The 57,671-nt window shown below is 74.6% G+C and carries 43 protein-coding genes (2 of these 43 only partly in view); 25 read left to right on the plus strand and 18 right to left on the minus strand.

Annotated elements, in window-relative coordinates:
• The 5 genes from ACZ4M8_RS01480 to ACZ4M8_RS01500 all read right to left on the minus strand — a co-directional run.
• Nucleotides 1-2,243, minus strand: partial view of an efflux RND transporter permease subunit gene (locus ACZ4M8_RS01480; protein ID WP_467602387.1) — the 5' portion only. It extends 946 nt beyond the left edge of the window; only the first 2,243 of its 3,189 coding nucleotides appear in the window; it begins with the start codon at nucleotides 2,241-2,243; its stop codon lies beyond the left edge, outside the window.
• Nucleotides 2,244-2,463: 220 nt separating this feature from the next.
• On the minus strand, nucleotides 2,464-3,150 hold the full coding sequence (locus ACZ4M8_RS01485; RefSeq protein WP_467602389.1) for a response regulator transcription factor: 687 nt from the start codon (nucleotides 3,148-3,150) through the stop codon (nucleotides 2,464-2,466).
• The gene (locus ACZ4M8_RS01490; RefSeq protein WP_467602391.1) at nucleotides 3,147-4,421 is read right to left on the minus strand and encodes a sensor histidine kinase; all 1,275 of its coding nucleotides are present in this window, start codon (nucleotides 4,419-4,421) and stop codon (nucleotides 3,147-3,149) included. Before ACZ4M8_RS01490 ends, ACZ4M8_RS01485 begins: the two co-directional genes overlap by 4 nt.
• A 92-nt stretch (nucleotides 4,422-4,513) precedes the next feature.
• Nucleotides 4,514-4,792 carry a PspA-associated protein PspAA gene (gene pspAA / locus ACZ4M8_RS01495; protein ID WP_467602393.1) on the minus strand — a complete coding sequence of 93 codons (279 nt, stop codon included), beginning with the start codon at nucleotides 4,790-4,792 and terminating at the stop codon, nucleotides 4,514-4,516.
• Between the two features lie 57 nt (nucleotides 4,793-4,849).
• Nucleotides 4,850-5,647, minus strand: coding sequence for a PspA/IM30 family protein (locus ACZ4M8_RS01500; RefSeq protein WP_467602395.1), 798 nt, complete (start codon nucleotides 5,645-5,647; stop codon nucleotides 4,850-4,852).
• Between the two features lie 287 nt (nucleotides 5,648-5,934).
• Between ACZ4M8_RS01500 and ACZ4M8_RS01505 the strand changes: the two genes are divergently transcribed.
• A complete protein-coding gene (locus ACZ4M8_RS01505; protein ID WP_467602397.1) occupies nucleotides 5,935-6,531 on the plus strand; it encodes a DUF3043 domain-containing protein in 597 nt (198 codons plus the stop codon).
• Between the two features lie 101 nt (nucleotides 6,532-6,632).
• Complete coding sequence (locus tag ACZ4M8_RS01510) at nucleotides 6,633-7,409, plus strand: class I SAM-dependent methyltransferase (RefSeq protein ID WP_467602399.1); 777 nt, start codon at nucleotides 6,633-6,635, stop codon at nucleotides 7,407-7,409.
• Between the two features lie 75 nt (nucleotides 7,410-7,484).
• Here the strand turns inward: ACZ4M8_RS01510 and ACZ4M8_RS01515 are convergent, their stop codons facing one another.
• The gene (locus ACZ4M8_RS01515; RefSeq protein ID WP_467602401.1) at nucleotides 7,485-7,697 is read right to left on the minus strand and encodes a hypothetical protein; all 213 of its coding nucleotides are present in this window, start codon (nucleotides 7,695-7,697) and stop codon (nucleotides 7,485-7,487) included.
• 176 nt (nucleotides 7,698-7,873) lie between these two features.
• On the opposite strand from ACZ4M8_RS01515, the gene ACZ4M8_RS01520 reads away from it, so the two are divergent.
• The 11 genes from ACZ4M8_RS01520 (at nucleotide 7,874) to ACZ4M8_RS01570 (ending at nucleotide 24,010) form a co-directional block, all read left to right on the plus strand.
• Nucleotides 7,874-9,214 (plus strand): bifunctional adenosylcobinamide kinase/adenosylcobinamide-phosphate guanylyltransferase, encoded by a 1,341-nt coding sequence (locus ACZ4M8_RS01520; RefSeq protein WP_467602403.1) that lies wholly within the window; start codon nucleotides 7,874-7,876, stop codon nucleotides 9,212-9,214.
• Nucleotides 9,215-9,276: 62 nt separating this feature from the next.
• Nucleotides 9,277-10,116: a class I SAM-dependent methyltransferase gene (locus tag ACZ4M8_RS01525; RefSeq protein WP_467602405.1), complete on the plus strand. Its 840-nt coding sequence runs from the start codon at nucleotides 9,277-9,279 to the stop codon at nucleotides 10,114-10,116.
• A 111-nt stretch (nucleotides 10,117-10,227) separates the two neighbouring features.
• Complete coding sequence (gene cobT, locus ACZ4M8_RS01530; protein WP_467602407.1) at nucleotides 10,228-11,274, plus strand: nicotinate-nucleotide--dimethylbenzimidazole phosphoribosyltransferase; 1,047 nt, start codon at nucleotides 10,228-10,230, stop codon at nucleotides 11,272-11,274.
• Between the two features lie 363 nt (nucleotides 11,275-11,637).
• Complete coding sequence (locus ACZ4M8_RS01535; RefSeq protein WP_467602408.1) at nucleotides 11,638-12,366, plus strand: hypothetical protein; 729 nt, start codon at nucleotides 11,638-11,640, stop codon at nucleotides 12,364-12,366.
• A gap of 82 nt (nucleotides 12,367-12,448) precedes the next feature.
• Complete coding sequence (locus ACZ4M8_RS01540) at nucleotides 12,449-13,288, plus strand: adenosylcobinamide-GDP ribazoletransferase (protein ID WP_467602410.1); 840 nt, start codon at nucleotides 12,449-12,451, stop codon at nucleotides 13,286-13,288.
• A 315-nt stretch (nucleotides 13,289-13,603) separates the two neighbouring features.
• The gene (locus tag ACZ4M8_RS01545) at nucleotides 13,604-15,151 is read left to right on the plus strand and encodes a leucyl aminopeptidase (RefSeq protein ID WP_467602411.1); all 1,548 of its coding nucleotides are present in this window, start codon (nucleotides 13,604-13,606) and stop codon (nucleotides 15,149-15,151) included.
• A 368-nt stretch (nucleotides 15,152-15,519) separates the two neighbouring features.
• On the plus strand, nucleotides 15,520-16,908 hold the full coding sequence (lpdA, locus tag ACZ4M8_RS01550) for a dihydrolipoyl dehydrogenase (RefSeq protein ID WP_467602413.1): 1,389 nt from the start codon (nucleotides 15,520-15,522) through the stop codon (nucleotides 16,906-16,908).
• Nucleotides 16,909-16,998: 90 nt separating this feature from the next.
• Complete coding sequence (sucB, locus tag ACZ4M8_RS01555) at nucleotides 16,999-18,741, plus strand: 2-oxoglutarate dehydrogenase, E2 component, dihydrolipoamide succinyltransferase (RefSeq protein ID WP_467602414.1); 1,743 nt, start codon at nucleotides 16,999-17,001, stop codon at nucleotides 18,739-18,741.
• A gap of 200 nt (nucleotides 18,742-18,941) precedes the next feature.
• A complete protein-coding gene (locus tag ACZ4M8_RS01560; RefSeq protein ID WP_467602416.1) occupies nucleotides 18,942-19,565 on the plus strand; it encodes a GntR family transcriptional regulator in 624 nt (207 codons plus the stop codon).
• A 231-nt stretch (nucleotides 19,566-19,796) separates the two neighbouring features.
• The gene (aceE, locus tag ACZ4M8_RS01565; protein WP_467602418.1) at nucleotides 19,797-22,460 is read left to right on the plus strand and encodes a pyruvate dehydrogenase (acetyl-transferring), homodimeric type; all 2,664 of its coding nucleotides are present in this window, start codon (nucleotides 19,797-19,799) and stop codon (nucleotides 22,458-22,460) included.
• A 314-nt stretch (nucleotides 22,461-22,774) separates the two neighbouring features.
• The gene (locus tag ACZ4M8_RS01570) at nucleotides 22,775-24,010 is read left to right on the plus strand and encodes a helix-turn-helix transcriptional regulator (RefSeq protein WP_467602420.1); all 1,236 of its coding nucleotides are present in this window, start codon (nucleotides 22,775-22,777) and stop codon (nucleotides 24,008-24,010) included.
• A gap of 279 nt (nucleotides 24,011-24,289) precedes the next feature.
• On the opposite strand, the gene ACZ4M8_RS01575 is transcribed toward ACZ4M8_RS01570, so the two are convergent.
• From ACZ4M8_RS01575 to ACZ4M8_RS01600, 6 genes are all read right to left on the minus strand, one after another.
• Nucleotides 24,290-25,567: an MFS transporter gene (locus ACZ4M8_RS01575; RefSeq protein WP_467602422.1), complete on the minus strand. Its 1,278-nt coding sequence runs from the start codon at nucleotides 25,565-25,567 to the stop codon at nucleotides 24,290-24,292.
• A gap of 353 nt (nucleotides 25,568-25,920) precedes the next feature.
• Complete coding sequence (locus ACZ4M8_RS01580; RefSeq protein WP_467602424.1) at nucleotides 25,921-26,679, minus strand: TfuA-like protein; 759 nt, start codon at nucleotides 26,677-26,679, stop codon at nucleotides 25,921-25,923.
• A 12-nt stretch (nucleotides 26,680-26,691) separates the two neighbouring features.
• Nucleotides 26,692-27,954 (minus strand): YcaO-like family protein, encoded by a 1,263-nt coding sequence (locus ACZ4M8_RS01585; RefSeq protein ID WP_467602426.1) that lies wholly within the window; start codon nucleotides 27,952-27,954, stop codon nucleotides 26,692-26,694.
• Nucleotides 27,951-29,363, minus strand: a complete 1,413-nt coding sequence (locus ACZ4M8_RS01590; protein ID WP_467602428.1) for a radical SAM protein — start codon at nucleotides 29,361-29,363, stop codon at nucleotides 27,951-27,953. The genes ACZ4M8_RS01585 and ACZ4M8_RS01590 overlap by 4 nt, the downstream gene beginning before the upstream one ends.
• Before the next feature lie 545 nt (nucleotides 29,364-29,908).
• Nucleotides 29,909-30,850, minus strand: a complete 942-nt coding sequence (locus tag ACZ4M8_RS01595; protein ID WP_467602430.1) for an SDR family oxidoreductase — start codon at nucleotides 30,848-30,850, stop codon at nucleotides 29,909-29,911.
• A gap of 188 nt (nucleotides 30,851-31,038) precedes the next feature.
• Nucleotides 31,039-32,952, minus strand: coding sequence for a hypothetical protein (locus tag ACZ4M8_RS01600; protein WP_467602432.1), 1,914 nt, complete (start codon nucleotides 32,950-32,952; stop codon nucleotides 31,039-31,041).
• 267 nt (nucleotides 32,953-33,219) lie between these two features.
• On the opposite strand from ACZ4M8_RS01600, the gene ACZ4M8_RS01605 reads away from it, so the two are divergent.
• The 3 genes from ACZ4M8_RS01605 (at nucleotide 33,220) to ACZ4M8_RS01615 (ending at nucleotide 36,307) form a co-directional block, all read left to right on the plus strand.
• The gene (locus ACZ4M8_RS01605) at nucleotides 33,220-33,738 is read left to right on the plus strand and encodes a DUF4240 domain-containing protein (RefSeq protein ID WP_467602434.1); all 519 of its coding nucleotides are present in this window, start codon (nucleotides 33,220-33,222) and stop codon (nucleotides 33,736-33,738) included.
• A gap of 51 nt (nucleotides 33,739-33,789) precedes the next feature.
• On the plus strand, nucleotides 33,790-34,671 hold the full coding sequence (locus ACZ4M8_RS01610; RefSeq protein ID WP_467602435.1) for a TIGR01777 family oxidoreductase: 882 nt from the start codon (nucleotides 33,790-33,792) through the stop codon (nucleotides 34,669-34,671).
• Nucleotides 34,672-35,017: 346 nt separating this feature from the next.
• Complete coding sequence (locus ACZ4M8_RS01615; protein WP_467602437.1) at nucleotides 35,018-36,307, plus strand: FAD-dependent oxidoreductase; 1,290 nt, start codon at nucleotides 35,018-35,020, stop codon at nucleotides 36,305-36,307.
• Nucleotides 36,308-36,431: 124 nt separating this feature from the next.
• Here the strand turns inward: ACZ4M8_RS01615 and ACZ4M8_RS01620 are convergent, their stop codons facing one another.
• On the minus strand, nucleotides 36,432-37,886 hold the full coding sequence (locus tag ACZ4M8_RS01620) for a regulator (protein WP_467602439.1): 1,455 nt from the start codon (nucleotides 37,884-37,886) through the stop codon (nucleotides 36,432-36,434).
• A 395-nt stretch (nucleotides 37,887-38,281) separates the two neighbouring features.
• On the opposite strand from ACZ4M8_RS01620, the gene lipB reads away from it, so the two are divergent.
• The 4 genes from lipB to ACZ4M8_RS01640 all read left to right on the plus strand — a co-directional run bounded on the left by lipB (nucleotide 38,282) and on the right by ACZ4M8_RS01640 (nucleotide 41,308).
• A complete protein-coding gene (lipB, locus tag ACZ4M8_RS01625; protein ID WP_467602441.1) occupies nucleotides 38,282-39,112 on the plus strand; it encodes a lipoyl(octanoyl) transferase LipB in 831 nt (276 codons plus the stop codon).
• A gap of 125 nt (nucleotides 39,113-39,237) precedes the next feature.
• Entirely contained in the window at nucleotides 39,238-40,188 is a 951-nt protein-coding gene (gene lipA, locus ACZ4M8_RS01630; protein WP_450959591.1) for a lipoyl synthase, read from the plus strand.
• Between the two features lie 201 nt (nucleotides 40,189-40,389).
• Nucleotides 40,390-40,605: an SCO2195 family GlnR-regulated protein gene (locus ACZ4M8_RS01635; protein ID WP_399092026.1), complete on the plus strand. Its 216-nt coding sequence runs from the start codon at nucleotides 40,390-40,392 to the stop codon at nucleotides 40,603-40,605.
• A 10-nt stretch (nucleotides 40,606-40,615) separates the two neighbouring features.
• Nucleotides 40,616-41,308 (plus strand): DUF4191 domain-containing protein, encoded by a 693-nt coding sequence (locus tag ACZ4M8_RS01640; RefSeq protein ID WP_467602443.1) that lies wholly within the window; start codon nucleotides 40,616-40,618, stop codon nucleotides 41,306-41,308.
• Nucleotides 41,309-41,681: 373 nt separating this feature from the next.
• Here ACZ4M8_RS01640 and ACZ4M8_RS01645 read toward each other — a convergent pair whose 3' ends face one another.
• Nucleotides 41,682-42,149, minus strand: a complete 468-nt coding sequence (locus ACZ4M8_RS01645; protein ID WP_467602445.1) for an RDD family protein — start codon at nucleotides 42,147-42,149, stop codon at nucleotides 41,682-41,684.
• A gap of 244 nt (nucleotides 42,150-42,393) precedes the next feature.
• On the opposite strand from ACZ4M8_RS01645, the gene glnA reads away from it, so the two are divergent.
• Nucleotides 42,394-43,803, plus strand: coding sequence for a type I glutamate--ammonia ligase (glnA, locus tag ACZ4M8_RS01650; protein ID WP_467602447.1), 1,410 nt, complete (start codon nucleotides 42,394-42,396; stop codon nucleotides 43,801-43,803).
• Between the two features lie 466 nt (nucleotides 43,804-44,269).
• On the opposite strand, the gene ACZ4M8_RS01655 is transcribed toward glnA, so the two are convergent.
• Nucleotides 44,270-47,530 carry an AfsR/SARP family transcriptional regulator gene (locus ACZ4M8_RS01655; protein ID WP_467602448.1) on the minus strand — a complete coding sequence of 1,087 codons (3,261 nt, stop codon included), beginning with the start codon at nucleotides 47,528-47,530 and terminating at the stop codon, nucleotides 44,270-44,272.
• 333 nt (nucleotides 47,531-47,863) lie between these two features.
• Here ACZ4M8_RS01655 and ACZ4M8_RS01660 point away from each other — a divergent pair, with 333 nt between their 5' ends.
• Nucleotides 47,864-49,129: a hypothetical protein gene (locus ACZ4M8_RS01660; RefSeq protein WP_467602450.1), complete on the plus strand. Its 1,266-nt coding sequence runs from the start codon at nucleotides 47,864-47,866 to the stop codon at nucleotides 49,127-49,129.
• The gene (locus ACZ4M8_RS01665; RefSeq protein WP_467602451.1) at nucleotides 49,126-49,662 is read left to right on the plus strand and encodes a hypothetical protein; all 537 of its coding nucleotides are present in this window, start codon (nucleotides 49,126-49,128) and stop codon (nucleotides 49,660-49,662) included. Before ACZ4M8_RS01660 ends, ACZ4M8_RS01665 begins: the two co-directional genes overlap by 4 nt.
• On the opposite strand, the gene ACZ4M8_RS01670 is transcribed toward ACZ4M8_RS01665, so the two are convergent.
• Nucleotides 49,587-51,728 (minus strand): ATP-binding protein, encoded by a 2,142-nt coding sequence (locus tag ACZ4M8_RS01670; RefSeq protein WP_467602453.1) that lies wholly within the window; start codon nucleotides 51,726-51,728, stop codon nucleotides 49,587-49,589. The two genes, ACZ4M8_RS01665 and ACZ4M8_RS01670, sit on opposite strands and share 76 nt — an antisense overlap.
• Nucleotides 51,729-51,906: 178 nt before the next feature.
• On the opposite strand from ACZ4M8_RS01670, the gene ACZ4M8_RS01675 reads away from it, so the two are divergent.
• On the plus strand, nucleotides 51,907-52,767 hold the full coding sequence (locus ACZ4M8_RS01675; protein WP_467602454.1) for an Fpg/Nei family DNA glycosylase: 861 nt from the start codon (nucleotides 51,907-51,909) through the stop codon (nucleotides 52,765-52,767).
• 345 nt (nucleotides 52,768-53,112) lie between these two features.
• On the opposite strand, the gene ACZ4M8_RS01680 is transcribed toward ACZ4M8_RS01675, so the two are convergent.
• Both ACZ4M8_RS01680 and ACZ4M8_RS01685 read right to left on the minus strand, forming a co-directional pair.
• Complete coding sequence (locus ACZ4M8_RS01680; protein ID WP_467602456.1) at nucleotides 53,113-55,032, minus strand: choline/carnitine O-acyltransferase; 1,920 nt, start codon at nucleotides 55,030-55,032, stop codon at nucleotides 53,113-53,115.
• A gap of 68 nt (nucleotides 55,033-55,100) precedes the next feature.
• Nucleotides 55,101-55,973, minus strand: a complete 873-nt coding sequence (locus ACZ4M8_RS01685; RefSeq protein ID WP_467602458.1) for a HalD/BesD family halogenase — start codon at nucleotides 55,971-55,973, stop codon at nucleotides 55,101-55,103.
• Nucleotides 55,974-56,401: 428 nt separating this feature from the next.
• Between ACZ4M8_RS01685 and ACZ4M8_RS01690 the strand changes: the two genes are divergently transcribed.
• Nucleotides 56,402-57,671 carry the 5' portion of an oxidoreductase gene (locus ACZ4M8_RS01690; RefSeq protein ID WP_467602460.1) on the plus strand. Its footprint extends 758 nt past the window's final position, so only the first 1,270 of its 2,028 coding nucleotides appear in the window; the start codon lies at nucleotides 56,402-56,404; its stop codon lies off the right edge, out of view.

A 57,671-nucleotide genomic window follows, 5' to 3' on the forward strand; every position in this document is an offset into this window, starting at 1 on the left:
GCCTGGGCGACGGCCTGGCCGAGCGTGGCCTGGGTGTAACCGGCCGCGGCGGCCTTCGCGTTCGGCGTCACGGAGATCCGCGGTACGGACTGCGAGAGGTCGCTGCTGACGTCGGTGACGTGGTCCAGGCCCGCGACGGCCTTGCGGACCTGCTCGCTCGCCTTCGCCAGGACATCGGCGTCACCGGCCTTGACGACGACGCTGAGGTCCTGGTTGCCGAAGCCGCCGCCGCCCGCGCTGACGGAGGTGGTGCCGGCGGCCCGGCCGAGCTTCGCCAGCTGCGCGCGGAGCTCCTCGGTGACCTTGTCGGAGTCGGCGGCGTCCTTGAGCTTGACCTGGTAGCTCGCCTGATTGGCGCCGGAGCCGCCGCCGAAGGCCGCCATCAGCCCGGAGGAGCCGACGGTGACCTGGTAGTCCTGCACGTCCGCGGTGCCGGCGAGGACCTTCTCGACCCGCTTCGCCTGCTTGTCGGCGGCGGCCAGGCTGGTGCCCGGTGCCAGGTCCTGCTGGATGCTCAGGGTGTCCTGCGCCCCCTGGTCGAAGAAGGTGGTCTTCAACAGCGGCGCCATCCCGAAGGTGGCGACGAGGACCACCACGGCGATGAGCAGGCTGACCGCGCGGCGGCGGGTGGCGAACCGCAGCACCGGCACGTACAGCCGCTGCAGCGCGCTCCGCGCCTCCTTCTCCTCCGCCTCGCGGCGCAGCTGCTCGGGGTCGGTGCCCGCGGGGAGCTCGGGGGCGCGCAGGAACCAGTACGACAGGACCGGCACCACGGTCAGCGAGACCAGCAGCGAGGAGAGCAGGGCGACCGTGACGGTGATGGAGAAGGAGCCGAAGAGGGCGCCGACCATACCGCCGACCACCCCGATCGGCAGGAAGACCGCGACGGTGGTGAGGGTGGAGGAGGTGATCGCGCCGGAGACCTCCTTGACGGCGGCGAGGATCGCCTCGCGCCGCTCCTCGCCGTAGCCCAGGTGCCGTTTGATGTTCTCCAGGACGACGATCGAGTCGTCGACGACCCGGCCGATCGCGATGGTCAGACCGCCCAGGGTGAGCATGTTCAAGGAGAGGTCGCCGGTCCACAGCACGATCAGCGTGAGGACGACGGAGAGCGGGATGGAGACCGCGGTGACCAGCGTCGAGCGCAGGCTCAGCAGGAAGAGCAGGATCACGATCACGGCCATGGCCAGGCCGAGCAGCCCCTCGGTGGTCAGCGACTCGATGGACCTGGAGACCTGCGGCCCCTGGTCCGAGGCGATGGTGACGCTCGCGCCCGCGCCGAGATCCTCGCGGATGGTGTCGAGCTTGTCCTTGACCGCGTCGGAGATGGCGACGGCGCTGCCGTCCTGGTCCATCGTCACGGTCACGGAGAGGCTGGGCCTGCCGTCGGTGCGGGTGATCGAGGTCGGGACGGCCGGCGTCTCGGCGACGGTGGCGATGTCACCGAGCCGGACCGGACCGCCGCCCCGGCCACCGCCCGCCGCGCCGCCGGCGCCGGGCGCCGGGGCGATCCGCAGGTCCTTGATCTGCGCGACGGAGGTGAAGCCCGCGCCGACCTGCACGGTCCGGCTGCGGCCGTCCTCGGAGAAGGCACCGGCCGGCACCGAGGTGCCGCCCGCCTGGAGCGCCTGGCCGAGCGTGGCGGCGTCGATCCCGGCGGCGGCCATCTTCTTGTCGTCCGGGGTGACCGCGACGATCCGGTCCTGCACCCCGCCGACGTTGACCTGGCCGACGCCGTCGATGTTCTTGAGATCCGGCACGACCGTACGGTTCAGCTGGTCGGCGAGGGTCTGCTGGTCCTTCTCGGTCGACGAGACGGCGAGGACGACCGTGGGCAGATCGTCGGTACCGCCGGAGACGACCTGCGGGTCCACGTCCTTGGGCAGCTTCGCCCGCGCCCGGTTGACGGCCTGCTGGACGTCGGCGACGAGGGTCTTGGAATCGTTGCCGTAGTCGAACTGCGCCATGATGACGCCGGAGCCCTCGCTCGACGTCGAGGTGACGCTCTTGATGCCGTTGACCGCCTGGATGCCGTTCTCCAGCGGCTCGACGACCTGCTTCTCGACGACATCGGGGGACGCGCCCTGGTACGGCGCGATCACGGAGACCATCGGCAGGTCGATGGAGGGCAGGAGCTGCTGTTTGAGCTGGGGTATCGCCAGCGCGCCGAAGGCGATCGCGACGATCGACATCAGCGCGATCAGCCCCCGTTGCACGAGGCTGATGCGGGACAGCCAGGACATGGGTGACGGCCCTTCTTCGGTTCTCAAGGCGGCGGGACGGAAGTGGTCGGCGGCCGGGCGGCAGCCACGGCGGCGGGGCGCCGCCCCGGCCGTCCGGGCGCCGGCGGACACGGGAAGCGGCCCGGTTACACCTTCGGTCACCCCGCGGCCCGTTTCCCTCGCTCCCAGGTCGGTTTCCGCAGGCGGGGCGTACCGCGATCGGAGTACGCCCCCCGCGCGCTCACTGCACCCGTGGGCGTACGAGTCCGGTCTCGTACGCGGTGACCACCAGCTGGGCCCGGTCGCGGGCGCCGAGCTTGGCCATCGCGCGGTTGACGTGCGTCTTCACCGTCAACGGGCTGACCTGGAGCCGGGCGGCGATCTCGTCGTTGGACAGACCCTGGGCGACGAGCACCAGGACCTCGCGCTCGCGGCCGGTGAGGGTGGCCAGCCGCCGCCCGGCGTCGGACCGGTCGCCGGGCTCGGGCCCCTCCTCCCCCTGGGCGAGGAACTTCGCGATCAGCCCCTTGGTGGCTGCCGGGGAGAGCAGCGCGTCACCGGCGGCGGCGATCCGGATCGCGGCGATCAGCTCGTCCGGCTCGGCGCCCTTGCCGAGGAAGCCGCCCGCACCGGCGCGCAGTGCCCGCACCACGTAGTCGTCGACCTCGAACGTCGTCAGGATCACCACGCGGACGCCGTCGAGCTGCGGGTCCTGGCTGATCAGCCGGGTGGCGGCGAGACCGTCGGTGCCGGGCATCCGGATGTCCATCAAGACCACGTCGGGCACGTGCGCGCGGGTCAGCGCGTACGCCTCGGCGCCGTCGGACGCCTCACCGACGACCTCCATGTCCGGCTCGGAATCGACCAGCACCCGGAACGCGCTGCGCAGCAGCGCCTGATCGTCCGCGAGCAGCACCTTGATCGTCACAGCGGGGCCTCTTCCGTACGGGCGGGGTGGAGGGGAAGCGTGGCACGCACCTGGAAGCCGCCGGCCGGGCGGGCCCCGGTGACGACGGTGCCGCGCAGCGCCTGGACGCGCTCGCGCATACCGATGAGGCCGTGCCCGCCGCCCGGCTCCCCGCCGCCGTCCGCGGCCCGGCCGCGCGGCACCGGGGTCCGCCCGGCACCGTCGTCCAGCACCGTGACGGTCAGCGCGTCCCCGGCCCGGACGATACGGACCTGGGCCCGCGCGCCGTCGCCCGCGTGCTTGCGGACGTTGGTCAGCGCCTCCTGCACGACGCGGTACGCGGTCAGGTCGACGGAGGCGGGCAGCCCCTGGACGGACCGCGGCGCCTGGAGGTCGACGGGGAGCCCGGCGCGGACGAAGCCGTCGACGAGCGGGGCGAGGACGCCGAGGCCGGGCGCGGGCTCGGTGGGCGCGGCCGGGTCGTCGGACTGACGCAGCAGCCCGACGGTGGCGCGCAGCTCCCCGAGCGCCGAACGGGACGCCTCCCGGACATGTGCGAGCGCCTGTTTGGCCTGGTCGGGCCGGGTGTCCATGACGTGGGACGCGACCCCGGCCTGGACGTTGACGAGCGCGATGTGGTGGGCGACGACGTCGTGCAGCTCCCGGGCGATCCGCATCCGCTCCTCGGCGACGCGGCGGCCCGCCTCCTCCTCGCGGGTACGTTCGGCGCGCTCGGCACGCTCGCGGATGGCGTCGATGTAGGCACGGCGGCTGCGGACCGCGTCGCCGGTCGCGGCGGCCATCCCCGTCCAGGCGACGATCGCGAGGTTCTCCTGGGAGTACCAGGGGCCGGGCCCGTAGAGCATCGCCGCGGCGGTCAGCGCGGCGCCGGTGAGCACGCCGACCCGCCAGGTGGTGGGGCGGTCGGTGCGGGCGGCGAGGGTGAAGAGCGCGAGGACGGCCGCCCCGGCGACGGGGGCGCGGGAGTGCCCGGTCGCGGTGACCAGTTCGACGAGGGTGAGCGCGCCGGTGACGGCGAGGACGGTGCGCGGGGCGCGGCGGCGCAGCACCAGCGCGGCGCACGCCAGGACGGCGAGGACGACGGTGGCGGGCTCCGGCGGGTGCCCGACGAGCCGCGGGCCGTGCGGACCGTGGCGGTCGGCGACCGCGCCGCACAGGATCGCCGCGAGGGCGCAGACGGCGACGGCGGCGTCGAACGCCAGGGGGTGCGTCCGGTGCCACTGGAAGCGGCCGGGGCGCGGGGCTTCCCGGGCGGTGTCGGGAGGGGTCACGGGAGCACACGGTAGCGCCCCGGTCCCGTCGGGGGCCGGGGCGCTGTCCGTGCTGCGCTGGAGTGGGCGCCCGGGGCGGGCGCCGACCGGGGTCAGCCGGGGATCAGCCCGTCGTCGCTGAGCATCTCGCGGACCTCGTCGAGCGTGGCGTCCTGCGAGGGGAGGATCAGCTCGGACGGTTCGAGGGCGTCGTCGGGGAGCGGGGTGCCGAGCCGGCGCACCGCGTCGAGCAGGGCGCCCAGCGTCCGCCGGAAGCCCTCCTCGTCACCGCTCTCCATCTCGGCGAGCAGCTCGTCGTCCAACGCGTTGAGCTCGGTGAAGTGGGCGTCGTCCAGCTTCACCTGGCCCTCCCCCATGATCCGTACGATCACGACGGTCTCCCTCGTCTGCGGTCCGGCGATCCCTGTGAGGCTAACCGCCGGCGTGGGTCACTGCTTGTCGAAACGCGGCTGGTCCCGCGGGGCGGAGGGCTGCGCCTGGCCGCCCTGACCGCCTTCGATGGCCTGCTGCCCGGCGCCGGAGCCACCGGCCAGTTCGGCCTTCATCCGCTGGAGCTCCAGCTCGACGTCGCTGCCGCCGGAGAGGCGGTCCAGCTCGGCGGTGATGTCGTCCTTGGCCATACCGGTCGGGTCGTCGAGGGCGCCGGAGGCGAGCAGCTCGTCGATGGCACCGGCGCGCGCCTGCATCTGCGCGGTCTTGTCCTCCGCGCGCTCGATGGCGAGACCGACGTCACCCATCTCCTCGGAGATGCCGGAGAACGCCTCGCCGATCTGGGTCTGGGCCTGGGCGGCGGTGTACGTCGCCTTAATCGTCTCCTTCTTGGTGCGGAAGGCGTCGACCTTGGCCTGCAGCCGCTGGGCCGCCAGCGTCAGCTTCTCCTCCTCGCCCTGGAGGTTCTGGTGCTGCGTCTGGAGGTCGGTGACCTGCTGCTGGAGCGCGCTGCGCCGGGAGAGCGCCTCGCGGGCGAGGTCCTCACGGCCGAGCGCGAGCGCCTTGCGGCCCTGGTCCTCCAGCTTGGAGGACTGGCCCTGGAGCTGGTTGAGCTGCAGCTCCAGACGCTTGCGGGAGGTCGCCACATCGGCGACGCCGCGGCGCACCTTCTGGAGCAGCTCCAGCTGCTTCTGGTACGAGTAGTCGAGGGTCTCGCGCGGGTCCTCGGCCCGGTCCAGGGCCTTGTTGGCCTTCGCGCGGAAGATCATCCCCATCCGCTTCATGACACCGCTCATGGGCCTCGCGCGCCCCCTTCTGACCGAATTACCTCGGGCGTTGGACTCCAGCACACCTACAGACCCCACAGTACGGGCCCTGGTTCCATTACCGCACTGTTCGGAGCCGGATGTGCTCCTCCTCCAGGACGAGGATTGCTCCGGCACAGGGTGGAGGCGCGCCTCCGAAGGGCCGCGGTCACGTCCGGTCGGTCCCGTTCCGCACGGTGTGACCGGTCCGTTCCGTTGCCGGATCGTTCCCGCTCGGACCGCCGCTCACACCCGCCGACCCCGTACCCTTGGGTGTTGTGTTCCGAAGCCGTTCGAAGGATGAGCAGGCCGCGACCGCCAAGGTGACCGCGGACCAGCCCCAGCAGCCCCGCGACCCGCAGGCCCCCAAGGGCCGCCCGACGCCGAAGCGCAGTGAAGCGCAGGCCAACCGCCGCACGCGTGCCCACACGCCGGCCAACCGCAAGGACGCGGCGAAGGCGCAGCGTGAGGCGCGCCGCGCCGACATGGCCAAGCAGCGTGAGGCCATGGCCAACGGCGATGAGCGCTATCTGCCCGTGCGCGACAAGGGTCCGGTGCGGCGTTTCGCCCGTGACTACGTCGACTCGCGCTGGTGCGTCGCCGAGTTCTTCCTGCCGATGGCCGTGGTCATCCTGGTGCTCACCATGATCCGGGTGCCGCAGATCCAGAACATCGCCCTGCTGCTCTGGCTCGTGATCATCGTGCTGATCGTGCTGGACTCCATCGGTATCTGGTTCCGTATGGGCAAGCAGCTCAAGGAGCGCTTCCCGAACGAGAGCCACAAGGGCGTCAAGGCGTACGCGGTCATGCGCACGCTCCAGATGCGCCGGCTGCGGCTGCCGAAGCCGCAGGTCAAGCGCGGAGAGCGGCCCTGACCGCGACCGCCGCACCCGCCGCGGGGCCCGTTCCGCCCGCGCCGGGCGTCCCCGGGGCCCCGGTAGCGGCTCCCGCCGTACCGGCGCAGCAGGGCGCCCCCGTGGCGCCCGTCGCCGCGGAGCGTCCCGCCGCTCCCGTCGTCCGGCCGTCCGTACGGCAGGAGCTGCTCGGGCGGCAGATCGAGGAGCAGATCGCCGGGCGCTTCCCCGTGGGGCAGCGGCTGCGGGTGCTCGATGCCGGGACGGGCGACGGGGTGCAGGCGCTGCGGCTGGCCCGCGCCGGGCACCACGTCACGGCGCTGGAGCAGGATCCGGGTGCGCTGGAGGGCGTACGGGCCGCGCTGGCCGCGGAGCCGGACGGGATCCGGGAGCGGGTGCGGCTGGTCGAGGGGGACGGCCGGGACACCGGTGCGCACTTCCTGCCCGGCTCGTTCGACGTGGTGCTCTGCCACGGGCTGCTGAGCGGCGCGCGGGACCCGGACGCGCATCTGGCGGGTCTGGCGCGGGTGCTGGCCCCCGGTGGTCTGCTGTCCCTCGTGGTCCGCAACACCGGCGCCGCGGCGATGCGGCCCGGACTCGCCGGGGACTGGCACGGTGTGCTCGCCGCGTTCGAGGCGCCGGAGGGCGGCCCCCGGTCCGGGCTGGACGCGCTGACCGCCTCGCTCGCCGGGATCGGCGCCCCGCTCCAGGAGTGGTACGGCGTCGGCGTCTTCACGGACGCCTCGGCCGACGCGGCGCCGCAGGTGCCCGCCCAGGGCGGTGCGGACGCCGCACGCCGCCGGGAGCTGCTGCTGAGCGCGGAGGAGCGGGCCGGGCGGAGCGATCCGTACCGTACGGTCGCCGGGCTGCTGCATCTGTGCGGGGTGCGGGGCGGCTGACGCGCCCGGTGTGACGACGTGAGGCCCGCGGTCCCCGGTGCAGGGGGCGCGGGCCTCGTCGTGTTTCGGTGCCGGTCAGCCCTCGTCGGCGTGGAGGCTCATCGGGGCCGGGTAGATCTCGGTGCCGTCCTCGAAGAGGCGGACCTGGTCGACGCCGCCGTCGCGGAGGGTCTGCCACTCCTCGCCGATCCAGGATTCGGCGTCGCCCTGGGTCGTGAACTCCTCCGGCTCCACCGTGGGTGTCGCCTCCGTACCGTCCGCCGTCTCGAACCGCCACGTCCACGCCATGTCCGCCTCCTGGGTCCTGGGCGCGGCGGGCGCGCCGGGGGCCCGGTCCGCCGTGCCGTGATGTGCTGCTGAGCGTGTTGTCCTGCTGGTCGTAGGTGGTGCGGGCAGCAGCCTATCGGCCGTGTCGAGAGGTCCCCCGGCGCGCTGCGGGACCCGGTCCGGGGGAAAATCGCCGGGTGGAACTGACACTGCTCGGCACCGGAGCCCCCCGGGGGCTGCCGCGCCCCGGCTGCCCGTGCGCGGCCTGCGCCACCGCCGTCGGCGACGAGGCGCGGGCGGCGACCGCGCTGCTCATCGACGGCGCGCTGCTCATCGACCTGACGCCCGGCCCGGCGTTCGCCGCCGCCCGCGCGGGGCGGTCGCTGGCGGGCGTGCGGCAGGTGCTGCTGTCGCATCCGCACGACGGTCCGGCGCTGGAGGTCCCGGCGGGGCTGCCGCAGCCGGGCCGGGTCGCGGACGGGCGGGAGCTGGCGCTGCTGGACGGGCACCGGGTGCGGGCCATCGCCGTGGACATCCCCGGGACGGGGTACGAGATCGGCGGCGGGGGCGGCGAGCGGCTGCTGTACCTGCCGCCGGGCGCCGCCCCCGCCGGGCCGGTCAACGGTGCGGCGGCGGGCGGTTACGAGGCGATGGGCGGCACCGGTCCGTACGACCTGGTGCTGCTGGACGTCGTCGGGCGGCCGGACGCGCTGGCGCGGCTGCGGGCGAGCGGGGCGGTGGACGCGGCGACCGATGTGATCGCCGTCCACCTCGACCACACGGTGCCGCCCGGCCCGGAGCTGCACCGCAGGCTGGCGGCGGCGGGCGCGCGGGCGGTGCCGGACGGGACGACGGTGGTGGCCGGAGAGTTCCCGGTCGGGGCGCCGCCGGAGCTGCCGCGGCGGACGCTGGTGCTGGGCGGCGCGCGCAGCGGCAAGTCGGCGGAGGCCGAGCGGCGGCTGGAGACCTTCCCGGACGTGCTGTACGTGGCGACCGGCGGGACGCGGGACGGCGACGTGGAGTGGGCGCAGCGGGTGGCGCTCCACCGGGAGCGGCGGCCCCCGGGGTGGCGTACCGCCGAGACCTGCGAGCTGGTGCCGCTGCTGGCGGGCGGGGCGCGGGGCACCGGCGGGGCGCCGCTCGGTCCGGCGCGGGAGCCGGGCGCCGACCGGCGGCCCGGACCGGGCGGCGAGGACCCCGCCGACCGGGTCTTCGACGCGTCCCCGCTGCTCATCGACTGTCTGGCGCTGTGGCTGACGCACGCCATGGACGAGGTGGGGGCGTGGGACGACGCGGCGTGGGAGGCCGGGGGCCGGCGGGCGCTGCGGGAGCGGACGGACGCGCTGGTGGCGGCCGTCCGGGCGACGCGCAGGCAGGTGGTGGCGGTCAGCAACGAGGTGGGGTCCGGGGTGGTGCCGGCGACCCCGGCCGGGCGGCGGTTCCGGGACGAACTGGGGCGGCTGAACGCGGCGTTCGGCGCCGAGTGCGAACAGGTGCTGCTGGTCGTCGCCGGGCAGCCGCTTGCGCTGCGCGGATGACGCGCGGCCGCCGGGGGACGTGTCCGCTTGCCCGGCGGCCCGGCGGCGGGTGCTCTTGAACGGTGACCGAATCCGAGCTGACGGAGCTGACCGGGCCGACCGCGCGGACGGGGCCCGGCACGGCGCCGGGGACCGCCGCCCCCGTCGGCGCCTGCCACCGCACCGCGCCGCGGGCCCACGCCCGCACCACCGCACCCGCCGCGCGTCCGGTGCGTGAGGCGCCCGAGGGGCCCGGAGCGGTCGATCCGCCCGGGGTGCGGGCGGCGGGGCGGCGTGCCCGGTGTGTGGACGCGGCGGTGCGGGCGTACGTGGCGCGGCATCCGGAGGCGACGGTGGTGGCGCTCGGTGAGGGGCTGGGCACCAGCTACTGGCGGCTGGACAACGGGCGGTTGCACTGGCTCTCGGTGCTGTCGCCGGAGACGGCGGCGGTGCGGCGGATGCTGCTGCCGGACGGGGCGCGGCGCCGGACGGTGGTCCGTCCGGAGCAGGGTTTCGGCTGGCTGGACGCGGTGGGCGAGCCGTCCCGCGGGGTGATCGTGACAGCGCCGGGACTGCTGATGCGGCTGGCGCCCGGGGAGGTGCGGGCGCTGCTGGCGGCGTGCGCGGAGCGGCTGCCCGGCGGGGCGCTGGTCTTCGACGCGCTGCCGCGGCGGGCGGCGGTGGTGGCCCGCCGGTACCGGGCGCTCGCCCCCGGTCCGCCGTCCGGCGCGGTCCGCTGGAGCCTGGACCGCGGCCAGCTGGCCGCGCTCGCCGCCGTCCATCCGGCCATCGCGTCGGTCCGTGAACTGCCGCCGCCGGGCGGCCGGTTGGCGCTGCCGGGCGCGGCCGGCGGGTACGGGCAGCGCTTCCCGGCGCTGCGCGCGTGGACGCCGGTGGTGTGCGAGGTGCGGTTCGCGCGGTGAAGGGGCGCGGGGAGGTCGCGCCGCGAGGGGCTGCGGGGTGCGGGGCGGGGCGTGGGCGCAGCGCGTGCTCCGGGCGCGGCCGTGGCGGGCGGTGCCGGTAATCTGCGCCCAATGAGCGCCCTGAATCTCGATGACTTCGCCCACCTGATCGAGCGCCCCGACGGCGGTGCGCGCCGTGACGCCGAGGAGCGGCGTGCCCGGCTGGCCCTGCCGCCCGGGGCGCTGGGCCGCCTGGACGAGCTGGGCGAATGGCTGGCCGCCGCGCAGCGGCAGGTGCCGGTGCGCCCGCTGGAACGGGCCCGGGTGCTGCTCTTCGCCGGTGACCACGGGGTGGCCGCGCTGAACGTCTCCGGGCGCCCGGCGGGCGGTACGAAGGACCTGGTCACCGCCGCGCTGGAGGGCACCGGCCCGGCGGCGGTGCTGGCGCGGGGCGCCGGGGCCGGGCTGCGGGTGATCGACATGGCGGTGGACTGCGACGCCGCGGAGCTGCCCGCCGAGGTCACCCGCCACCGGGTGCGGCGCGGTTCGGGGCGGATCGACATCGAGGACGCGCTGAGCGCCGAGGAGGCCGAGGCGGCGTTCCGGGCCGGCATGGCGGTCGCCGACGAGGAGGCCGACGCCGGGACCGACCTGGTGGTACTGGGCGATCTGAGCGTCGGCGGGACGACCGCGGCGGCCACGCTGATCGCCGCGCTGTGCGGGACCGACGCGTCGGTGGTGACCGGCCGCGGCGGCGCCGGGATCGACGATCTGGCGTGGATGCGCAAGTGCGCGGCGATCCGCGACGCGCTGCGCCGGGCCCGTCCGGTCCTCGGCGATCAGCTGGCGCTGCTGGCCACCGCCGGGGGCGCCGACCTGACGGCGATCACCGGGTTCCTGCTGCAGAGCGCGGTGCGCCGGACGCCGGTGATCCTCGACGGTGTGGTGTCGGCGGCGTGTGCGCTGGTGGCGCAGCGGGTGGCGTTCCGCGCGCCGGACTGGTGGCTGGCCGGGCAGCTCAGCGGCGAACCGGCGCAGGCCAAGGCGCTGGACCGGATCGCGCTCAACCCGCTGCTCGACCACGGCGTCACAGCCGGCGAGGGGACGGGCGCCCTGCTGGCGCTGCCGCTGGTACGGGCCGCCGCCGATCTGGCGGCGCAGCTGCCGGTCCGCGACTGACCGCGGCCCCTCCCGGCCGGTGGTGGCCGGTTTCCGATCATGCGGGAGGGGCGCCGTGCGCCGTGGCGGAAGTGGGGCGCCGTCCCCGGGGCGGGCCCGTAGCGGCCCGTCCGGTGAGCACTCGCGCGGGCGGGCCGGTGGACGGGGCCGCGCCGCCCGTCCGCCGCGCCCGTATCCGCCCACGGAGGTCCGGGCCGTACGGGCCGGTGGCCCGCAGGGTGATTCGCTCGTCCGCGCCCCGGCGAAATGCCGCAGGTGGCGGGGGTGCGGGGCGATGCTCGGGGCGGGGCGCGCCGTGGCGTGCGGCCTTCGGGACGGGAGCGGTACGGGCGCGGCCCGCCGTGAGCAGCAGGGGAGCATCCGATGAGCGAGCCGGTCCGGCGGGGTGTGGTGCGCCGTGCCGTGGAGGCCGAGTGGGGGCCGCTGTGGCGGGCCGTGCGGGGGCCGTTGGCGGCGCGCGGGCTGCGCGCGATCCCGTTCACGCTGACGGCGGTGACGCTGACCCTGACGCTCCAGATCGTGCAGAACCAGCCGTGGGGGTACGGGCCGGTGCAGGCCGCGGGGGCGCCGACCGCCGGGACGCCGCTGTGGCTCGCGCTGCTGCGGACGCCGCTGTCGCTCTTCGTCCCGGCGCTCGACCTGCCGGTGTGGGGTGCGTTGGCGCAGGTCCTGGTGGTGTTCGGGATCGCGGAGGTGACGCTGGGCCGGTGGCGGACGGTGGCGATGGCGTATCTGGCGACGCTCGCCGGGACGCTCTACGCGCGGCTGGGCCTGCGGATCGGGCCCGGCAGTCCGGTGGGGCTGCCGCCCGGGGACGCGTGGGTGGTGGACACCGGGCCGTCGGCGGCGGTGGTGGGTCTGGCGGTGTTCGTGTGCTGGCGGCTGCGGGCACGGGTGACGTGTGCGCTGGTGGTGGTGGCGATGGTCGGTGAGGTGGTGTTCATCAAGAACAACCTCGCGGGCAAGGAGCACCTCGCGGCGGTCGCGGCGACGCTGGTGGCGTGTCTGGTGTGGGAGGTGGCGGCGCGGCGCCGGGCGGCGGAGGCGGGCGCCGTGCCCGGCCGTCCGGAGGCGTCACGCCGCCGCCCGTGACCCATCCCACATGCACTGCTCCGTCCGTCTTTGCCGCTTTCCGCCCTGCCGGCCGTCCCCGCCGCCGGGTTAGCCTGCCGCGATGACCGAGACGCCCGATTCCGCCGCCCCCGCCCCCGCCTCCGTACCGCCGTCGCCCGGGGAACGGGCCGGTGCCGGGGACGCGCTGCGGTTCGCCTTCGGGACGCTGACCGTGCTGCCGGTGCGGGTGCGCCGGTGGGACCGGGCGGCGGCGCGCGGCGGGATGCTCTGCGCCCCGCTGGCCGGGCTGACCGTCGGGGCGGTCGCGGCGGCGGCCGGTACGGCGCTGCTGGCGGCGGGCGGCTCGCCGCTGCTCGCCGCGACCGGTTCCGCCGCGGTGCCCGCCGCGCTCACCCGCGGTCTCCATCTGGACGGTCTCGCGGACACCGCAGACGGTCTGGGCAGCGGCAGGCCGCCCGCGGACGCGCTGCGCGTCATGAAGCAGTCCGACATCGGCCCGTTCGGCGTCATCACCCTGCTGTTCACGCTGGTGGCACAGGTCGCGGCACTGTCCGGGCTGTACGCCGCCGGCTGGGCGCACGGCGCCGTCGCCGCCGTCGTGTCGGCGACGGCGGCGCGGGCCGCGCTGACGCTGGCCTGCCGCCGGGGTGTGCCCGCCGCGCGGCCGGAGGGGCTGGGCGCCGCGGTCGCCGGGGCGGTGCCGCGCGGCGCCGCCGCCGGGTGCGCGGCGCTGGTCTGCGCGGGGGCGGGCGCGGCGGGCGCGACCGGCGGGGTGTCCGGTGCGGTGCACACCGCGCTGGCGGTGGCGGTGGCGCTGGCCGTCTCCGAGGCGCTGCTGCGGCACTGCCGGCGGCGGCTGGACGGGGTGACGGGCGACGTGTTCGGCGCGCTCGCCGAGACGGCGGCGCTGACCGCGCTGGTGGTCCTGGCGCTGGGCTGAGCCCTTCCGGGCCGCCGTACGGGGGCCGTTGACGGCGCCTCATCCGCCCGGCGTCACTGTGGCGCCGGTCTCATTCCGCCCGCGGAACAAGCTGTTCGCCCCTCTTTGCCCCGGCCACCCGAAACGGGCGGAAACCCCTCAACTCCCCTGCTCGAAGAAGGGTGTTGAGCCCCGCGGAACCCTTCTGCGGGGCCGCCGGGGGGCGGAGTGGCCGCGCCGTGCCCCGTTCCGTGCGGGCGGCCCGAGCGTAGGCTCGGCCGCACGCTGCTTGCTGAGCGCGAACGGATTCCCGGACGGAACAGGACTTTCATCACCGTGACTGCACTGACCCTCAGTACTTCCTCCGCCGCAACGGCGCGCGCGGACGCCGTCGTCGTGGGCGTGGCCAAGGGCGCCAAGGGCCCCGTCGCCGCCACCGGCGCCGAAGCCGTGGACGAGGCGTTCGGCGGCAAGCTCGCCGCCGTCCTGGAGACTCTCGGCGCGACGGGTGCCGAGGGCGAGGTGACCAAGCTGCCCGCCGCCGACGGCCTCAAGGCGCCGGTCGTGCTGGCGGTCGGCCTCGGCGCCGCGCCGGCCAAGGGCGAGACGTACGACAACGAGACGCTGCGCCGCGCCGCGGGCAGCGCCGCCCGTGCGCTGAACGGCACGAAGAAGGCGGCCTTCGCGCTGCCGCTGGAGGACGCCGAGGCGGCCGCCGCGGTCTCCGAGGGCGCGCTGTTCGGCGCGTACGCCTTCACCGCGTTCCGCAGCGACGGCGCCCCGGCCAAGGGGAAGAAGGGCGCGAAGGCCGGCAACAGCGGCTCCGCGCCGCTCGCCGAGGTCACGCTGGTCGGCGGCAAGCCGCGGGACAAGGAGTTCAAGGCGGCGACCGAGCGCGCCCAGGTGCTGGCGGCGGAGATCCACCGCGCCCGCGACCTGATCAACACCCCGTCCAACGCGCTGGACCCGAAGTCGTTCGCCGCCGAGGCGCAGGCCGCGGCCAAGGAGTTCGGCCTCAAGGTCGAGGTGCTGGACGAGAAGGCGCTGAAGAAGGGCGGCTACGGCGGTCTGCTCGGCGTCGGCCAGGGTTCGCAGGCCCCGCCGCGGCTGGTGCGCATCGCGCACACCCACCCCAAGGCGGAGAAGACGCTCGCGCTGGTCGGCAAGGGCATCACCTACGACTCGGGCGGCATCTCGCTGAAGCCGGCCGGGCACAACGAGACGATGAAGTGCGACATGGCCGGCGCCGCCGCGGTGTTCGCCACCGTCGTCGCCGCCGCGCGGCTGGGCCTGGAGGTGAACGTCACCGGCTGGCTGGCGCTCGCCGAGAACATGCCGTCGGGCAACGCCACCCGCCCCGGTGACGTGCTGACGATGTACAGCGGCAAGACGGTCGAGGTGCTCAACACCGACGCCGAGGGCCGGCTGGTGCTCGCCGACGCGCTGACCCGCGCGTCGGAGGAGGAGCCGGACGCCATCGTCGACGTCGCGACGCTGACCGGCGCGATGGTGCTGGCGCTGGGCAACCGCACCTTCGGGATCATGGCGAACGACGACGCGTTCCGCACCACGATCCACGAGATCGCGGACGAGGTGGGCGAGCAGTCCTGGCCGATGCCGATGCCCGCCGAGCTGCGCAAGGGCATGGACTCCCCGGTGGCCGACATCGCCAACATGGGCGAGCGGATGGGCGGCGGCCTGGTCGCCGGTCTGTTCCTGAAGGAGTTCGTCGGCGAGGGCATCACCTGGGCCCACCTCGACATCGCGGGCCCGGCGTTCCACGAGAGCGCGCCGTACGGCTACACGCACAAGGGCGGCACCGGCTCGTCGGTCCGCACCCTGCTGCGGCTGGCCGAGCGCACCGCCTCGGGCGACCTGGGCTGAGCCCCGCTCCCCTCCGCGCGCCGACGGCCCCGGGCTCACCGTCCGGGGCCGTCGGTGTGCCACGGGTGACCGCGCCCCGGTGCGCCCTACGGGTGCGGCGTTCGCCCTCGACGAAATCCGCAGGCCCCCGCCCGCCCACCTCAGGTGGCGGTACGCGCCGGCTACGCCCGAGTAACCCGTGAGAGGCGGCTCACGTACCACCGCCAGGCCCGGCCCGCCGTCCCAGCTTCCGCGAACAAGTGCGAAGATGGGTTCTCGGCAGGACAGGGCCCCCCTTACCCAGGGCCGACGTGAAGAGCGGCCGAACCACAGCCGCCGACCGGTCATAGGAGACCGGCTCCGGCGTACCCATGCATGGAGGACGTGACGTGGCGAACGACGCCAGCACCGTTTTCGACCTAGTGATCCTCGGTGGCGGCAGTGGCGGTTACGCCGCAGCCCTGCGCGGGGCGCAGCTGGGCCTGGACGTCGCCCTGATCGAGAAGGGCAAGGTCGGCGGTACCTGCCTGCACAACGGCTGCATTCCCACCAAGGCGCTGCTGCACGCCGGTGAGATCGCCGACCAGGCTCGCGAGAGCGAGCAGTTCGGTGTCAAGGCCACCTTCGAGGGCATCGACATCGACGCCGTCCACAAGTACAAGGACGACGTCATCTCCGGCCTGTACAAGGGCCTGCAGGGACTGATCGCCTCCCGCAAGGTCACCTACATCGAGGGTGAGGGCAAGCTCTCCTCCCCGACCTCGGTCGATGTGAACGGCCAGCGCGTGACGGGCCGCCACGTCCTGCTGGCGACCGGCTCCGTGCCGAAGTCGCTGCCGGGTCTGACCATCGACGGCGACCGCATCATCTCCTCGGACCACGCGCTGAAGCTGAACCGCGTGCCGAAGTCCGCGATCGTGCTGGGCGGCGGCGTCATCGGCGTCGAGTTCGCCTCGGCGTGGAAGTCCTTCGGCACCGACGTGACCATCGTCGAGGGCCTCAAGCACCTCGTGCCGGTCGAGGACGAGAACAGCTCCAAGCTGCTGGAGCGCGCGTTCCGCAAGCGCGGCATCAAGTTCAACCTCGGCACCTTCTTCGACAAGGCCGAGTACACCGCCGACGGCGTCAAGGTGACGCTGGCCGACGGCAAGACCTTCGAGGCCGAGGTCCTCCTGGTCGCGATCGGCCGCGGGCCGGTCTCGGCGGGCCTGGGCTACGAGGAGCAGGGCGTCGCCATGGACCGCGGCTACGTCCTGGTCGACGAGTACATGCAGACCAACGTGCCGACGATCTCGGCCGTCGGTGACCTCGTCCCCACGCTCCAGCTCGCGCACGTCGGCTTCGCCGAGGGCATGCTGGTGGCGGAGCGGCTGGCGGGTCTGAAGACCGTGCCGATCGACTACGACGGCGTGCCGCGCGTGACGTACTGCCACCCCGAGGTCGCCTCGGTGGGCATCTCCGAGGCGAAGGCCAAGGAGCTGTACGGCGCCGACAAGGTCGTCACGCTGAAGTACAACCTCGCGGGCAACGGCAAGAGCAAGATCCTGAAGACCACGGGCGAGATCAAGCTCGTCCAGGTCAAGGACGGTGCCGTGGTCGGCGTCCACATGGTCGGTGACCGTATGGGCGAGCAGGTCGGTGAGGCCCAGCTGGTCTACAACTGGGAAGCCCTGCCGGCCGAGGTTGCGCAGCTCGTTCACGCGCACCCGACGCAGAACGAAGCTCTCGGGGAGGCCCACCTGGCGCTGGCCGGCAAGCCCCTCCACTCCCACGACTGACCCTCAGTCCCGGGCGCGACCACATCCGCACCTCCCCGCGGGCCGAGACCGGCCCGCGCGGGAAACCATCCGTTAGGAGCAACAGAAACCATGGCGGTTTCCGTATCCCTTCCGGCGCTCGGCGAGAGCGTCACCGAGGGCACCGTCACCCGCTGGCTCAAGGCCGAGGGTGAGCGCGTCGAGGCCGACGAGCCCCTGCTGGAGGTGTCGACCGACAAGGTCGACACCGAGATCCCCGCCCCCGTCTCCGGCGTCCTGTCGTCCATCAAGGTCGCCGAGGACGAGACCGTCGAGGTCGGCGCCGAGCTGGCCGTCATCGACGACGGCTCCGGTGCCCCGGCCGAGGCCCCCGCCCCGGCCGCCGCCGAGGCCCCCGCCGCCGCGCCGCAGCCCGAGCCCGCGGCCGCCCCCGCGGCCGAGGCCCCGGCGCCCGCCGCCGCCCCGGCCGGTGGCGCCTCCGGTACCGACGTCACGCTGCCCGCGCTGGGCGAGTCGGTCACCGAGGGCACCGTCACCCGTTGGCTGAAGGAGGTCGGCGAGGAGGTCTCGGAGGACGAGCCCCTCCTGGAGGTCTCCACCGACAAGGTCGACACCGAGATCCCGGCGCCGGTCTCCGGCACCCTGCTGGAGATCCTGGTGGCCGAGGACGAGACCGCCGAGGTCGGCGCCAAGCTCGCCGTCATCGGTTCGGCCGCCGCGGCTGCTCCGGCCGCCCCGGCCGCGCCCGCCGCCCCGGCTCCGGCCGCCCCGGCACCGGCCGCCCCCGCGGCTCCGGCGCCCGCGCCCGCCGCCCCGGCCGCCCCGGCACCGGCTCCGGCCGCGCCCGCCGCTCCGGCCCCGGCTCCCGCGGCTCCGGCCCCGGCCGCCCCGGCGCCGGTCACCCCGGCTCCGGCCGCCGGTGAGGGCGACGGCGCGTACGTCACCCCGCTGGTGCGCAAGCTCGCCGCGGAGAACGGCGTCAACCTCGCCACGGTCAAGGGCACCGGCGTCGGTGGCCGCGTCCGCAAGCAGGACGTCATCGCCGCCGCCGAGGCCGCCAAGGCCGCCGCTCCGGCTCCGGCCGCCGCGGCCGCGCCGAAGGCCGCCGCCCCCGTCATCGAGGCGTCGCCGCTGCGCGGTCAGACCGTCAAGATGCCGCGGATGCGCAAGGTCATCGGCGACAACATGATGAAGGCCCTGCACGGCCAGGCGCAGCTCACCAGCGTGGTCGAGGTGGACGTCACCAAGATCATGCGGATGCGCGCGCGGGCCAAGGACGCCTTCGCGCAGCGTGAGGGCGTCAAGCTCTCCCCGATGCCGTTCTTCGTCAAGGCCGCTGTCCAGGCGCTGAAGGCCCACCCGGTCGTCAACGCCCGGATCAACGAGGACGAGGGCACGATCACCTACTTCGACACCGAGAACGTCGGTATCGCGGTGGACGCGGAGAAGGGCCTGATGACCCCGGTCATCAAGGACGCCGGCGACCTCAACATCACCGGTATCGCCAAGAAGACCGCCGACCTCGCCGGCAAGGTCCGCTCCAACAAGATCACCCCGGACGACCTCGCCGGAGCCACGTTCACCATCTCGAACACCGGCTCGCGCGGCGCGCTCTTCGACACCGTGATCGTGCCGCCGAACCAGGTCGGCATCCTCGGTATCGGCGCCACCGTCAAGCGCCCCGTGGTCATCAACCACCCCGACCTCGGCGAGACCATCGCCGTCCGGGACATGACCTACCTGGCGCTCTCTTACGACCACCGTCTGGTGGACGGCGCGGACGCCGCCCGTTACCTGACCACGGTCAAGCAGATCCTGGAAGCCGCCGAGTTCGAGACCGAGATCGGTCTCTGAGCGAGGCGCCGACCAGCGCGTGCAACGGCCCCGTCCGGGTTCTCCCGGGCGGGGCCGCTCGCGTTCCACCCCGCGTGACCTGCGCCGGGACCGGACGGCCGTGAGCAGCGCCACGTGTGATCCGCGTCCCGGGGCGCCGCCGGGCGATGACCACGCCCCGTATCGTCTCCGTCACCACCCCACCCGCGAGGAGCACCGTCATGACCCCGCCCGTCGTCCATTCGCTGCGCGAGCAGATCCGCGAGCACATCCTTGAGGGGATCGTCCGCGGCCGGTGGCAGCCCGGCGAACGGATCGTGGAGCGGCGGATCGCGGTGGAGCTGGAGGTCAGCCAGACGCCGGTGCGGGAGGCGCTGCGGGAGCTGGAGTCGCTGCGGCTGATCGAGTCGGCGCCGAACAAGGGCGTACGGGTGCGGGACCTGACCCCGGACGACCTCAAGGAGAGCTACCCCGTACGGGCCGGTCTGGAGCAGGTGGCGGCGGAGCTGGCGGCCGGGCGGCTGGCCGGGGACACCGGGGCGCTGGAGCGTGAGGTGGAGCGGCTGCGGGAGGCGGACCGGGCGGGCGACGGCGAGGCGCAGGTGCGGCACACGGTGGCGTTCCACCGGGAGATCGTGCGGGCGGCCGGGAACGGTGTGCTGCTGCACACCTGGGAGTCGCTGGGGGTGGAGGTGTGGACGACGCTGTCGATCCGCTGGTTCAGCCCGGAGCCGCGGTCGCACGCCCAGGACCACCAGGAGATCGTGGACGCGTTCCGGCGCCGTGATCCGCGGATCGGTCCGCTGCTCAAGGCCCATGTGCTGAGCTGCGCGCCGCGGGTCTGACCGGCGGTTCTTCCCGGGGCGGGGGCGGCCGTCGGGCGGCGCTCCCGCCCCGTTTTCGTCTGGCACGCGGTGCCCGGGTATGCGGCACCCCGTGCCGACCTGCGGTGATTCTTCCGGGGAGCGTTGATCGATCATCGATCAGGGGCGTATGGTCGCCCGCGGGGCGCGACACCCCTGCCTGCCGAATGCCTGCCGAACGCATTCCCCCCTCTGTCCGGAAAGGGGCCACCCATGCCCGATCCCGTGCGCCTGCCGTACAGCCAGCTCGACCAGCTCCCGGACCGGGACCCGGAGGAGACGGCCGAGTGGCGCGAGTCGCTCGACGCCGTCACCGCGGCGGCGGGCCCCCACCGCGCGGCGTACCTGATGCGCCGCGCGGTGGAACACACCGCCGACCCGGCGCTCGCGCCCCTGGAGACGGACTACGTCAACACCATCCCCACCTCCGCCGAGCCGGAATTCCCCGGCGACGAGGCGATGGAGGCACGGATCACGGCCTGGAACCGCTGGAACGCGGCAGCCATGGTCACCCGTGGCTCCAAGCTCGGCCTCGGCGGCCACATCGCCACCTTCGCGTCGGCGGCGTGGCTGTACGAGACCGGCTTCCAGCACTTCTTCCGCGGCAAGGAGGGCACGGGCAGCGGCGACCAGCTCTACATCCAGGGCCACGCCTCCCCCGGCATCTACGCCCGCGCCTTCCTCGACGGCCGCCTGAGCGAGGAGCAGCTCGACCACTTCCGCCAGGAGGCCGGCGGCGAGGGTCTGCCCTCGTACCCGCACCCGCGGCGCCTGCCCTGGCTGTGGGAGTTCCCCACCGTCTCGATGGGCCTGGGCCCGCTCTCCGCGATCTACCAGGCGCGGTTCAACCGCTATCTGGAGCACCGCGGCATCAAGGACACCGCGGACAGCCACGTCTGGGCGTTCCTCGGCGACGGTGAGATGGACGAGCCCGAGTCGACCGCCGCCCTGGCGCTGGCCGGCCGCGAGGGTCTGGACAACCTCACCTTCGTCATCAACTGCAACCTCCAGCGGCTGGACGGCCCGGTCCGCCCGAACTTCAAGATCGTGCAGGAACTGGAGGCCCAGTTCCGCGCCGCCGGCTGGAACGTCATCAAGTCGCTGTGGGGCCGCGCGTGGGACGAGGTCTTCGCGCTCGACACCGACGGCGCGCTGGTCCGCCGGCTGCGCGAAACGCCGGACGCGCAGTTCCAGACGTACGCCACCCGCGACGCCGCCTACATACGTGAGCACTTCTTCGGCGCCACGCCGGGGCTGCGCGCGCTGGGCGACTCGCTCACCGACGCCAAGCTGCTGGAGCTGTTCCAGACCTCCCGCGCGGGCCACGAGCCGCGCAAGGTGTACGCCGCGTACCGGGCGGCCGTCGCGCACAAGGGCGCGCCGACCGTGATCCTGGCGCAGACCGTCAAGGGCTACACGCTCGGCGCCGGTTTCGAATCGCGCAACGCCAACCACCAGATGAAGAAGCTCACCGGGCAGGAGTTCCGCGCCATGCGCGACCTGCTGGAGCTGCCGATCCCGGACAGCGCCCTGGAGGGCGACACCGTCCCGTACTGGCGGCCCGCCGAGGACTCGCCCGAGATGGTCTACCTCCGCGAGCGCCGGGCGGCCCTGGACGGGCCCGCGCCCGCCCGCAAGGTGACGCCGAAGCCGCTTCCGATGCCGTCCGAGAAGGCGTTCGACGCGCTGAAGAAGGGTTCCGGAAGCCAGGAGATCGCCACCACCATGGCGTTCGTCCGGCTGGTCAAGGACCTGATGCGGGACAAGGAGACCGGCAAGCGCTGGGTTCCGGTCGTGCCCGACGAGGCCCGTACCTTCGGTATGGAGTCGCTGTTCCCGTCGGCCGGTCTGTACTCGCCGGTGGGCCAGACGTACGACCCGGTCGACCGCGACCAGCTCCTGTACTACAAGGAGGCGAAGGACGGCCAGATCCTCAACGAGGGGATCACCGAGGCCGGTTCGCTCGCGGACTTCACCGCCGCCGCCACGTCGTACGCGACGCACGGCGAGCCGATGATCCCGTTCTACATCTTCTACTCGATGTTCGGCTGGCAGCGGACGGCCGACCAGTTCTGGGCGCTCGCCGACCAGCTGGGCCGCGGTTTCGTCATCGGTGCGACCGCCGGCCGCACCACCATGACCGGTGAGGGCCTCCAGCACGCCGACGGCCACTCGCACCTGATCGCCTCCACCAACCCGGCGGCGCTCTCGTACGACCCGGCGTTCGCGTACGAGGTCGCGGTGATCGTCAAGGACGGTCTGCGCCGGATGTACGGCCCCGACGCCGAGGACGTCTTCTACTACCTGACGGTCTACAACGAGACCAAGGTGCAGCCGGCCATGCCCGCGGGGCTGGACGAGGAAGCCATCCTGCGGGGTCTGTACCGCTTCCAGGAGGCGGCCGCCCCCGCCCAGGACGCGCCGCGGCTGCAGCTGCTGGCGTCCGGTACGGCCATCCACTGGGCGCTCGACGCGCAGCGGCTGCTCGCCGAGGACTGGGGCGTGGCCGCGGACGTGTGGTCGGCGCCGTCCTGGACGGAGCTGCGCCGTGACGCGCTGGAGTGCGACGCCGCCCGGCTCGACGGTGAGGACCGCGTCCCGTACGTGACCCGTGCGCTGGCGGGCGCGCCCGGTCCCGTCGTGGCGGTCAGCGACTGGATGCGGGCGGTGCCCGACCAGATCGCGCCGTGGGTCGAGCAGGACTGGACCTCCATCGGCACCGACGGGTTCGGCCTCTCCGACACCCGGGACGCGGCCCGCCGCCACTTCGGTGTGGACCCGCAGTCGGTGACCGTCCAGGCGCTGGCCGCGCTGGCCCGCCGGGGCGAGGTCAAGCCGGAGACGGTCAAGGAGGCCAAGGCGCGCTACGGCCTGTGACCAGGGCCGCCCCGCCCGTGACCCGGGCGGGGCGGTTCGGCCCCGCTTCCGGGCGGCCCGGCCCCGTGCCGGACACCGCCCCACGGAACCGGATGGTCCCACCGCGGACCACTCCCCCGCTCCCGTGCGGAGATCACCCACCGCGCCCGGGCTTCGCACGGGAAACCTCCGGCCCGGCCGGTCGCGCCTTCGGGCACGACGGGCCGGGCCGTCGGCCGTTCCGGGGTACGCAGGGGCCGCCGGTCGACGGGGGGCGTGCGGTGGGGTGCCGGCCGGGCGGGGGCGTTGTCAGTGGTGCCCGGCAGGATGAGGTCATGCGTGCTGCCCGGTTGATCAAGATGGTGCTGCTCCTCCAGTCCCGGCCGTCGATGACCGCCGGTGAGCTGGCGCGGGAGCTGGAGGTCAGCGAGCGTACGGTCGCCCGGGACGTGCTGTCCCTCTCCGAGGCGGGCGTGCCGGTCTACGCCGAGCGTGGCCGGACGGGCGGCTACCGCCTCGTCGGCGGGTACCGCACGCGGCTGACGGGCCTGGGCCGCAGCGAGGCGGAGACGCTGTTCCTGTCCGGTGTGCCGTCCGCGCTGCGTGAGATGGGGCTGGCGGACGCGGCGTCCGCGGCCCGCCTCAAGGTCTCGGCGGCGCTCCTGCCCGAGCTGCGGGAGGCCGCGTCCGGCGCCGCCCAGCGCTTCCATCTGGACGCCCCCGCCTGGTTCCGCGACCCGGAGACCCCCGCCGAACTCCCCGCCGTCGCGAGCGCGGTGTGGGACGACCGCCCGATACGCGCCCGCTACCTCCGCAAGGACCACGAGGTGGAACGGCAACTGGAGCCGTACGGGCTCGTGTTGAAGGCGGGGGTCTGGTACCTGGCGGCGCGGGTGGACGGCGGGCCCGGTTCGCCGTCGGGCGGGCCGGCCAAGGCCGCGGGGCGGGCCGGCCCGGCGGGTGACCCGGGCGCGGACGGCCCCGGCCCGGCGGAAGCCGGAGGTCACAGCGGTGCGGGCGCGTCCGGACCGGTGAGGGGCGGGGGCGGGGGCGGGCCCGTGTCGTCGGGCGGTCCGGCGGAAGAGACGGGCCGGGGCAGGGCGGCGGGCGGCCCCGGTGCGGGTGGGGGCGGGTCGCCGGGCGGTCCGGACGCCGCCGCGTCCGGCGCTCCGTTCCGTATCTACCGGGTCGACCGGTTCACCGGTGTGACGGTGGCCGGGCATCGCTTCGTCCGGGACGCCGGGTTCGATCTGCCGGAGTTCTGGGCGGAGCGGGCGGCGCAGTTCGCCCGGTCGCTGCTGCGGACGGAGGTGGTGCTCCGGCTCACGGAGCGCGGCATACGGCAGCTGCCGTACGTCACGGAGCCCGCCGCGGCGCGCGAGGCGGTGGCGGATGTCCGGGGCCCGGCGGACGACGGCCGGTGGACGCTCACCCTCGCGGTGGAGGACACCGACGTCGCCTACGCCCAACTGCTGGGCCTGGGCCCCGAGTGCGAGGTGCTGGCGCCCGAGCCGCTGCGCGCCCGCTTCACGGCGGCGGCCCGCCGGATGGCGGAGCGGTACGGCGGGTGACCTCCGGCCGGGGGTGAGCGGCGTCGCCCGCCGCCGGGTCCCGTGCCACCGCCCCTGCCCCCCGTGCGGCGGCCCTGCCACGCGCATTTCCGTACAGCGGTCCGGCCGGCAGCGCCCTGCCGCGGCCTCGTCCGACGGCCTGGTCCGACGACTTCGTGGGGCGGGCCCGTACAGCGGGCCCGTACAGCGGTTCCGTACGGAGAACTCGTGCACCAGCTCCGTCCGGCGGTCCCGCGGACCGGGGCCCGTACGGCGGCTCCGTCCGGTCGGCGGCCGTTCTCAGTCCCGGTCCGGGCGGGTCGCGCGGTGGCGTGCCGTGACGAACTGGGCGGCGGCCACGGTCAGGCAGAGGGCGGCGACGGCGAAGGGGGCGCGGTTTCCGGCGAGGTAGGCGAGGGCGCCCGCGAGGACGGCGCCGAGCGGGACGGCGCTCATGGAGAGGGTGCGGTAGGCGGCCATGATGCGTCCGCGCAGGTCGGCGGGGGCGTGCTCCATCAGGAGGGTCATCCCCGGCACGTTCCAAAGGCCGGCGGTGAACCCCTGGAGGGCGACGCAGCACAGGGCGATGGCGTAGCCGGGGGCGAGGGCGAGCCCGGCGAACGCGCCGATCTGGGTGAGCACCGCGGCCCGGGAGACGCGCTCGGGCGGCATCCGGCGGATCAGCCGGCCGGCGAGGAAGTTGCCGCCGATCATGGCGGCGGCGGCGACGCCGGCGAGCGCCCCGAAGGCGACCCTCGGCATCCCGAGGGTGTGCAGGGCGAAGAGCGGCATGATGCCCGCGGAGAGCCCGGAGGCGAGGTTCATGATCCCGACGGTCAGGGTGAGCGCCCGTACCAGCGGGGTGGTGGCGATCCAGCGCAGTCCGACCCGTACGTCGGCGCCGATCGAGGACCGGCGGCGGCCCGCGCCGGAGGCGGCTCCGCTCTCCGCCGCGGGCGGGCAGGGCGGCAGCCTGCGGACCGCGGCGGCAGCGCCGAGGAAACACAGGGCGTTCCCGGCGAAGGGGAGGGACGGCTGCCAGGTGAAGAGGGTGCTGCCGGCGGGCGCGCCCGCGAACTGGCCGATGCCGTTCTGCGCCATGCTCAGCCGCGCGTTGGCCTGCCCCAGCGATTCCTTGGGCACGAACGCCGGGAGCAGGCTGTTGAAGCAGCTGTCGGAGACGGTCTGCAGGGTGGTCAGGGCGAACGCGCAGCACAGCACCAGCGCGACGGAGAGGTGCCCGGTCAGTGCGGCGACGGCGAGTCCGGTGGCGAGCAGCGCCCGCGACAGGTCGGCGGTGAAGAAGGCCCGGCGCTTGTCGCAGCGGTCCACCAGCGCCCCCGCGGGCAGCCCGAACAGCAGCCAGGGCAGCACCGACGCCGCCGCGACGGCCGAGACGACCCGCGGGTCCCCGGAGAGCACCGTGGCGGCCAGCGCGAACGCCGCGGTCCGCCCGGCGTCGGCGAACCGCGTCGCGACGGCGGCCCCGAGCAGCAGCCGGAACCGGCCGCCGAGAGCGGCGCCGGGGACCGCGGCGGGGCGCGGACGCCCGCTGTCGCCCTGGGCGGCGCCGGCCACGGCGGCCCGATGAGGACGCCCGCCGTCATCGGGCACGGCGCCGGACGCGGCGACCCGGCGCGGACTCCCGCCACCGTCACCCCCATGACCAGAGGTTTCCCTGGGAGCGTCGCCAGGGCCCCCGGCCGGGAGGCCACGGCCCCCGGCCGGGAGGCCACCGGGTTCCCTCATCGGGGCGTCACCGGAGCCCCCCGCCGGGGCGTCACCGGGGTTCCCGGCCGGGACCTCACCACCGGCTCCGGCCGGGACGCCGTCACGGGCGCCGGCCGGAGCGTCACCGGAGGCGGTGGCCGGCCCCGGCCCCTCCCCCGGTCCGTCCTCGGGCCCTTCGCCGGTGCGGATCGAGGGGCCGCTCACCGGCCGTCCCGCTCCGTGCCGGGCACCGCCTCCGGGTCGAGCAGGGCCGCGTACCCGGCCGGGACCGGCGCCGCGTCGTGCCGGGGCGCGGGGAACCGGCCCGTGAGCACCGTGCTCACCGCGGCCTCGGCGTCGGCGAGTTTGACGTCCCAGACGCGGCGGGCGGCCGGCTCCAGCAGGCCGCGCGCGGCGTCCGCGGCGGCCCCGGGCAGCGTGGCGCCGGCGGCGCGGCGCAGCGCGGCGAAGGTCCGCCGCCGGAAGTGCAGCTCCCGGGCGGCGGCGAGGAAGCGGTCCCGGTCGCCGTCGTCGGCGCCCCAGCCCCTCAGCAGCGCGGCCAGCCGCCGGACGTTGACGAGCGGGACGGTGAGCGGGCCGTAGTCGTCCGGGTCGTAGAGGAGCGCGACCTCGTCGTCGCCGACCAGATGGCCCGCGGCGTAGGCGGCGGCGACGGAGCCGAGGCCGGTCATGCCGAGCGGGGCGCACTCCGTGGCCCGCAGCGCGCCCATGCTGGCGGCGCCGTAGATCCGGAAGCCGGCGTCGAGCGCCTCCCGGATCTCGGTGACCGTCACCGCCTGGGACTGGCCGAACTCCCCGTCGATGACGAGGAGTACGGCGCCGGGTGCGAGGCCGGCGGCGACGGTACGCAGGTCACCGGCGCGTACCGGCGGCCGCAGGAACGGTGCGAGCGGCCCGGTGAACGGCGAACCGGCCAGGCTGGGACCGGCGAAGACGGCGAGGGTGTCGGACACGTCCATGGGCGGGTGGGGTCAGCTCCTGTGTGCGGGGGCGGCGGCTTCCCGGAGGGCGGCGGCCATCCGGCGGCCGATGCGTCCGGGCTCCTGATGGCAGAACTCCAGGCCCGGGACGACGGCCCGGACGACGGAGAACGGCAGTTCCGGCAGGGTCAGATCGGTGGCGTAGACGGAGGTGAGACCGGCGCGGGCGAGCCGGTCACGGACGGCGGTGAGGTCTCCGGTCAGGCTGCCGGTGCTCAGGTCGGGGTGGTCATCGTGGGGCCGCGGCGGCCAGCCGTCGGCCCAGGCGTCCATCCTCTCCCGCGCCTGTGCGTACCCCGCGTCACGGCGGGCGACGTGCTGGGCGATGTCCTCCCGCCCGCCGGAGATGATGCTCAGCCGGGACTGCGCCGCCTCGGTCAGCGCGCGGTGGAGGGCGACCCGCGGGGAGAGGTGGCAGCCCGCGCCGCCGTTGAGGAGCAGCGGATCGCCGGCGCGGCGGTCGTCGGTGGTGACGTAGAAGACCGGCAGGCCGATGTCGTGGGAGAAGGAGAAGACACGGACCGCGATGCCGTGGTCGTGGAAGCGGTCGACGAGGGCGGCGGGTTCCGGCGGCAGGGAGCCGAGGGGGACGGCGTGGCCCTTGCGGAGCACTTCGCCGAAGGCGGTGGCGTCCCGTTCGACCAGCTCGTACAGGGCGTGCAGGACCGCTTCGGCGGGGCTGTTGCCGGCGGCGAGGCCGTCGGCGGAGCGCAGCAGCCACGGGTGGGGCGAGGTGTACGGCCAGAAGGCGGTCTCGGCGGGCAGCAGCGTGGCCTCGCCGGTGGCGAGGTTGCGGTACGGCCACCATTCGAGGGGGTCGTCGAGGGTCCAGGGGGAGGCCCGGTCGGGGACGAGGGCCTGGGGGTGGAGGACCTTGTGGGTGCGGGCGAGGGCGTGCAGGGTGCCGACCGGGCCGCGGCGGCCGTGCTGTTCGCCGCAGTACCGCTCGACGGCCTCCATCAGGGCGGAGGCGAGGGCGGCGGTGCGGCCGACGCCCTTGCCGCAGGTGACGGTGAGGTTCCCGGCGGCGGCGCGGGGGCGCAGGGTGTTGAAGACGGGGATGCCGAGGGTGTCGAGGCCGGTGATGTCGGCGACCCGGGAGATCCCGGCCCGCCGGCGCTGCGCCCAGGCCAGATCGACGGTGTCGTCGAGCGTCCGTACCCGGTGGGTGCCGGCGTAGACGTGTTTCGGTCCGGAGTCCGCGCCGGTCAGGAACGCGTCGAGCGGGGCGGTGGCGGTCTGCGGGGCGGTCATACGCGGTACGGGGAGAGGTCGGTGTGGGCGTACGCCGCGTCGTTCGGGGCGATGCGGGAGTACTGCTGGGAGACGACGGCGCGCAGGACGTCGGGGCGGCGGGCGGCGACGTCGGCGAGGACGTCGAGGGTGAGGCCGATGAGGGATTTGCGGTGGCGGCAGGTGGGCGGGAGCGTCCCGGTGTATCCGGCGCCGGCGGCGTGGGCGCGGTGGTAGCACTCGCCGCCGCAGACGTGCTTGGCCCAGCAGGAGTTGCAGGGTTCGCGTTCGTCGACGCGCTGGAAGAACGGCTGGCGCACCTCGGCGATCGGCAGGCCCTGCCGGACGTCGCCCATCTCGAAGGAGCCCTCTTCGAGGAAGTGGTGGCAGGGATAGAGGGTGCCCGTGGGGCCGACGGCGAGGGCGTTGCGCCCGGCGGAGCAGGGGTACCACGAGCCGGTGCCGCGGCCGCGGAGTACCAGCTTGCCGAGGAAGCCCTCGAAGGGCATGACGCCGATGGCGGTGCCCTCCAGGAGCCGGTCGCGGTACCACTCCAGGAGTTTGATCATCTCCTCCTCCTCGGCGGCCGCGATGCCGTGCTCGTCGTACATGGGCTGTACGTGGATCTCGTTGAAGCCCAGGTCGAGCAGGTAGCGGTGGAGGGCGACCAGCGGCGTCGCCGGGGAGCTGACGGCGCGGACGCGGAGGATGTGCTGGGTGCCGGAGTCGACGAGGCGGCGGATGTTGCGCAGCACCGCCTTGGAGGTGGGGCGCCCGGAGAGGTAGATGCGGTGGGTGTCGTTGAGGTCGGGCGGGCCGTCGAGGCTCACGACGAGGGAGACGCCCTCGTCCCCGGCCCAGGCGATGGTCTCGCGGTTCATGAGGGTGCCGTTGGTGTACACCGCGAAGGACATCCGCTGGCCGGTGACGGCGGAGCGTTCCCGGGCGTACGCCACGGACCTGCGCAGGATCTCCTTCTCCAGGAGCGGTTCGCCGCCGACGAAGAGCATCTGGAGGGCGGGCGCCTCGGTCTGGGCGAAGAGCGCGTCGATACTCGCCTTCGCGGTCTCCCAGGTCATTCCGGCGGGGACCTCGGAGCCCTTGCGGTCCTTGAGGTCCAGTTCGTTGTAGCAGTAGGTGCAGCCCATGTTGCAGTGGTAGGTGTTGCCCACGATGAGCTTGGTGACGGCGGTGCCGCCGAAGTCCGGGGGCACCAGCGGGGCGCACGCCTCCAGGGCCTGTTCGACCTTGGCCCAGACGGCCCGGTCCTCGTCGCTGAGGGGGAGTTCACCGTGGCCGAGGTGGGCGTAGTGGGCGGCGCGTTCGGCGAGGCCGGAGTCGACCCGGGCGAACGTCAGACGGTCCGGCTCCAGCACGATGCTGCGGCCGTCCTTGAGGGTCGGCAGCGTGACGCGGTTGTCGGGGGCCATCGGCAGGTGCACCTCCTGTGGGTCCCGGGGCCGGCGGGGCGCGGCCGGTCCCGGCGCCGCCGGGCGGCGTGCGGACGGGGAGCGCGGCGGGCGCCGCGGCTGTGCGCACCGGACGGGGCGTTCCGTCCGATGGCGGGGCCCGCGCGAGCGGGCCCCGCTCCGGCGTCGGCCTGGATCAGACCGGCGAGTTGCAGAGGACGACGGGACGGTGGAAGCCGTCGCTCTCCGGATCGATGCCGAGGGTGTCCCAGTCGACTGACGATGTCGCCGCCCTCGATGTTCGCCTCGACCACGGCCTCGTCGGCCGGCCTGTGCTCGGTCACCACGGACATGGCTGCGCTCCTTTCACGGGATGTGGTCTCGCTCGGGAACTTGCGCCACCGAGCGTGCGGCATATGACGCACCCGCGCCAGGAGGCCGCACGTTCTGGCGGAAAAGCGCCCCTCCCTCGGCAGGTTTGGCGGGCTTGACCGGAGGGCGGCGGCAGGCGTCCGGGCCGGTCCGCGGGCCCGGGGCCGCCCCGCGCCCGGACCGCCGGCGCCCCCCTACCGGTACTCCTCCGCCGTGCCCTTCTCCCCTCCGAGCACCACGTTCTCGAAGTAGCCGAAGCCGTCGGGGCGGGAGCCGTCGGTGTCGGTGAAGCCGTAGACCTTGGCGAGCCCGCCGCTGGAGAGCGACTGTCCGGTGAAGCGGGCGCGGTCGGGATCGGCGGCGAGGGCGGCGACGGCGCGGCCGACGAACACCGGTGATTCGGCCACCGCGAAGTGCGGCTCCTGGGCGACGGCGTCCCGCCAGTTCTCCTCGGAGACGCCGAAGTGGTCGAGCATCTCCTCGGAGCGCAGGAAGCCGGGGGTGAGCGAGACGACCGTCGTGCCGTACGGCTCCGTCTCGGCGGCGAGGCCGAACGCCATGCGGTGCGGGGCGTTCTTGGCGAGGTCGAAGCAGAGGTTGCCGCGGTAGGCGCGGTTGAAGGCGGCGGTGCCGTCGGTCATGTCGACCAGCAGTCCGCCGGGGCGGCGCAGCAGCAGCGGCAGCGCGTGGTGGCTGGTGACGAGGTGGGTCTCGACGCCCAGGCGGAGCATCCGCAGGCCGTCGGCGAGGTCCAGCTCCCACAGCGGGGTGTCGAACCTCAGCAGGTGGTCGCCGCCCCAGACGCTGTTGACCAGGATGTCCAGCCGCCCCTGCTCCCGGTCGACACGGGCGACGAGTTCGGCGACCTGCTCCGGTACGAGGTGGTCGCAGGGGACCGCGACACCGGTGCCGCCCGCGGCGGTGATCCGTTCCGCGGTGCCCTCGATCGTCTCGCCGGGGCGCCCCACCTCGCTGACGTGATCCCGGGTGGTGCGGCCGGTGACGTACACGACCGCGCCGGCCCGGCCCAGTTCCACGGCCATCGCCCGGCCCGCGCCCCGGGTCGCCCCGGCCACCAGCGCGACCCGCCCCGCCAGGGGCCCCGTGTCCGCCGCGCCGTTCCGTTCCGTCGTCATCCCTGCCACTCCTCGCCGCGTGTGCGCTGTTCCGTACACGGCGACCGTGCCAGCGATACCCGACATCTTCTGTCAGGTACCGCCGGGACCTGCGGAATTTCCCTCCGGGCGCCCGCGTACGCACGGTGGACGGCGGACGGGGGCGGGCCGCCCGGCCAAGACCCGCGCGGGGCGGCCCGCCCGGCGCCTCACGGCCGCAGCGCGTGCAGCAGCCCGCCGGAGCGCAGCACCCCGGCGACCCGGACCGGTGCGTTCGCCGGGACGGCGGCGGCGATCGTGGTGGCGCGGGTGGTGCGGTGCACCGCGCCGGTGAGGTCGAGACCGCGCACCACGGGGCTGCCCGCCGCGAGCAGGTACCAGTGGCCGGAGGCGGCGCGCCAGCGGGCCGCGCCGACGACCGCCCGGCCGTACGGGCCGCACGCGGCGGTGTCCCGGGCCCGGCCGACGATCCGGGCGGGCCGGCCGGGCCGGACCGGGCCGGGGTCGAACTGCACGGTGACCCGGCCCGGTCCGCGCCAGGTGTCGGCGCGGCTGCACACCCAGTCGGCGGTGGCGCCGTCCTCCGGCAGCCGCTGGCGGGCGTAGACCCAGTTGTTCACGGACCGGACGCCGGCGCCCCGCTCCCGGCGCAGCGAGCAGGCGGTGCGGGCCCAGCTCAGCAGCGCCGCGCGGCCGGTCGCCTCGGCGGGCGGCGCGGCGACCGGCCCGCCGTTCCCGGCCGGGCCGTACGTCAGGTGGACGGGGGTGAGATCGCCGAGGTCGGTCAGCAGGAAGCTGTGCCGGTCCGTGATCCGCGCCGAGGAGTGCAGGCGCGCCACCGGCCACCGCCCGCAGACGGCGCCGTCCGCGGGCGGTGTCGGGATGCGGTCGGTGACACCGTCCGGGGCGACGTGCAGCACCTTCTCGGGGGCGCCGGGGCGCAGCAGGTCGCGGGTGGTGGTGTCGGTGATCCACGGGGCGATGAGGTAGCGCATCCACCCGGTGCCGCGGCCGATCACCAGCGCCCCGGAGGTCCTCAGATCGGCGTCGTCGACGCGGGCGAACTCCAGCTCCGGCGGGGCCCCTTCGGGCTCGGCGTACCGCACCAGCCGGTCGCCGTCGTGCAGCACGACCACCGTCACGCCGTCGATCACCCCGGCGTAGAGCAGCCGGGGCGGCTGGTCCGGCGGCCGGGTGGAGGTGCCGTGGGCGGCGGTGACGCGGACATCGGCGTCGGGGTCGCCCCAGACCCGCAGGGCGCGCCCGAGGAGCGCGGTGTCCCCGGCGTACTCGCCCCGCGGCGACCAGGCGGTGAAGTCCACCCGGGAGGTGTCGGCCCAGGCGTCGTCGGGGGCGCGGACCAGGTGCTCGGGGGCCGTCACCTGCCGGGCCCGGACGGCGGCCGGGTCGGGCCGGGCGGGCGGCGTGGCGGCGTCCGTCCCGCCGACGGCGGTGAGGAGCGCCGCACCGGCCGTCAGGACGGCGGCGGTGGCGATCGCGACCCGCCGGCCCTGGCGGCGCCGGAGCAGGTCGGTGGGGCGGGCCTGGACGGTGCAGGGGTCGAACTCGCCGGAGTTCAGCAGGGCGGCGGTCCCCGGGCCGAGGTCGCGGACGAGGTCGGCGGCGGCGCGCTGCGCGGCGGCCGGGTCGGCGACGCCCGCCGCGTCGAGGACCCGGGCGGCCTCGTCCTCGTCCAGTTCCTCCAGATGTCCCAGGGCGACGGCGGCGCGGGCGGGGGCGGAGAGCGCGGAGAGCGCCTGGTCCAGGGCGAGTTCGTCGGCGCCGCCGGCCCGCGGGAAGAGCCGCAGCCCCCACACCAGCGGCAGCGGTGAGCGCCAGCGCGGCGGTTTCGCCTGGGCGAGCGCCAGTTCCAGGACGCGCGCGCGGACGAGCGGATAGCCCGGTTCGGGCCGGGGGCCGCGCTGGCCGGGCAGCACGGCGCGGGCCCGTTCGCGTCCGGTGGACGGCAGGGCCCGCTGGACGATGCCGTGGGCGGCCAGCACCCGGCGGTGGCGGCCCATCGCGGGCGGCAGGACGAGGTGGGCGAGGCGTACCAGACGCGGGTAGTGCTCGACGATGGCCGCCTCGGCCCGCTCGACATCGGCGCGGGTTCGTTCGTCCATGGGCATGGCGTGGAAGCGCCCTTCAGGGATGGGGTCTGCCGATCGGGTACCGGAAGGTGCCGGGGGTTGCCAGCCTTCCAACGAGTGATTCTTGCACCGGTCACCCCGCCGTTGATCAACAACTCCGGGACCCGCTGCGCGCGTACCGCCGCATCCGGGGCATTCCTCCCGCGCCCGGTCCCGGCCACCGGACGAACGCCGCCGCGCGGGTGGCGGCGGGCCGCTCCACATGCGTGCGCCTGCGTCAGGCCCGATGCTGGAGCGGTGATGGACGAGACGGAGTTCTGGGAGCTGATCGACGCCTCCCGCGCGGCGGCCGGAGGCGATCCGGTCGACCACGCCGACGAGCTGACCGAGCGGCTGCTGGGCCGCTACCCGGAATCCGTCCTGGACTTCGCCCGCCACTTCGAGGCCCGCTACCACCGCGCGTACACCTGGGACCTGTGGGCCGCGGCGGCGGTGTTGCTGGACGGCGCGAGCGACGACGTCTTCGACGCGTTCCGCTGCTGGCTGATCGGCCAGGGCCGGGAGATCTTCGAGGGCGCCCTGCACGACCCCGACGAACTCGCCGTGCTCCTCGACGAGTTCGACGAGGAGACGGACGGCGACGGCGAGGAGCTGGGGTACGCCGCCGACGACTCCTACGAGCAGCTGACCGGCGCGGAGCTGCCGGACCTCGGTCTGCCGCCGCAGTCCGCCGAACCGCTGGGCACGTACGTCGACGTCGACGACGACGCGGCCCTGGCGGCCCGGCTGCCCCGCCTGTGGGAGCGCTTCCGCGGCTAGCGCAGCGCGGCACCCGCCCCGGGGCGGGTGCCCGGCGGGCAGTATGGCGCCATGCGGATCGCGATCACCGGCTCGACCGGTCTCATCGGCTCAGCTCTCGTCCGGTCGCTGCGGGCCGACGGGCACACCCCCGTACGGCTGGTGCGGCGGCCGCCCGCGGCACCCGACGAGGTGCGCTGGGATCCACGGCGTCAGGAGGTGGACGCCGCCGGGCTCGCCGGGTGCGAGGCGGTGGTGCATCTGGCGGGCGCGGGCGTCGGCGGCCACCGCTGGACCGCCGCGTACAAGCGCGAGATCCACGACAGCCGGGTGCGCGGCACCGCCACCGTCGCCACGGCCCTGGCCGCGCTGGAGGCCCCGCCCCGGGTCTTCGTCTGCGCGAGCGCCATCGGCTACTACGGCGACACCGGCGCCCGGCGCACCGACGAGACGGCCCCGGCCGGCGAGGGCTTCCTGCCCGGGGTCTGCGTCGACTGGGAGGACGCGGCGGCCCCCGCCGAGGAGGCCGGCATCCGGACGGCCTTCGCCCGCACCGGCCTGGTGGTGGCCCGCTCGGGCGGCGCCTGGGGACGGCTGTTCCCGCTGTTCCGGCTGGGTCTGGGCGGCCGGCTGGGCGACGGCGGCCAGTACTGGAGCTTCATCTCGCTGCACGACCACATCGCCGCGCTGCGCCATCTGATCGACGGCGACCTCGCCGGACCGGTCAACCTCAGCGCCCCGGAGCCGGTGACCAACCGTGAGGTGACGGCCGCGATGGGCCGGGTGCTGCACCGCCCGACACCGTTCCCGGTACCGGCCGCGGCCCTGAGACTGGTCCTCGGTGAGTTCGCCGGAGACGTCCTCGGCAGCCAGCGGGTGATCCCCCGCCGCCTCCTGGACGACGGCTTCACCTTCGCCCACCCCGGCATCGATCAGGCGATCCGGGCGGCTTGAGGGGGCGTCGCGGAGCGGGGCCGGGGGACGCCCGGCCCCGTACGGGCGGCCACGGTCCGGGGCGGCGGACCTGTGGCAGCCGTGGACGGGCGGGACGCTCGGCTCTCCGGCCCCCGTGCGGGCGGCGGCGCGCCTCCGCCCCGCCCCGTCCGCCTGCTCCCGCGTCCCCGGGGCCGCGCCCCCGTCCCGGCGGCGGTCGTGGCCCCGGCGCGCGGTCCGCTCCGACGCGCCCCGCGCGATCCCTGGCCGCCCGGCGCGGGCCGTCCCTACCGTGCCTGGACACATCATCCGGCGTCCCGTGTACCGGCCCGGTGCGGGCGGGCGGGACCGATCTGAGGAGGGGCTCGTGCAGCGCACCTCACCGGCCGTGGACGCGGTCATCGTGGGGGCCGGCCCCGCGGGGCTGGCCGCCGCCCGTCAACTGACCGCCGCCGGGCTGACGGTCACCGTGCTGGAGGCCGCGGAGCGGATCGGCGGGCGGTCGGCCACCGACGACGTCGACGGCTTCCGCCTGGACCACGGCGGCAGGCCGCTCGTCGCCACACCCGGCCTGCTGCGCACCCCAGGTCTGGAGGCGCTGAAGCTCTGCCGGTTCGCCCCGTGGATCGGGCTGCACAACGGGCGGCGCGCCCAGCGGGTCAGCGCACTGCGGAGCACAAGGGGCGCACTCGCCGCAGCGCGCGCCCTTTCGCGCACCGACCGGCATCCGGAGCGCCCCCAGGACCGGCGGATGGACCGCCTCGGCGACCGTACGGCCCCCGACCGCCCGGCGGCCGACGCGCTGTCCGGCCGCCCGGCCTTCGCACCGCGCGCCCACGACGCGTTCCTGCGGCCGCTGCTCGGCGTCCTGCTGGGCGATCCGCGGCTGGGCGGCTCCAGCCGCGGCGCCGCGCTGGCCCTGCGGGCGTTCGCCGAGGGACGGCTCTGCCTGCCCGCCGGGGGCGCCGCCGCGCTGCCCGCCGCGCTCGCCGCGGGCCTGCCGCCCGGCACCGTCCGCACCGGCGTCCGCGTCACCTCCGTCGCCACCACCTCCGTCACCACCGCCGACCACGGCGAGGTGCGCTGCCGCGCGGTGGTGGTCGCGACCGGCGCCCGGGACGCGGCGGCGCTGCTGCCGGGGCTGCGGGTCCCGCCGTTCCACCCGGCGACGGTGCTGCACCACACCACCCCGCCCGGCCACGGCCCGCGGCCGGCGGGCCCGCGCGAGACGCCGCTGCTGCTGACCACGCAGTCGCCGCTGGCCTGCAGCTACGCGGCCGGAGCCATCGACCCCTCCCGCGTCCCGGCGGGCCGCACCCTGCTGACGACGGTGGTGCTCGGCGCCCCCGCCGCCCTGCCCGCCGCCGCCCTGGACGCGGCGGTCCGCCCGCAGCTCGCCCGGGTCCACGGCACCGCCACCACCGACTGGGAACTGCTGGCCGTGCGGCACACCCCGGCGGCGATCCCCGCGATGCCCGCGCCGCACGACCCGGAGCGGCCGGTCCGGGTGCTCGCCGGGCTGTACGTGTGCGGCGACCACCGCGGCATCAGCACCGTCCAGGGCGCCCTGGACTCCGGCCGCCGCGCCGCCCGCGCCCTCCTGACCGACCTCGGCCTGCCCGCCACCGAACCGGCCGCCCTGCACACGGCCGCCTGACCCGACCGGCCCGCACCACCCCGAGGGCGTGCGGGCCGGTCGCCCAAGAACCGGAAAACGCGGACGGCCCGCACCGCCGTGAGCGCGGTGCGGGCCGTCCGGCCCGGCGGGAGACCCCGCCGGCTCACCCCAGGGCCGCCACCCGGTCCCGGTACCCCCGCACCGGCGCCGCGTCGCGGTACGGCTCCAGCCGCCGCTCGAACTCGGCGACGTACTCATGGGCGCGCACCGAGCGCATGTCGGCCGCCTGGAGCGCCGCCTCCGCGCCGAGCGAGCACGCCTGCTCCAGCTCGCCCAGGGCCAGCCGGGAGGTGGCCAGCACCACCCGGCAGAAGAGGCGGCTGCGGGCGAAACCCGGCGCCCGCAGCTCCAGGGAGCGCTCGGCGTGCTGGGCGGCGGCCCGGAACTGCCGCAGGTCACGGTGGCAGTGCGCCAGTTCGTCGGCGAGCTGCGCCGCGTCGAAGAAGCGCGCCCAGTGCGGCGTCTCGTCACCGGGCCGGGCGACCTCCAGCGCCCGCTCGGAGCGCGACAGCGCCGCCGTGCAGGCCCGCACCTCGCCCAGCACGCCGTGGCCGCGCGCCTCCGCCGCGTGCATCAGCGCCAGCACCGCGGGCGGCGCCGCGCCCCCGACGCCCTGCTGCGCCACCCGCGCCAGCTGCACCGCCTCCCGGCCGTGCCCGAGATAGACCGCCTGCCGGCTCATCGTGACCAGCACGTACGAGCCGTACGCGCGGTCCCCCGCCGCCTGCGCCAGCCGCAGCGCCTGCACGAAGTACCGCTGCGCCAGCCCGTGCGCCACGATGTCGTACGACGTCCAGCCGGCCAGCCGGGTCAGATCGGCGGCCGCCGCGAAGAGCTTGCGGCCGGTCGTCTCGCCGTACGTGCCGCGCAGCATCGGCTCGGCCTCGTGCTCCAGATAGCGCACCAGGGCCTGGCGGGCGTGGCCGCCGCCGTAGGCGTGGTCCAGGGCGCGGAACAGCTCGCCGACCGAGCGCAGCGCCGCGATGTCCCCGGCGGTGACGCGGGCGCCGCCGACCCGGTCGAGATGGTCGGTGCGGCGCTGGCGGGGTACCGCGATCCGGCCCTGGAGCGGGACCCGGCCGGTGCCGTCGGGGGCCAGTTCGCCGCGGGCCACCCGTTCGTCGGGGCGGCCGATGAGCCAGTCCCGGCTGGGCACCACAAGACCGGCCGGGGTGAAGGCGATCTTGCGCAGCTCGGCGTGGCTGCCGGAGTCCTTGCGCCACAGCCCGCTGACGATGTCGACGGCCTCGGTGGGCGTCGCGGCGAATTCGAGTCCGGCGTAGACGGGCGCGCAGGCGTCCAGGCCGAGGTCCTGGGCCGACAGGCGGCGGCCCAGCTTGCGGGTGAAGACCTCGGCGATCAGGGCCGGGGTGGTGCCGCGGGGCTGCTGGCCGCGCAGCCAGCGGGTCACGGAGGTCTTGTCGTAGCGCAGGTCGAGGCCGTGCTCGATGCCGAGCTGGTCGACGCGCCTGGCGAGTCCGGCGTTGGAGAACCCTGCCTCGGCGATGAGGGCGGCCAGTCGGCGGTTGGGCGTGCGGTGCGGGGGTCGTTCCGTCATCAGCTTTACCGGTCTCCTGCCTTCCGGGCCGGGCCGCCGGGCCCGGCTGACCCTGTCCGGCACGCTCGTCGCCCTTGTGGAACGGCGCGAATGTAACGGCCTTCCGGCCTCTTCTGGCCGCCTGAGCACCGCGTTCATCCGATCGTGTGAGCAGGGAGCATGCACTCCACGGCGAGGTTCACCCGGCTCACGCCCCCGCCTTCCCTACCCGTGGGCCGGTTTTCTGCCGGTCCGTCCCGCCGGGGTCCCCCGGCCACCGGCCACCGGACCCCGCGGCCGTACAGTGGCCTGGGCGCGAAGTGGCATCGGACATGCAGCCACCGCATCGAACGGATGCGGCGGAACTGCATCGAACGTCGCAGCACGCTGCGACAGAAGTGCGAAGAGGAGCTGCCGTGACTGCGATCTCTCGGGGGGACACCCCCGCACCCGAGGGGCTGCGCTTTGTGCACCTGGGCTTCGGGGCCGACGCCGTGCCGTACGAGGCGGCGTGGCAGGAACAGCGCCGGGTGCACGCCGCCCGGTTCGCCGACGAGGTCCCCGACACCTGCCTGCTGCTGGAGCACCAGCCCGTCTACACCGCCGGCCGCCGCACCGCCGACGACGAACGCCCGCTGGACGGCACCCCCGTCATCGACGTGGACCGCGGCGGCAAGATCACCTGGCACGGACCGGGCCAGCTGGTGGGCTACCCGATCCAGAAGCTGCCGCGCCCGGTCGACGTCGTCGCACACGTCCGCCGCCTGGAGGAGGCGCTGATCCGGGTCTGCGCGGACTTCGGCATCGAGGGCACCCGTGTCGAGGGCCGCAGCGGGGTGTGGGTGCTCGGCGACCCGGTCGAGCAGCGCCCGTCGCTCGGCGGCCTCCAGCTCGATCTCGCCCCGCAGACCGGCGAGGACGGCGAGGACGACGAGATGTACGACGCGCGGCTGCGCGGCCCCGAGTACGCGCCGTCCAACGCCGGGCAGCGCGGTGAGGACCGCAAACTCGCCGCGATCGGCATCCGCGTCGCCAAGGGCGTCACGATGCACGGCTTCGCGCTGAACGTGAACCCGGACAACACCTCGTTCGACAAGATCGTGCCGTGCGGCATCCGGGACGCCGGGGTCGCCTCGCTCTCCGGCGAGCTGGGCCGCGAGATCACCATCGCCGAGGTGCTCCCCTCGGTGGAGAAGCATCTGCGGGACGTCCTGGAGGGCGCGGAGCTCCTCCCCCGCGCGGTCTGAGCACCGTCAAGGAATGCCGGCCTCGTATCCAGGGTTGGCGAGCACGTAAAGACGTGCGAAATACCGGGCGTACCCTGGTGTACGCCGCTGAATCGAATGCCGCGATAGCAGAAAGGGGCGCCGACGTGTCCGCTGTCGCACCCGACGGACGCAAGATGCTGCGCCTGGAGGTCCGGAACAGCCAGACCCCCATCGAGCGCAAGCCCGAGTGGATCAAGACCCGGGCGAAGATGGGCCCCGAGTACAACCATCTGCAGGGCCTGGTGAAGAGCGAGGGTCTGCACACGGTCTGCCAGGAGGCGGGCTGCCCCAACATCTTCGAATGCTGGGAGGACCGCGAGGCGACCTTCCTCATCGGCGGCGACCAGTGCACCCGGCGCTGTGACTTCTGCCAGATCGACACCGGCAAGCCGCAGGCGCTCGACCGCGACGAGCCGCGCCGCGTCGCCGAGTCCGTGCGGACCATGGAGCTGCGCTACGCCACCATCACCGGCGTCGCCCGCGACGACCTGGAGGACGGCGGCGCCTGGCTCTACGCCGAGACGGTCCGCCAGATCCACGCCGCGATGCCGGACACCGGCGTCGAGCTGCTGATCCCCGACTTCAACGCCGACCCCGACCAGCTGGCCGAGGTCTTCTCGTCCCGCCCCGAGGTGCTGGCGCACAACGTCGAGACGGTCCCGCGGATCTTCAAGCGCATCCGCCCCGGCTTCCGCTACGAGCGTTCCCTCAAGGTCATCACCGAGGCGCGCGCGGCCGGGCTGGTCACCAAGTCCAACCTGATCCTGGGCATGGGCGAGACCCGCGAGGAGATCAGCGAGGCGCTCCAGGACCTCTACGACGCGGGCTGCGAGCTGATCACGATCACCCAGTACCTGCGGCCCTCCGTGCGCCACCACCCCATCGAGCGGTGGGTCAAGCCCGCGGAGTTCGTGGAGCTGAAGGAGGAGGCCGAGGAGATCGGCTACGCCGGCGTCATGTCCGGTCCGCTGGTCCGCTCCTCGTACCGCGCGGGCCGGCTGTACCAGCAGGCGATCGAGCGTCGCGAGGTCGAAGCCTCCACTCAGGCGGTCTGAGCCGCCCCGGCGTGCCGCTTTGTGAAAACTGGCACATGCTGAAGAGGACGCGGCCCGCACTCCCCCAGGCCGGGGGCGCGCGGGCCGTTTTCTCGTCGCTCCCGGGTGTGACTCGCGGGTCATCCGCCGGAAACACCCGCCGGTGACGATGGCCCCACGCACCGCGTCCGTCCCGCCGACCTCCCGAGGGAGACCGCCACCATGCAGGCCGCGCCGCTCCGCGCCACCGCACGTCCCGTCCCGTCCGTCACCGGCGCGCTCCGCGCCGTCGAGGCGCTGCTGCTCGGCGGCGGGCAGCGCACCGCCCGTCGCAACGCCTGGAACTCGGTCCTGGAGGACCGCCGCCGGGCCGGCGAACGGCAGGAGGCGCAGGACGTACTGGAGGCCGCGGCGACCCGTCGTCCGCGGGCCACGTAAACTTCTTGGTATGGCGAGGAAGGCAAACACAGACGGCGCTGGCGCCGGCACCCCCGGGCGGCTGAAGCAGATCGCCCAGACCTACAAGATGACCCGTCGGGTCGACTCCAAGGTCGGTCTTGTCGTCGCCGGCGTGGGCATCGTCGTGTTCGGCGTTCTCCTCGCCGTCGGCTTCGCGATCGGCCACCCCGTCTACGCGGGCATCCTGGGCTTCGTCCTGGCCTTCCTCGCGATGGCGATCGTCTTCGGACGCCGCGCCGAGCGGGCGGCCTTCGGGCAGATGGAGGGCCAGCCGGGCGCGGCCGCCGCGGTGCTGGAGAACGTCCGCGGCTGGACGGTCACCCCCGCGGTGGCGATGAACCGCAACCAGGACGTGGTGCACCGCGCCGTCGGCAAGGCGGGCATCGTGCTGGTCGGCGAGGGCAACCCGAACCGGCTGCGCGGGCTGCTGGCCGCCGAGAAGAAGCGGATGGCCCGTACGGTCGCCGACGCGCCCGTCCACGATTTCGTGATCGGTGAGGGCGAGGACCAGGTCCCGCTGAAGAAGCTCCGCACCCGGCTGATGAAGCTGCCCCGGGTCCTGCCCGGCGCGCAGGTCACCGCGGTCAACGACCGGCTGCGCGCCCTCGGCGACCTGATGAGCAACATGCCGGTGCCGAAGGGCCCCGTGAACATGCGTCCGCCCCGCGGCAAGATGCGCTGAGCGTCCCACCCGGCCGGGCCGCCCGCCCGGCCCGCCTCCCCCACCGACCACGACGCCCCGGAGCCTTCACGGCTCCGGGGCGTTCCGTATGGGGTATGCGGGCGGGCCAGGAGCGTGGCGTACGGCGCGTTCCCGGCGGAACCGTGGCCGTCGTACGGCGTTCCCCGGATCCGCGGGCGTGCGGAGACCCGTGACCGTACGGCGTTCCGACGCTCGCCGGTGCCGAACGCCGGGACGGCCTTTCCGCCGGCGCGCGGTGAGGGTACGGTGCCCGCAGGGCAGCCGGTCACGGAACGTGACATCACAGCCACGCTGTTTCGTATACGTAACGGATACGGGCGCCGGAACGGGCGGCGCACGGCCGCCCGGGGCGTCAGATGCGGACCTGTACCGCGCGGCTGAGGCGGTCGTGGAGACCGCGGCCGTCGCGGTCCCAGATGACCGCGGGGATGACGATCACCAGCAGGACGGTGCGGAGCACCACGCGCGGCAGCGAGAGGCGGCCGCCGCCCTCCGCGACGACCCGCAGCCCCAGCAGCCGCTTGCCGGGCGTGAAGCCGACGGTGCCGACGGTCAGGATGCTCAAGACCGCGAAGACGACCAGCGCCCAGTTGCTCGCCGACTGCGCGCGACCGCCGCTGAGCAGCCCGTACGCGATGAGCATGCACAGTGCCCAGTCGAGGAAGAGGGCGGCGAAGCGGCGTCCCGGACGGGCGATCGAGCCGGGGCCCTCCTCGGGCAGACCGAGCTGCGCACCGCGGTGGCCGAACTCGACGCCCATGTCCTCGGCGGCCGCGCGGGGGCCGGAGATCCACGATCCGATTGCTTGCCTGTTGTCCACCCGTCCACCGTACTGTGACCGCGCTTCTTCCCCGCCCGAGGGGCGCCGCCGAGCGGCCGGATACGCCATGACCAGGCATGATCGGAAGTGAGGCGGACCGCGCTCCGGTTAACCCCGACGAAACAAATGGGTCATGCTTGGGAAATCACGCCTGCCTATGGTCGGGCAAGCGCCACCCCGAAGGTCGCGCTCCGCGCATCAGCCCCGCGTCCGCCGACCGGTGACCGGGCAAGGAGGAGTAGGGATGTTCCAGAACGCCGACGACGTACAGAAATACCTCTCGGACGAGGACGTCAAGTTCATCGACGTGCGGTTCTGCGACCTGCCCGGTGTGATGCAGCACGTCACGATCCCGGCGAAGGCGTTCGACCCCGATGAGGAGCTGGCCTTCGACGGCTCCTCGATCCGCGGCTTCCAGGCGATCCACGAGTCGGACATGTCGCTCCGCGCCGACCTGTCGACGGCCCGCCTCGACCCGTTCCGCCGCGACAAGACGCTGAACATCAACTTCTTCATCCACGACCCGATCACCGGCGAGCAGTACAGCCGCGACCCGCGCAACATCGCCAAGAAGGCCGAGGCGTACCTCGCCTCCACCGGCATCGCCGACACCGCCTACTTCGGCCCCGAGGCGGAGTTCTACGTCTTCGACTCGGTGCGCTTCGACACCTCGGCGAACGCGTCCTTCTACCACATCGACGCCGAGTCCGGCGCGTGGAACACCGGTGCCGAGGAGAACAACCGCGGCTACAAGGTCCGCTACAAGGGCGGCTACTTCCCCGTCCCGCCGGTCGACCACCACGCCGACCTGCGCGCCGAGATGTCCCTGGAGCTGGAGGCCGCCGGCCTGCAGATCGAGCGCCAGCACCACGAGGTCGGCACCGGCGGCCAGGCGGAGATCAACTACAAGTTCAACACGCTGCTCGCCGCCGCCGACGACCTGATGCTCTTCAAGTACATCGTGAAGAACGTCGCCTGGCGCAACGGCAAGACCGCGACCTTCATGCCCAAGCCGATCTTCGGCGACAACGGCTCCGGCATGCACGTCCACCAGTCCCTGTGGCAGGGCGGCAACCCGCTCTTCTACGACGAGCAGGGCTACGCGGGCCTCTCCGACACCGCCCGCTACTACATCGGCGGCATCCTCAAGCACGCCCCGTCGCTGCTGGCCTTCACCAACCCGACGGTGAACTCCTACCACCGCCTGGTCCCCGGCTTCGAGGCCCCGGTCAACCTGGTCTACTCGCAGCGCAACCGTTCCGCCGCGATGCGCATCCCGATCACGGGCGCCAACCCCAAGGCCAAGCGCGTCGAGTTCCGCGCCCCGGACCCGTCGTCCAACCCCTACCTCGCGTTCTCCGCGCTCCTCCTCGCGGGCCTCGACGGCATCAAGAACAAGATCGAGCCGGCCGAGCCGATCGACAAGGACCTCTACGAGCTGGCTCCCGAGGAGCACGCGGGCGTCCAGCAGGTCCCCACCTCCCTCCCGGCCGTCCTCGACGCCCTCGAGGCCGACAACGAGTACCTCCAGCAGGGCGGCGTCTTCACCTCCGACCTGATCGAAACCTGGATCGACTACAAGCGCACCCACGAAATCGCCCCGATCCAGCTCCGCCCGCACCCGCACGAGTTCGAGCTTTACTACGACCTGTAAAGACACCGGTTCGGCAAGCCGCCGGCTGCGCCCTCCTGTCACGGAGGGTGCGGTCGGCGGCTTTTGCGTGGGCTGGACCCGGTCTGGGGAAATTCGAGATTTCCGCCTTTTCCTCAGCGGAAAACCCTGCTGGCATATGCCTGAAAAAGATGCCAGGGGCATCCCGTGACCCAATTAGAATTCGATCATGCGCTGGGGTACGTTATCGCCCCCGCTGGTGATCACGGACACATCTGAAATTTCCGTTTCCGGCGGGGTCCATGATGGGTTCACACCGAAAGACGGCCTATTTTGTTTCACATAACTTTCCGCGCTGCCGTGATCCGCTTCGCCTCGTGCGCCGCGTTCACGGTGGCACTGGCCGGCCTCGCGACGACTTCCGCGTCGGCCGCCGCGCCTGCCGCGACCATGCCCTACCGGGCGGCGCCCCTGTACCACTGCGATCAGGTGATGTGGTGACGGCGGTTCACCGGGTACCGGACCGCTGAGCCTTCGTCCCCGTCGGCTCCCGGACCGGTGCCCCTGGTTCGGGAGCCGGCAGGCTCTGCCGCCCGAGCAGGCGGCGGAGCGCGTCCGCCTCGGCGCGGGCGCCCAGCCGGTGGTAGGTCATCAGGGCCCGTTCCGCGTAGGGGCGGGCCGTTTCGCTGCCGTGGAGATTCAGGTGGGTGCGGGCCATTCCCGCCAGGGCGTGGGCGGCGTCGAGCGGGAAGTCGAATTCCCGCGCTATGCGGAGCGCGTCGTCATAGGTTTCCAGCGCCGCCTGCCATTCCCCGGCCAGACGGTGCGCATCGGCCCGGCCGACCATGGCGCGCTGCCGCTCGTAGACGTTGCCGAGGCGCAGAGCCAGGTCCTCCGCGGTGCGGAGGTGGCGCATCGCCTCTTCCGTCCGGCCGGTCGCGGCGTGCACCCGGCCCAGCCCGATCAGCGAGTTCATCTCCCCGACGGCGTCGCCGCGGGCGCGATTGCTGGACAGGGCCCGGCGGAAGAATGCCTGGGCCTGATCCACGTGATTCATCCCGAGATGGGCGTCACCCATGTTGTTGTCGAGGATTGCGGCCTCACGTCGCCCACCGAAGCGCTGGACCAGTTTCCGGGACTGTTCGTAATGGTGCAGGGCCTTCTCCCTTTTCCCCTCATGCATATGGATTTCACCCATGTTGTTGAGCGCTTTGGCCTGGCCGTGCAGATCACCCAGTCCGCGGTGGATGTCCAGCATCTCGACGAAGCAGCGCATCGCCCGCGGGTAGTCGGCGCTGAAGATCAGCGCGGCGCCCTGGACGTTGCAGCTCTCCGCCACGCCGTACCGGTCGCCGGTCGCCCGGTAGAGCTCCCGGGCGCGCTCCAGCGCGTGCCCGCAGTCGTCGCTGCGGCCGGCCGCCAGATGTGCCCGGCCGATCTGCAGGAAGGCGTCGGCGCGGCCGTGGTCGTCGCCGAGCGCCTCGAAGAGGGTGTGCGCCTCCACGGCGCAGCTCAGGGCCTGTACGTGGTCCGACTGGGCCAGGACGTCGGCGCGCGCCGCCAGGGACCGGGCCAGCGTGGCGCGGTCGTCGGTGCCACGCAGAACGGTGACGGCGGCGTCGAGCAGTTCGGCCGCCACCTCGCCCGTGCCCCACAGTTTGAGGGAGTGCACGAGGGTGAGCGGGAACAGGACGGCGAACTCCGGGAATTCGGCCGCCGCGGTGCGCGCCGCGGCCAGGAGGTTGGCGCGCTCGACGGTGAGCCAGACGGTGGCGCGGTCCGCGGCGCCGTCCCCGGGCGCGGTGAAGTCCGGGGCGTAGGGGGATTCCCGCTCCAGGGCCGGGGTTCGCGGCCATCCCGGGTGGGCGGAGCGCTCGGCGCGGTCGGCGGCCGTCAGGTAGTAGGAGAGGAGTCCGCTCAGCGCCTGGCGGCGCGCGTACCGGGGGATCTCCACGCGGCACAGGCGGCGCCCGAAGGCCCGTAAGAGGTCGTGGAGTTGGTAGCGGTCGCGTACGGGTTCCTCGATGAGGTGCCGGTCCAGCAGGTCGTCGGCGGCGCGGCGGATCTCGTCCGGCGCCGCGGCGCACAGGGCGGCCGCCGCGTCGACGGTGATGTCCGGTCCCGGGTGCAGCGCCATGTAGCGGAAGAGCCGTCGGGCCGCCGGACGCAGGTCGACGTAGGAGAGCTGGAGCGCCGCGGTGACGCGTTCGCCCATCTCGTCCAGGGGGTCATCGGCGCGGCTCAGGCGTTCGGCGATGTGCTCCAGGTCCCAGGTGTCCCGGTGCCGCAGCCGGCCGGCGAGGAGTTGCAGGGTGAGCGGGTGTCCCCCGCATATCTGCATGATCCGGCGGAGAGCCGCGTCGTCCGTGGAGCGCCCCCGTCCGGCCACCCGGGTGAAGAGGGCGGACGCCTCGGGGAGCGAGAGTTCGTCGAGCAGCAGGTGGGTGGCGCCGTCCAGTTCGGCCAGGCGGTTGCGGCTCGCCACGATCGCCCGGCAGCTCGCGGAGCCGGGGAGCAGCGGGACGATCTGGTCGGCGTCCCTGGCGTTGTCCAGCACGACGAGTATCCGGCGGTGGGCGGTCCACTCCCGCCAGCGGGCCGTCTGTTCGTCGAAGGTCTCCGGGAGCGGGTCGGGGTCTCCCGCGCTGCGCAGGAGGAAGGGCAGCGCCTCGGCGGGCTCGTAGGCCGGCTGGTCGCTGTAGGCGCGCAGGTCGACGTAGAGCAGGCCGTCCGGGTAGGCGGCGCGCAGGCGGTGGGCCGCGTGGATGACGAGGGCGGTCTTGCCCACACCGGGCATGCCGTGGACGACGGTCAGCGGCAGGGCGGTGGTGTGGCCCTCGTGCGGCGGGGCGGCGAGCAGGGACCGCAGTTCGACGGCGCGGCCGGTGAAGTCCTTGGTGTCGCGGGGCAGGGTGCTGCTCGGCCCGGGGCCGGGGGCCGGGCGCGCCTCGGGGACGGGGACGGGGACGGGGGCGGGGGCGCGGTCCGGCCGGGGTGCGGTGGGTGCGTCCAGCGCGGCGTCCTGCGTGAGGATGCGGCTCTGGAGGGTCCGCAGCTCCGTGCCGGGGTCGATGCCGAGGCGGTCGCCGAGGAGGCGCCGGGTGGTGGCGTACAGCTCCAAGGCCTCGCCGTCGCGGCCGCAGCGGTAGAGCGCCAGCATCAGGGCGGCGACGGCCCGCTGGGCCAGGGGGTTCTCCGCCACGAGGTCGCGGAGTTCGCCGATCAGGTCGGTGTGGCGGCCCAGTTCCAGTTCCAGGTGGATGCGTTCCTCCTGGAGGGAGCGGCGGTCCTCGGTCAGGCGGGCGCCCGCCGCCGCGGCCCAGGCTCCGGGGAATTCGGCGAGCGGGTCGCCGCGCCACAGCGCCTGGGCGCACCGCAGCCGGGCGACGGCCGCCTCCCGGTCACCGCGCGCCGCCGCGGCACGCGCCTCGGCGCGGATGCGCCGCAGGCGGTAGAGGTCGACGTCGTCGGTGTCCGCGACGCGGAGCCGGTAGCGCCGGGGGGAGACGAGGTCGATCCGGGCCCGGTCGCCCACCGCTTCGGCCAGCAGGGCACGCAGTCGCGACAGGTAGCTCTGCAAGGTGGCCACGGGGGTGTCGGGGACGTCGTCCTCGCCCCAGACGCGGTCGACGAGCGTCTCCACGCCCACCGGCTCCCCGTACGCGTACAGCAGGGAAGCCAGCACGTGGCGGGCCTTGGGAGAGCCGAGCGGCCACTGGTGGCCGTCGTGCCACAGTTCGAGCGGCCCCAGTAACAGAAGTTCCACCATCGCCCCCTGATGGTTCGCCTTCCCACCCCGGCCCGGAGGTCACCGGACGCCTGAGCGGGGTTCATCTCACTGTTGCCCGGAGCCGGAGGGACCGGAGGGGGTGGGCAGGGGCGCACCGTCGCGCCAGGGGCGCACATGCCGTCGGCGGCTCCTCCGTGGCGCTGACCGGCGGTTCAGGAACCGTACAAGGATTCTGCAGGCGCGGTGACAGCCCTGCCCCGCACCGTGGGAAGCGCGGCGGAAGGACCGCAGACGCGGGCCCGGCCACCGGGCCGGACGCCGCGGACACGGCACAGGGCCCGGTCAACCCGATGTGAACGTGGGGGAGTTCGAATGAACATGACGGTATCGGGATTCGAGTGGCGGCACGTCCCGCTGCGGCTGGACGTCGAGCGGTGGGCCACCCGCAGGGTGCGGAAGAAGATCCTGGCGGTGGTGCACACGGTCACCTCGGGGCAGCGGGTGCTGGACGCGGCGCGGTTGCTCGACGGTGACCCCAGGGTGCAGGTGATCTTCACGGTGGCACCCGATGTCTTCAGCCAGGGTGTGGACGCCTTCCTGGAGGGCACCCGGGCGCTGGTGCTGCCCTGGGCGCAGGCGGTGAGCTTCCCGTTCGACCTGGCGCTGGCGGCCAGCCACGGCGGCCTGCACGAACTGCACGCACCGGTGATCGTGCTGCCGCACGGGGTGGGGCACAACAAGCTCGTGTCGTCGCCGACCGGACACCTCGCCGCCGCGGCCGATCCGGCGAAGCGTGGCGTCTACGGGCTGAGCAGGCAGCGACTGGTGCGGGACGGAGCCGTCATCCCGTCGGCGATCGTGCTCTCCCACGCCGAGGAGCTGGCCAGGCTCGGCCGTGAGTGCCCGGAGGCGGTCCCGGTGGCCCATGTGGTGGGCGACCCGTGCCACGACCGGATCAGGGCGAGCATGCCGTCGCGGGCGCTGTACCGGAAGGCGCTGCGCACCGGGGCGCACCAGGAGCTGGTGCTCGCCTGCTCCACATGGGGGCCCCAGTCGCTGCTGGGCGAGGAGTGGGAGCTGCTGGAACGGCTGGCGGCGGACCTCCCGCGCGAGGAGTACAGCATCGCGCTGATGCTGCATCCGAACATCTGGAACGCGCACGGGGAGTGGCAGATCAAGAGCTGGCTGACCTGGCTCGGCCGCGCGGGCGTGCAGGTGATCAGCCAGTACTCGGACTGGTGCGGCGCGGTCGTCGCGTCCGACATCATCGTCGGGGACCACGGATCCGCCGCCCTCTACGGCACGATGACCGGCGCCCGGGTGCTGACCACGGGCTCGTCCGAGGTGGAGTTGGACCCGGGGTCCCCCATGGCGGAACTGCGCTCCTTCGCGCCCCGGCTGCGGGCCGACCGCCCGCTGCGGCGGCAGTTGCGGGCCCCGGCCGCGGCGGCACGGCCGGAGCTCTACGCCCGGGTGGCCGCCCGGCTCACCTCGGAGCCGGGCCGGTTCGCCCGCCGGATGCGGTCGCTGATCTACCGGACGCTGCGGCTGCGGGCGCCGGCCGCGAGGTTGGTACCGGAGATAGCGTCGCTGCCGGTCACCCTGGACTTCGGGGTCGCGGGCGGGGCGGAGACATGACGGCGCGGTGGCTGAGTGTCCACGGGCCCGGCCCCGGTGACGGCACGCTGCTCGCCGTGGCCGAGGAGACGCCCGTATCCGAGGCCGTGACGGCGGTGCGGACGACGGTGCGGCTGCGGTTGCCCGGCGGTGGGTGGGTGACCGATCACCATCTGCGGGTCGCACCTCCGGCGCCGCGCCCGTGGCCGCTGCTGGCCGATGTGCTGGTGATCGGGGCCTCTGAGCCGGCCAGGGAGACGTCCCCGGCTTCCGGGGCGGCCGTGCTGGCTCTCGTCCAGGGGCCCGCCAGGTGCCGTATGCGGTGCGCCCCGTGGCGGGACGGCTGGGTGGAGCTGGGCTCCGGGCACGCCGCCGTGGCGTCATGGGAGACCTGGGCCTCGCTGGCACACGCCTGGCTGGTGACCGGTCTGCCGGTGCGGGCGCTGGCCGGGGCGGCGGTGCGGGTGATCCCGGCCGGTCAACCGGCGGTGTCGAGCGCGCTCAGCCGGGCGCGTACCGCGTCGGCGCGTTCCGTGCGGTTCACTCCGGCGTAGAGGTCGAGCGCCTCCTCGTAGCGGGCCCTGGCCAAGGGGATCTCCCCCCGGCCCTCGGCGATCTCGGCCAGGGCTTCCAGGGTCCGTGCGATCTCGTAGCCGGCGTTGACGCCGCGGAGTTCGGTCAGCGCCTCGGAGAGCAGGTCCTCCGCCTCCCGCGCCGCACCGGCGAGCATCCGGGCCCGGCCCAGGAGAGTCGTCGCGCGGGCGGCGTTGTAGGTGTCGCCCGCCTCGCGCAGGGCGTCCCGCGCCGCCGCGGCGGCGTCCGCGGCCTCCTGGCGCCGGTCCGCGTCGAGGGCGATGCCCGCGGCGTTGAGACGGGCCAGAGCGCCGGCGCGCGGATCTCCGTGGCGGGGCAGTTCGGACGCGGCGCGGACGAACAGCGCCTCGGCCGCCGCCGTGTCGCCGCGGCGCTGGAGGGCGAGGCCGCGGTAGTTGAGCGTCCGGGCGTGCCCCAGGGCGTCGCCGTCCTCGGCCAGGATCTCCGCCGCCGCCTCGAACATGTCCAGGGCCCGGCCGTGCTCTCCGCGTCCCAGCTCGCCCAGACCTCCGGAGGTCAGCATCCTGGCCTGCGCCACGCGGTCCCCGTACTCCTCGGCCGCGGCCAGGCCCTCCGCGTGCACGGTGCGCCAGTGTTCGTAGTGTTTGCGGCGGGGGAAGAGCGGCCACATGGCATCGGCCAGTTGCCAGCAGAACCACGGGAAGCCGGTGGTTCTGACGCGCCGGACGACCGCGACGAGATCGGGCAGTTCCCGCTCCAGCCAGTCCAGCGCCGCCTGAGCGTCCCGGCTGCCGAACGGCGCGCAGTACACCTCCCGGGAGGCCGGGTCCCGTTCCAGGGCGGTCCGCCGCGGCTCGACGGCCTGCTCCGCGAGGGTGGCGAGGGCGAGGTAGTGACCGGCTGTACGGCGCAGCGCCCCGGCGCGTTCCGCCGCCGGTTCGTCCTCCTCGGCCCGCGCCAGGGCGTGCAGCCGTACGAGGTCGTGGAAGCGGTAGCGGCCCTCCCCCGTCTCGGTGAGCAGATGGGTGTCGTGGAGGACGTCCAGCAGCTCCGCGGCCTCGCCCGCCGTCACTCCGGTGGGGGCCAGCAGGGCCGCCGCGAGGCCGTTGTCGATGTGTCTTCCCGGGTGGGTGCCGAGCAGCCGGTAGAGCCGGGCGGCGTCCGGGGGCAGACCGCTGTAGGACAGGTCCAGGGCGGCCCGTACGCTGCGGTCCCCGTCGATGGCGAGGGCGGCGAGGCGTCCGCGTTCCTCGGACAGGGCCCCCACCATCACGGCGATGCTGCGACGCGGCCGGGCGGCCAGACGCGCGCCGACGAGCCGTACGGCGAGCGGGAGGCCGGCGCAGAGGCGGACCAGGGCACGGGCGTCGTCGGGGTCCTCGGCCACCCGGTGGTCCCCGAGCGTGTCCGCGAGCAGCGCGACGGCGTCGTCCGGTGCGAGCGGTTCGAGGTGGAGCTGCTGACCGCCTTCGAGGGTGAGACCGGTCAGGCGGGCGCGGCTGGTGACCAGGGTGACGCTGCCCCCGCCGGGGAGCAGCGGGCGGACGTGCGCCGCGCTCTCGGCGTCGTCGAGCAGCACCGCGACCGGGCGCCGGGAGGTCAGCGAGCGGTACAGCGCCGCGCGTTCGGCGAGGGCGTGCGGCACCTGCTGCGGTGCGACGCCGAGGCCGCGCAGGAAGCCGCTGAGTATCTCCGCCGGGTCGGCCGGCCCGCTCGGCGACCGCGCGCCCAGATCGGCGTAGAGCTGACCGCCGGACGGCGAGGGTCTCAGCGAGTGCAGCCAGTCCAGCGCGAGAGCGGTCTTGCCGACGCCGCCCAGGCCGCTGATGGCTGCCAGGAAAGGGTGTCCGCGGCGGGCGCAGCGATCGAGGTGGGAGGTCAGGAACAGCAGCTCGTCCGCGCGGTCGGTGAGCGGTGCGGTGGGAGGTAACTGCCTGGGCACCGGTGGGAGGGCGGCCCCCTGGCTCCCGATGTACACATCCCCGTGGATGATGCCTGCCTGCAGGCTCGGGCCCAGGACCTGCCCGCTGATGTCGTTGTGAACGCTCTGCTCGTCCACCGGCATGCGCCCCCTTCGCCCCGGCCGCCGGCTGCACCCGGACGGCTCCTGGATGAGTATGTCCGAGTACGCGGCGGACACTCGGCACCCGCGCGGGGGCCGTCGGCCCGTGCGGGCGGCCCCGCCCCGGCCGGACGGCGCTCCCGCCCGTGCCGGAGTCCCCCGATCGCGCCACACTGACCCCATGCCTGAATTGCCAGAAGTTGAGTCGCTCGTCCGGTATCTGCGGGGGCGGGTCGAAGGGAAGACCGTCGAGCGGGTGTTTCCGGTGGCGGTCAGTGTGCTGAAGACGTATGAGCCGGCGGTGACGGAGTTGGAGGGGGAGGTGTGCGGGGGCGTCGCGCGGTGGGGGAAGTTTCTGGATGTGGGGGTCGGGGGGTTGCGGTTGGTGATGCATCTGGGGCGGGCGGGGTGGGTGCGGTGGCGGGAGGAGGTGCCGGAGGGGGCGCCGCGGCCGGGGAAGGGGCCGTTGGCGCTGCGGGTGCGGCTGGCGGAGGGGGACGGGTTCGACGTGACGGAGGCGGGGACCCGTAAGCAGGTCGCGGTGTATGTGGTGCGGGACGCCCGGGAGGTGCCCGGGGTGGCGCGGCTGGGGCCCGATCCGCTGGACGCCGCGTTCACGCGGGAGGCGTTCGGGGCGGTGGTGAGCGGCGAGCGGCGGCAGATCAAGGGCGTACTGCGGGATCAGGGGGTGCTGGCCGGGATCGGGAACGCGTACTCGGACGAGATCCTGCACGTGGCGCGGATGTCGCCGTTCAAGGCGGCGGCGTCGCTGTCGGAGGAGGAGACCGATGTGCTGTACGCGGCGATCGGGTCGACGCTCGCGGACGCGGTGGCGCGCTCGGGCGGGCTGGAGCCGGGGAAGCTGAAGGCGGAGAAGAAGAGCGGGATGCGGGTGCACGGGCGGGCCGGCCAGGCGTGTCCGGTGTGCGGGGACACGGTGCGGGAGGTCGTGTACCGGGACCGGTCGATGCAGTACTGCCCGACGTGTCAGACGGGCGGGAAGATTCTGGCGGACCGGCGGATGTCGCGGTTGTTGAAGTGAGGAGGGGGGAGGGGGCGGCGGGCGCCGCGCGGTGCGGGCGGCGCCCGCCGGAAGGGCGACCGGCCGGCGGGCCTCCGGACGACGCGGGCGCCGCGCGGCGGAATACGGCGCCCGGCCCCGTACGGCCGGCCGGGCGCCCGGAGCCCGCGCAACCGGCCCGCGCAACCGGACGCGGCCTCCTCGGCCGCGGCCACGGGACCGTAGCTGCCGGACCCCTGACGGGGGCGGGCACGGCCGAACGCGGCGCCCGGCCCCGTCAGCCGTGGGCGGGCCGCGGTCGCGCGTACCCGCGGCCCCGCCCGTCTCACGGGGTGAGCCGGCCCCGTCAGTCGCGGATGGCCGCGGTCATCCCTCCTCGCCCAGCAGGTCCCGCAGTTCCGTCACTGCCCGGCGGAGCCGGCCGGCGAAGGTGTGCATCGGCTCCGCGACCTTCTCCGGGGTGCTGAGGTAGAGGTGGAAGCGGTCGGCCAGGAGGACGTAGGCGACGCCGATGCAGCGGCTGCTGGTGGAGCCGAAGCCGAAGAACTGGATGTGGGCGGAGGGGGCGGAGCTGGTGCTGAGGTAGTCGTCGCGCAGGGTCAGCCAGCCCGGGGAGCGGTAGAGGGCGGGCTGGTCGGGGAGGCCGAGTTCCGGGCCACGGCGGCGCTGGATCAGCTCCAGTTCCCACAGGTGCTGTTCGGGGGCGCGGCCCGCCTGGCAGTCCTTGGCGCGGGCGACATGGGCCTGAGCGGCGGCGCGGAAGGCGGCGCGGCGGGTGGCGGGGTCGGCGGCCGGGTCCTCCATGGCGGCGACGAAGTGCCGGATCTCCTCGGTGACCACCCGCATCGCCTCGGTGCGTCCGCGCCGCCACTGCCGGGTGGCGATCGATTCGTAGGTGGCGCCGAGGTGGCCCTTGGCGCGCTGGTGGGCGAGTTGGTAGGCGAGCTGGACGAAGGCGTCCGGGGAGACGCCGAGGGCCTTGGCGGTGTCGGCACCGAAGTCGTCGAAGGTGACGGTGCGGGTGGCGGTGGCGCGGCCGTACGCGGCGAAGGCGTCGGCGGCGGCGCGGACGCGGGCCCGGGTGGCGGGGTCGGTGGTGAAGGTGAGCGGGGTCGGCGCGGGCGGGCCCTGGGTGCGGGCGCCGGCGAGGCGGGCGTGCTCCTCGGGGGTGGTGGCGAGGAGGCCGTCGACGAAGGCGAGGACGGTGGTGCCGTCGAGTTCGCAGTGTTCGATGTTGATGCCGGCGCGGCCGTCGGCGAAGACGATGAGGGAGACGGCCTTGTCGAACCAGCGGTTGCCGCGGTCGCCGTACAGCAGCTCGTCGCACGCCTCCTGGACGCCGTCGGGGGCGAAGTCCTCCAGGCAGACGCAGAAGAGGGCGGTTTCGACGGTGTCGAGGGCGGCGGCGTTGCCGGGGTCGGTGAGGAGGGCGGTGCGGGCGTCGGCCCATTCGGCGCGGGCCAGGGTGGTGAGGTGGCCGACGGAGGTGCCCGGTTCGGCGGGGGCGGCGCCCGCCTCGCGTACGGCGGCGAGCCCGGCGCGCAGGTCGTCGAGGCCGTAGGGGGTGCCGTCGGGGGCGAGGACGTCGAGGCGGAACATCCGGCCGTGGAAGAAGACGACGATGTGGCGGGCGCGGGAGGGGCCGGGCCACTCGGCGGAGTACGGGGAGCGGACGGTGTCCTGGTCGGTGCCGGGGATACGGGTGGTGGAGAAGAGGTAGCGGTGCTGGTCCATCGACTGCGGGCGGCCGCGCTGGAGGACGGGCGGGAGCCGTTCCTCGTCGAGGAGGCGCTTGTGGTGGAGGGCGCCGGCGATGAGGCCGGCGGCGCGGGAGAGCTGGGGGTCGGCGGCGAGGGAGGCCGTGGCCGGGGCGCTCTCGCCCTCGGCCGGTGCGGCGTCCGGTGTGCCCGGCGCGGCGCCCGTCCCCGGCGCGGCCTTCCCGTCCCGGAACTCGTCCCGGAACAGGAAGAAGAAGTTCGCGTTGAGGGCGATGCGGTCGCGGCGGCCGAGGTAGCGGTAGGGCCAGAAGGTGTCGAGCCAGCTGTGGGTGGTGGGGAGCGCGTCGTAGGCGGCGAGGGCGGCGTGCAGGACGGGGCCGGGGCCGTCGGGGGCGCGGAAGGCGGCGACCTCGGCCTCGGTGGCGGCGCGTTCGGCGTCGGTCAGCAGCGGGCGGCACCACTCCAGGAAGAGGGCGCAGCTCTCCTCAAGGGTGGGCAGCGGCACCTTCGGGAGCTGGTCGTCGTGGGCGAAGGTGGTGCCGGGCGCGGTGTCCTCGGGTGTGGGCATGGCGGCTCTCGATTCGACGGGTGCGTACGGGCGACGTGCTCAACGAGCGGGAATCGTACGGGGGTTGGTCAGTCCAGGAGGGTGTCGCCGCGGACCGCGCGGCGGGCGGCGGCCTCGTGGGCGGGCAGGACGCGGCCGAAGAGCTGGCGGGTGCGGGCGAGGCTGCCGATGACGCCGGGCCGCTCGCTGTAGGCGAAGATCGCGGAGTGCCGGGCCCGGGTGCCGCGGACCGGGCTGACCCGGTGCAGCGCGTAGCGGCCGCGGAAGAGCTGGAGGTCGCCGGGGCGCAGCGGGAGGCGGCGGACGAGGTGGCCGCCGTCGCCGTCGAGGACGGCGCGGACGTCGTCGAAGCGTCCGTCGTCGGCGGAGCGGATGCCGGGGCAGTACTCGAACTCGCCGCCCTCCGCCGCCTCCTGGGTGAGCATGCTGACGGTGAACTCGTTGGTGTCGAAGTGCCAGGGGTGTTCCATGCCCGGTTCGACGACGTTGAGGACGAGTCCGGCGAGCGGGTCGGCGAGCGGGTGCAGCCGGGGCAGGCCGAAGCAGGCGGCGAGGAAGCGTTGGAAGTCCGGGTCGGTGTGGAGCCGGCTGATGAGCGCGTCGGCGGGGATGCGGTCGCGGGGGACGAAGGCGTTGCCGCGCAGGAAGGTGCGGCGCCCCGGGTGACCGTCGGGCAGCGGGGTGTCGGTGGCGATGTTGTAGACGTTGACGGTCTCGGTGGCGAAGTGGGCGCGGGGAGCGAGGCCGGCGCACTCCTCGCGCAGGGCGTCGCGCTGCGGCGGGCGGAGGAAGTCGGCGAGGACGGTGCAGCCGTGGGTGCGCAGCTCGCGGCGGGCCCGCTCGATGACGGTCCGGGCGGCGGGGGCTTCGGGGTCGGCGAGGGGGTAGCGGTCGGTGTCGACCACGTGGTCGAGCGTGAGCGTCGTGGACGGTGTGCTCATGCGGTCCCTTCCGTGTGCGGGCGGGCGGCCTGCGCGCCGCGCGCCGTCGTCCCCGTACGGAACGCGCCGTCGGCCACCCCTCGGAATGCGGCAACTCTACTGAGAGGTAACCCAGTTGGGGCCGGGCGAACGGGAAGTCCGCTGTGAGACGGCCCACGGTGCGGCGGGGGCGGGCGGGGCGCGCCGGGTGGGCGCGGGCTCGCGGAGGCGGTCGGCGGGGCGCGGGCACCGGTCCCGGGCCGGGCGCGGGCGAACGGCGGCGCCCGCAGAGCCGTCGGGTGACAGCGGACGCCGGGCGGGCCGCGGGGCCGGCGGCGGACCGGGCCCGCGCGCCGTCGCCTGGGTCACTCTTTTATGCAACTTGTTGCACAAGACCGTTCGGGTGCCCTAGAACGTCCCTGACGACCGTCGCCGCGCCAGGAGGCCCGATGAGCCCGAGCCCGTACCCGAATCTGCTGAGCCCGCTCGATGTGGGGCCCGTGACGCTGCCCAACCGCGTCCTGATGGGATCGATGCACGTCGGACTGGAGGAGGCGCCCGGCGGGTTCGCGCGGATGGCGGCGTTCTACGCCGAGCGGGCGCGCGGCGGCGTCGGGCTGATCGTCACCGGCGGGTTCGCGCCCAACGACGCCGGGCGGCCGTACGAGGGCGGGGCGGCGCTGACCACCGAGGCGCAGGCCGCCGAGCACCGGCTGATCACCGACGCGGTGCACCGCGAAGGCGGCCGGATCGCGCTCCAGCTGCTGCACTTCGGGCGGTACGCGCACCATCCGGACCTGGTGGCGCCGAGCGCGCTCCAGGCGCCGATCAGCCCGTTCACCCCGCACGCGCTGACCGACGAGGAGGTCGAGCGGACGGTCGAGGACTTCGTGCGCGCCGCGGAGCTGGCGCGGTCCGCCGGGTACGACGGCGTCGAGATCATGGGCTCCGAGGGCTATCTGATCAACGAGTTCCTGGTGACCGCCACCAACCGGCGGACCGACCGGTGGGGCGGCTCGTACGCGCACCGGATGCGGTTCCCGGTGGAGATCGTCCGCCGGGTGCGGAAGCGGACCGGGCCGGACTTCCTGATCATCTACCGGCTGTCCATGCTGGACCTGGTGCCGGGCGGCTCCACACTGCCGGAGGTCATCGAACTGGCCGGGGCGGTCGAGGCGGCCGGCGCCTCGCTGCTCAACACCGGGATCGGCTGGCACGAGGCGCGTATCCCGACCATCGCGACGTCCGTGCCGCGCGGCGCGTACACCTGGGTGACGCGGCGGGTGCGCGGTGCGGTGAAGCTGCCGCTGGTCGCCGTCAACCGCATCAACACCCCCGAGGTCGCCGAGGAGGTGCTGGCCGGCGGGGCCGCCGACATGGTCGCGATGGCCCGGCCGTTCCTCGCCGACCCGGAGTTCGTCGCCAAGGCCGGACGGGGCGAGGCGGCGGCCATCAACACCTGCATCGGCTGCAATCAGGCATGCCTCGACCACACCTTCAGCGGGAAGATCACCTCCTGTCTGGTCAACCCGCGGGCCTGCCACGAGACGGAGCTGGTGCTCTCGCCGACGCGGCGGCGCCGGCGCGTCGCCGTGGTCGGCGCCGGGCCCGCCGGACTGGCCTGCGCGGTGACGGCGGCGGAACGCGGCCACGACGTGACCCTGTTCGACGCCGCCGCGGTGATCGGCGGGCAGCTCGACATCGCCCGCCGGGTCCCCG

This window comes from Streptomyces sp. NPDC027185, assembly GCF_055567035.1.

What these genes read in the sequence shown, in the direction of transcription:
- ACZ4M8_RS01500 (WP_467602395.1), bottom strand. Translation starts at nt 5,647, where the DNA reads ATGAGCGGTGTCATGAAGCGGATGGGGATGATCTTCCGCGCGAAGGCC.
- ACZ4M8_RS01515 (WP_467602401.1), bottom strand. Translation starts at nt 7,697, where the DNA reads ATGGCGTGGACGTGGCGGTTCGAGACGGCGGACGGTACGGAGGCGACA.
- cobT (WP_467602407.1), top strand. Translation starts at nt 10,228, where the DNA reads ATGAGCGCCCTGAATCTCGATGACTTCGCCCACCTGATCGAGCGCCCC.
- ACZ4M8_RS01535 (WP_467602408.1), top strand. Translation starts at nt 11,638, where the DNA reads ATGAGCGAGCCGGTCCGGCGGGGTGTGGTGCGCCGTGCCGTGGAGGCC.
- ACZ4M8_RS01540 (WP_467602410.1), top strand. Translation starts at nt 12,449, where the DNA reads ATGACCGAGACGCCCGATTCCGCCGCCCCCGCCCCCGCCTCCGTACCG.
- sucB (WP_467602414.1), top strand. Translation starts at nt 16,999, where the DNA reads ATGGCGGTTTCCGTATCCCTTCCGGCGCTCGGCGAGAGCGTCACCGAG.
- ACZ4M8_RS01560 (WP_467602416.1), top strand. Translation starts at nt 18,942, where the DNA reads ATGACCCCGCCCGTCGTCCATTCGCTGCGCGAGCAGATCCGCGAGCAC.
- aceE (WP_467602418.1), top strand. Translation starts at nt 19,797, where the DNA reads ATGCCCGATCCCGTGCGCCTGCCGTACAGCCAGCTCGACCAGCTCCCG.
- ACZ4M8_RS01570 (WP_467602420.1), top strand. Translation starts at nt 22,775, where the DNA reads ATGCGTGCTGCCCGGTTGATCAAGATGGTGCTGCTCCTCCAGTCCCGG.
- ACZ4M8_RS01580 (WP_467602424.1), bottom strand. Translation starts at nt 26,679, where the DNA reads ATGGACGTGTCCGACACCCTCGCCGTCTTCGCCGGTCCCAGCCTGGCC.
- ACZ4M8_RS01585 (WP_467602426.1), bottom strand. Translation starts at nt 27,954, where the DNA reads ATGACCGCCCCGCAGACCGCCACCGCCCCGCTCGACGCGTTCCTGACC.
- ACZ4M8_RS01590 (WP_467602428.1), bottom strand. Translation starts at nt 29,363, where the DNA reads ATGGCCCCCGACAACCGCGTCACGCTGCCGACCCTCAAGGACGGCCGC.
- ACZ4M8_RS01595 (WP_467602430.1), bottom strand. Translation starts at nt 30,850, where the DNA reads ATGACGACGGAACGGAACGGCGCGGCGGACACGGGGCCCCTGGCGGGG.
- ACZ4M8_RS01600 (WP_467602432.1), bottom strand. Translation starts at nt 32,952, where the DNA reads ATGGACGAACGAACCCGCGCCGATGTCGAGCGGGCCGAGGCGGCCATC.
- ACZ4M8_RS01605 (WP_467602434.1), top strand. Translation starts at nt 33,220, where the DNA reads ATGGACGAGACGGAGTTCTGGGAGCTGATCGACGCCTCCCGCGCGGCG.
- ACZ4M8_RS01610 (WP_467602435.1), top strand. Translation starts at nt 33,790, where the DNA reads ATGCGGATCGCGATCACCGGCTCGACCGGTCTCATCGGCTCAGCTCTC.
- ACZ4M8_RS01620 (WP_467602439.1), bottom strand. Translation starts at nt 37,886, where the DNA reads ATGACGGAACGACCCCCGCACCGCACGCCCAACCGCCGACTGGCCGCC.
- ACZ4M8_RS01635 (WP_399092026.1), top strand. Translation starts at nt 40,390, where the DNA reads ATGCAGGCCGCGCCGCTCCGCGCCACCGCACGTCCCGTCCCGTCCGTC.
- ACZ4M8_RS01640 (WP_467602443.1), top strand. Translation starts at nt 40,616, where the DNA reads ATGGCGAGGAAGGCAAACACAGACGGCGCTGGCGCCGGCACCCCCGGG.
- glnA (WP_467602447.1), top strand. Translation starts at nt 42,394, where the DNA reads ATGTTCCAGAACGCCGACGACGTACAGAAATACCTCTCGGACGAGGAC.
- ACZ4M8_RS01655 (WP_467602448.1), bottom strand. Translation starts at nt 47,530, where the DNA reads ATGGTGGAACTTCTGTTACTGGGGCCGCTCGAACTGTGGCACGACGGC.
- ACZ4M8_RS01660 (WP_467602450.1), top strand. Translation starts at nt 47,864, where the DNA reads ATGAACATGACGGTATCGGGATTCGAGTGGCGGCACGTCCCGCTGCGG.
- ACZ4M8_RS01665 (WP_467602451.1), top strand. Translation starts at nt 49,126, where the DNA reads ATGACGGCGCGGTGGCTGAGTGTCCACGGGCCCGGCCCCGGTGACGGC.
- ACZ4M8_RS01670 (WP_467602453.1), bottom strand. Translation starts at nt 51,728, where the DNA reads ATGCCGGTGGACGAGCAGAGCGTTCACAACGACATCAGCGGGCAGGTC.
- ACZ4M8_RS01675 (WP_467602454.1), top strand. Translation starts at nt 51,907, where the DNA reads ATGCCTGAATTGCCAGAAGTTGAGTCGCTCGTCCGGTATCTGCGGGGG.
- ACZ4M8_RS01680 (WP_467602456.1), bottom strand. Translation starts at nt 55,032, where the DNA reads ATGCCCACACCCGAGGACACCGCGCCCGGCACCACCTTCGCCCACGAC.
- ACZ4M8_RS01685 (WP_467602458.1), bottom strand. Translation starts at nt 55,973, where the DNA reads ATGAGCACACCGTCCACGACGCTCACGCTCGACCACGTGGTCGACACC.